At 71.3% G+C, this 57671-nt stretch carries 47 protein-coding genes and 1 pseudogene (1 of these 48 cut by a window edge); 22 read left to right on the top strand and 26 right to left on the bottom strand.

Annotated features, from left to right (window positions below):
* On the top strand, window positions 1–537 hold the 3' end of the coding sequence (locus tag O3X23_RS20890) for an acyltransferase family protein (protein WP_269272971.1). It extends 672 nt beyond the left edge of the window; 537 of the gene's 1209 nt are visible here — the last part of the coding sequence; its start codon lies off the left edge, out of view; the stop codon is at window positions 535–537.
* Window positions 538–650: 113 nt separating this feature from the next.
* Here the strand turns inward: O3X23_RS20890 and O3X23_RS20885 are convergent, their stop codons facing one another.
* The 3 genes from O3X23_RS20885 to O3X23_RS20875 all read right to left on the bottom strand — a co-directional run bounded on the left by O3X23_RS20885 (window position 651) and on the right by O3X23_RS20875 (window position 3866).
* Window positions 651–2039 carry a class II 3-deoxy-7-phosphoheptulonate synthase gene (locus O3X23_RS20885; protein WP_269272970.1) on the bottom strand — a complete coding sequence of 463 codons (1389 nt, stop codon included), beginning with the start codon at window positions 2037–2039 and terminating at the stop codon, window positions 651–653.
* A 36-nt stretch (window positions 2040–2075) separates the two neighbouring features.
* Complete coding sequence (locus O3X23_RS20880; RefSeq protein WP_269272969.1) at window positions 2076–2954, bottom strand: shikimate dehydrogenase family protein; 879 nt, start codon at window positions 2952–2954, stop codon at window positions 2076–2078.
* 192 nt (window positions 2955–3146) lie between these two features.
* Window positions 3147–3866 (bottom strand): 4'-phosphopantetheinyl transferase family protein, encoded by a 720-nt coding sequence (locus tag O3X23_RS20875; RefSeq protein WP_269272968.1) that lies wholly within the window; start codon window positions 3864–3866, stop codon window positions 3147–3149.
* Between the two features lie 104 nt (window positions 3867–3970).
* Between O3X23_RS20875 and O3X23_RS20870 the strand changes: the two genes are divergently transcribed.
* The 5 genes and pseudogenes from O3X23_RS20870 (at window position 3971) to O3X23_RS20850 (ending at window position 9871) form a co-directional block, all read left to right on the top strand.
* A complete protein-coding gene (locus O3X23_RS20870) occupies window positions 3971–4660 on the top strand; it encodes a peptidyl-tRNA hydrolase (protein ID WP_331283926.1) in 690 nt (229 codons plus the stop codon).
* 141 nt (window positions 4661–4801) lie between these two features.
* Window positions 4802–6161, top strand: a pseudogene (locus tag O3X23_RS20865) (DUF692 domain-containing protein).
* A gap of 14 nt (window positions 6162–6175) precedes the next feature.
* A complete protein-coding gene (locus tag O3X23_RS20860; RefSeq protein ID WP_269272966.1) occupies window positions 6176–7153 on the top strand; it encodes a TIGR04222 domain-containing membrane protein in 978 nt (325 codons plus the stop codon).
* 105 nt (window positions 7154–7258) lie between these two features.
* Complete coding sequence (locus O3X23_RS20855) at window positions 7259–7999, top strand: TIGR04222 domain-containing membrane protein (protein ID WP_269272965.1); 741 nt, start codon at window positions 7259–7261, stop codon at window positions 7997–7999.
* Between the two features lie 300 nt (window positions 8000–8299).
* Window positions 8300–9871 (top strand): alpha/beta hydrolase, encoded by a 1572-nt coding sequence (locus O3X23_RS20850; RefSeq protein ID WP_269272963.1) that lies wholly within the window; start codon window positions 8300–8302, stop codon window positions 9869–9871.
* A 21-nt stretch (window positions 9872–9892) separates the two neighbouring features.
* Here O3X23_RS20850 and hemQ read toward each other — a convergent pair whose 3' ends face one another.
* Together hemQ and hemG are read right to left on the bottom strand one after the other, a co-directional pair.
* Window positions 9893–10627 carry a hydrogen peroxide-dependent heme synthase gene (hemQ, locus tag O3X23_RS20845; RefSeq protein WP_269272962.1) on the bottom strand — a complete coding sequence of 245 codons (735 nt, stop codon included), beginning with the start codon at window positions 10625–10627 and terminating at the stop codon, window positions 9893–9895.
* Window positions 10628–10631: 4 nt separating this feature from the next.
* Window positions 10632–12074, bottom strand: a complete 1443-nt coding sequence (hemG, locus tag O3X23_RS20840; protein WP_269272961.1) for a protoporphyrinogen oxidase — start codon at window positions 12072–12074, stop codon at window positions 10632–10634.
* A gap of 138 nt (window positions 12075–12212) precedes the next feature.
* On the opposite strand from hemG, the gene O3X23_RS20835 reads away from it, so the two are divergent.
* A complete protein-coding gene (locus O3X23_RS20835) occupies window positions 12213–13157 on the top strand; it encodes a DUF4349 domain-containing protein (RefSeq protein ID WP_269272960.1) in 945 nt (314 codons plus the stop codon).
* A 9-nt stretch (window positions 13158–13166) separates the two neighbouring features.
* Here O3X23_RS20835 and hemE read toward each other — a convergent pair whose 3' ends face one another.
* The gene (hemE, locus tag O3X23_RS20830) at window positions 13167–14210 is read right to left on the bottom strand and encodes a uroporphyrinogen decarboxylase (protein WP_443047916.1); all 1044 of its coding nucleotides are present in this window, start codon (window positions 14208–14210) and stop codon (window positions 13167–13169) included.
* Between the two features lie 90 nt (window positions 14211–14300).
* Here hemE and O3X23_RS20825 point away from each other — a divergent pair, with 90 nt between their 5' ends.
* The 5 genes from O3X23_RS20825 (at window position 14301) to O3X23_RS20805 (ending at window position 20658) form a co-directional block, all read left to right on the top strand.
* Window positions 14301–14927, top strand: coding sequence for a DUF3000 domain-containing protein (locus O3X23_RS20825; RefSeq protein ID WP_269272959.1), 627 nt, complete (start codon window positions 14301–14303; stop codon window positions 14925–14927).
* 209 nt (window positions 14928–15136) lie between these two features.
* On the top strand, window positions 15137–15802 hold the full coding sequence (locus O3X23_RS20820) for a response regulator transcription factor (protein ID WP_269272958.1): 666 nt from the start codon (window positions 15137–15139) through the stop codon (window positions 15800–15802).
* Between the two features lie 86 nt (window positions 15803–15888).
* Window positions 15889–17151, top strand: coding sequence for a ribonuclease D (locus tag O3X23_RS20815; protein ID WP_269272957.1), 1263 nt, complete (start codon window positions 15889–15891; stop codon window positions 17149–17151).
* A gap of 163 nt (window positions 17152–17314) precedes the next feature.
* Window positions 17315–18535, top strand: coding sequence for a thiolase family protein (locus O3X23_RS20810; RefSeq protein ID WP_269272956.1), 1221 nt, complete (start codon window positions 17315–17317; stop codon window positions 18533–18535).
* On the top strand, window positions 18532–20658 hold the full coding sequence (locus tag O3X23_RS20805) for a 3-hydroxyacyl-CoA dehydrogenase NAD-binding domain-containing protein (RefSeq protein ID WP_269272955.1): 2127 nt from the start codon (window positions 18532–18534) through the stop codon (window positions 20656–20658). The genes O3X23_RS20810 and O3X23_RS20805 overlap by 4 nt, the downstream gene beginning before the upstream one ends.
* Window positions 20659–20728: 70 nt before the next feature.
* Here the strand turns inward: O3X23_RS20805 and O3X23_RS20800 are convergent, their stop codons facing one another.
* The 15 genes from O3X23_RS20800 to O3X23_RS20730 form a co-directional block, all read right to left on the bottom strand.
* Window positions 20729–21721 (bottom strand): SPFH domain-containing protein, encoded by a 993-nt coding sequence (locus O3X23_RS20800; protein ID WP_269272954.1) that lies wholly within the window; start codon window positions 21719–21721, stop codon window positions 20729–20731.
* Window positions 21718–22989, bottom strand: a complete 1272-nt coding sequence (locus tag O3X23_RS20795) for a peptidoglycan-binding protein (protein WP_269272953.1) — start codon at window positions 22987–22989, stop codon at window positions 21718–21720. The genes O3X23_RS20800 and O3X23_RS20795 overlap by 4 nt, the downstream gene beginning before the upstream one ends.
* Window positions 22990–23116: 127 nt before the next feature.
* Window positions 23117–23923: a DsbA family protein gene (locus O3X23_RS20790; protein WP_269272952.1), complete on the bottom strand. Its 807-nt coding sequence runs from the start codon at window positions 23921–23923 to the stop codon at window positions 23117–23119.
* A 113-nt stretch (window positions 23924–24036) separates the two neighbouring features.
* On the bottom strand, window positions 24037–25569 hold the full coding sequence (locus O3X23_RS20785; protein WP_269272951.1) for a glycosyltransferase family 39 protein: 1533 nt from the start codon (window positions 25567–25569) through the stop codon (window positions 24037–24039).
* 20 nt (window positions 25570–25589) lie between these two features.
* Window positions 25590–27023, bottom strand: a complete 1434-nt coding sequence (locus tag O3X23_RS20780; protein WP_269273007.1) for an amino acid permease — start codon at window positions 27021–27023, stop codon at window positions 25590–25592.
* A gap of 252 nt (window positions 27024–27275) precedes the next feature.
* The gene (gene dxs, locus O3X23_RS20775) at window positions 27276–29204 is read right to left on the bottom strand and encodes a 1-deoxy-D-xylulose-5-phosphate synthase (RefSeq protein WP_269272949.1); all 1929 of its coding nucleotides are present in this window, start codon (window positions 29202–29204) and stop codon (window positions 27276–27278) included.
* Window positions 29205–29399: 195 nt separating this feature from the next.
* On the bottom strand, window positions 29400–30692 hold the full coding sequence (locus tag O3X23_RS20770; RefSeq protein WP_269272948.1) for a sugar ABC transporter permease: 1293 nt from the start codon (window positions 30690–30692) through the stop codon (window positions 29400–29402).
* Entirely contained in the window at window positions 30689–31477 is a 789-nt protein-coding gene (locus O3X23_RS20765) for an ATP-binding cassette domain-containing protein (RefSeq protein ID WP_269272947.1), read from the bottom strand. The genes O3X23_RS20770 and O3X23_RS20765 overlap by 4 nt, the downstream gene beginning before the upstream one ends.
* A 210-nt stretch (window positions 31478–31687) precedes the next feature.
* On the bottom strand, window positions 31688–32770 hold the full coding sequence (locus tag O3X23_RS20760; protein ID WP_269272946.1) for a sugar ABC transporter substrate-binding protein: 1083 nt from the start codon (window positions 32768–32770) through the stop codon (window positions 31688–31690).
* 138 nt (window positions 32771–32908) lie between these two features.
* On the bottom strand, window positions 32909–34123 hold the full coding sequence (locus tag O3X23_RS20755) for an ROK family transcriptional regulator (protein WP_269272945.1): 1215 nt from the start codon (window positions 34121–34123) through the stop codon (window positions 32909–32911).
* Window positions 34124–34308: 185 nt separating this feature from the next.
* On the bottom strand, window positions 34309–35412 hold the full coding sequence (locus O3X23_RS20750; RefSeq protein WP_269272944.1) for a glycosyltransferase family 2 protein: 1104 nt from the start codon (window positions 35410–35412) through the stop codon (window positions 34309–34311).
* Window positions 35351–37045 (bottom strand): condensation domain-containing protein, encoded by a 1695-nt coding sequence (locus O3X23_RS20745; protein ID WP_269272943.1) that lies wholly within the window; start codon window positions 37043–37045, stop codon window positions 35351–35353. The genes O3X23_RS20750 and O3X23_RS20745 overlap by 62 nt, the downstream gene beginning before the upstream one ends.
* Window positions 37042–37680, bottom strand: a complete 639-nt coding sequence (locus O3X23_RS20740) for an HAD family hydrolase (RefSeq protein WP_269272942.1) — start codon at window positions 37678–37680, stop codon at window positions 37042–37044. Before O3X23_RS20740 ends, O3X23_RS20745 begins: the two co-directional genes overlap by 4 nt.
* Window positions 37677–38012: a nicotinate-nucleotide--dimethylbenzimidazole phosphoribosyltransferase gene (locus O3X23_RS20735; RefSeq protein ID WP_269272941.1), complete on the bottom strand. Its 336-nt coding sequence runs from the start codon at window positions 38010–38012 to the stop codon at window positions 37677–37679. Before O3X23_RS20735 ends, O3X23_RS20740 begins: the two co-directional genes overlap by 4 nt.
* Window positions 38009–38884, bottom strand: coding sequence for a nicotinate-nucleotide--dimethylbenzimidazole phosphoribosyltransferase (locus tag O3X23_RS20730; RefSeq protein WP_269272940.1), 876 nt, complete (start codon window positions 38882–38884; stop codon window positions 38009–38011). The genes O3X23_RS20735 and O3X23_RS20730 overlap by 4 nt, the downstream gene beginning before the upstream one ends.
* 284 nt (window positions 38885–39168) lie before the next feature.
* On the opposite strand from O3X23_RS20730, the gene O3X23_RS20725 reads away from it, so the two are divergent.
* From O3X23_RS20725 to O3X23_RS20705, 5 genes are read left to right on the top strand one after another with little or no spacing between them, the layout of a single operon-like run.
* Window positions 39169–39420, top strand: a complete 252-nt coding sequence (locus O3X23_RS20725; RefSeq protein WP_269272939.1) for an acyl carrier protein — start codon at window positions 39169–39171, stop codon at window positions 39418–39420.
* A 32-nt stretch (window positions 39421–39452) separates the two neighbouring features.
* Window positions 39453–40856, top strand: coding sequence for a class I adenylate-forming enzyme family protein (locus O3X23_RS20720; RefSeq protein ID WP_269272938.1), 1404 nt, complete (start codon window positions 39453–39455; stop codon window positions 40854–40856).
* A gap of 2 nt (window positions 40857–40858) precedes the next feature.
* On the top strand, window positions 40859–41395 hold the full coding sequence (locus O3X23_RS20715) for a hypothetical protein (protein WP_269272937.1): 537 nt from the start codon (window positions 40859–40861) through the stop codon (window positions 41393–41395).
* A complete protein-coding gene (locus O3X23_RS20710) occupies window positions 41392–42690 on the top strand; it encodes an NDP-hexose 2,3-dehydratase family protein (RefSeq protein ID WP_269272936.1) in 1299 nt (432 codons plus the stop codon). Before O3X23_RS20715 ends, O3X23_RS20710 begins: the two co-directional genes overlap by 4 nt.
* Window positions 42691–42729: 39 nt before the next feature.
* The gene (locus O3X23_RS20705; protein ID WP_269272935.1) at window positions 42730–43728 is read left to right on the top strand and encodes a Gfo/Idh/MocA family protein; all 999 of its coding nucleotides are present in this window, start codon (window positions 42730–42732) and stop codon (window positions 43726–43728) included.
* A 19-nt stretch (window positions 43729–43747) separates the two neighbouring features.
* Here the strand turns inward: O3X23_RS20705 and O3X23_RS20700 are convergent, their stop codons facing one another.
* The 5 genes from O3X23_RS20700 to acnA form a co-directional block, all read right to left on the bottom strand.
* Window positions 43748–44569, bottom strand: a complete 822-nt coding sequence (locus tag O3X23_RS20700) for an aldo/keto reductase (protein ID WP_269272934.1) — start codon at window positions 44567–44569, stop codon at window positions 43748–43750.
* Between the two features lie 45 nt (window positions 44570–44614).
* Window positions 44615–45526: a carbohydrate ABC transporter permease gene (locus O3X23_RS20695; protein WP_269272933.1), complete on the bottom strand. Its 912-nt coding sequence runs from the start codon at window positions 45524–45526 to the stop codon at window positions 44615–44617.
* Between the two features lie 10 nt (window positions 45527–45536).
* Window positions 45537–46466 carry a carbohydrate ABC transporter permease gene (locus O3X23_RS20690; RefSeq protein WP_269272932.1) on the bottom strand — a complete coding sequence of 310 codons (930 nt, stop codon included), beginning with the start codon at window positions 46464–46466 and terminating at the stop codon, window positions 45537–45539.
* A 43-nt stretch (window positions 46467–46509) separates the two neighbouring features.
* Complete coding sequence (ngcE, locus tag O3X23_RS20685) at window positions 46510–47928, bottom strand: N-acetylglucosamine/diacetylchitobiose ABC transporter substrate-binding protein (protein ID WP_269272931.1); 1419 nt, start codon at window positions 47926–47928, stop codon at window positions 46510–46512.
* Window positions 47929–48383: 455 nt separating this feature from the next.
* On the bottom strand, window positions 48384–51095 hold the full coding sequence (acnA, locus tag O3X23_RS20680) for an aconitate hydratase AcnA (protein WP_269272930.1): 2712 nt from the start codon (window positions 51093–51095) through the stop codon (window positions 48384–48386).
* Between the two features lie 317 nt (window positions 51096–51412).
* Here acnA and O3X23_RS20675 point away from each other — a divergent pair, with 317 nt between their 5' ends.
* The 5 genes from O3X23_RS20675 to O3X23_RS20655 all read left to right on the top strand — a co-directional run bounded on the left by O3X23_RS20675 (window position 51413) and on the right by O3X23_RS20655 (window position 57589).
* Complete coding sequence (locus O3X23_RS20675; RefSeq protein ID WP_269272929.1) at window positions 51413–52165, top strand: TnsA-like heteromeric transposase endonuclease subunit; 753 nt, start codon at window positions 51413–51415, stop codon at window positions 52163–52165.
* A 356-nt stretch (window positions 52166–52521) separates the two neighbouring features.
* Entirely contained in the window at window positions 52522–54036 is a 1515-nt protein-coding gene (locus tag O3X23_RS20670; protein ID WP_269273006.1) for a Mu transposase C-terminal domain-containing protein, read from the top strand.
* Window positions 54033–55082, top strand: coding sequence for an ATP-binding protein (locus O3X23_RS20665; protein WP_269272928.1), 1050 nt, complete (start codon window positions 54033–54035; stop codon window positions 55080–55082). Before O3X23_RS20670 ends, O3X23_RS20665 begins: the two co-directional genes overlap by 4 nt.
* Window positions 55079–55777: a hypothetical protein gene (locus tag O3X23_RS20660; protein ID WP_269272927.1), complete on the top strand. Its 699-nt coding sequence runs from the start codon at window positions 55079–55081 to the stop codon at window positions 55775–55777. Before O3X23_RS20665 ends, O3X23_RS20660 begins: the two co-directional genes overlap by 4 nt.
* 282 nt (window positions 55778–56059) lie before the next feature.
* A complete protein-coding gene (locus O3X23_RS20655) occupies window positions 56060–57589 on the top strand; it encodes a helix-turn-helix domain-containing protein (protein WP_269272926.1) in 1530 nt (509 codons plus the stop codon).
* The last annotated feature ends 82 nt before the right edge of the window (window positions 57590–57671 follow it).

Genomic DNA, 57671 nt, shown 5'->3' with positions numbered 1-57671 from the left:
TTCAACTACACGTTCCCGCCGATGCGGCTCTTCGAATTCGTTCTGGGCATGCTGCTGGCCCGCATCGTCCTGGCGGGCAAGTGGCCGCGCATTCCCGCCGCCGCCGTCCTGACCCTGCTGGCGGCCGGTTACGCCGCCGCGCTCTACGTGCCGCCGCCCTTCAACTTCGTCTCCGCCACGATCATTCCGTTCAGCGTGGCGATCGGCGCGGCGGCCTCCGCCGACATCCGGGGAGCGCGCACCTACCTCAACGGCCGCTTCATGGTCTGGTTCGGAAACGTCTCCTTCGGCTTCTACATGTGCCAGGGCATCGTGGTCTTCTGGGGCCGCCCCGCACTCCTGGGCGCGGACACCTACAGCACTCCGGTCGCCGTACTCGTGGTGATCGGCTACTTCCTGGCGACGCTGCTCGCCGGCTGGCTCCTGCACGTCCTGGTGGAGAAGCCCGCCATGCGCGCCTGGAGCCGGAGCCGCAAGATCCCGCCGCGGAGCGATCCCGCCGCGCCGCGGGAAGTGGAGCACGCCGCCGCCGGCTAGCCGGGGCGACGACCGCACCGACCACCGCCTGCGACGGGCTCCGACCGGGCCCGTCGCAGGCGGTGGTGTGCCCCGGCCCGTCCGGCCGGCCATGAGCGGCCGGACGGGCCCGGTCATCCCCGCACCAGCTCGGCGACCAGGAAGGCCAGCTCCACCGACTGCTGCGGGTTGAGCCGCGGATCGCAGCTGGTCTCGTAGCGCCCGGCCAGCGCGGTGTCGTCGATCTGCTGCGCACCGCCCAGGCATTCGGTGACGTGGTCGCCGGTGAGCTCGATGTGCAGCCCGCCGGGGTGGGTGCCGAGGTCGCGGTGGACCTGGAAGAACCCCTTGACCTCGTCGAGGATGTGGTCGAAGTGCCGGGACTTGTAACCGCTCGCCGTCTCGTGGGTGTTGCCGTGCATGGGGTCGCACTGCCAGATCACCTGATGACCGGAGGCCGTCACCTTCTCCACGATCGCCGGCAGCACCTCACGGATCTTCCCGTAGCCCATCCGGCTGATCAGCGTGAGCCGGCCGGGCACCCCGTCCGGATCGAGCCGCTCGACGTACTCGGCCGCCTGCTCCGGTGTGGTGGTCGGGCCTATCTTGAGGCCGATGGGATTCGCCAGCATCGCGGCGAGTGCGATGTGCGCGCCGTCCAGTTGCCGGGTGCGCTCCCCGATCCACAGGAAGTGCGACGACAGGCTGTACAGCCGCTCCGCGCCCTCGGGACCCGCGGCCCGCAGCAGCCCCCGCTCGTAGTCCAGCAGCAGCGCCTCGTGGCTGGCATAGATCTCCGTGGTGTGCAGGGCGCCGTGGTCGACGTTGCACGCCGACATGAAGCGCAGGCCGTTGTCGATCTCCGCGGCCAGCGCCTGGTAGCGCTCACCGGCCGGGGAGGTGCGGACGAAGTCGCGGTTCCAGTCGTGCACCTGGTGCAGATCGGCCATGCCCGCCGAGGCCATGGCCCGGATCAGGTTGAGGGTGGCACCGGAGTGGGCGTACGCCTGGAGCATCCGGTTCGGGTCGGGGATCCGTGCTGCCGGTGAGGGGGTGGCGGAGTTGACGATGTCTCCGCGGTAGACCGGCAGTCCGAGGGTGTCGCTGCTGTTCGACCGGGGCTTGGCGTACTGGCCGGCGGTCCGCCCCACCTTCACCACCGGCAGGCTGGCCGCGTAGGTCAGGACCACGGCCATCTGCAGCAGCGTGCGCAGGTTGGACCGCACATGGGCCTCGGTGTTCCCGGCGAATGTCTCGGCGCAGTCGCCGCCCTGCAGCAGGAACGCCCGGCCCCGGGCGACCTCCGCGAGCCGGGTCTGCAGCCGGTCGACCTCGCCGGGCACGACGAGCGGCGGCATCCGCTCCAGCACCCCGCGTGCCTCGCGGACCGCCTCCGGGTCCTCGTACTCGGGCTGCTGCGCCGCGGGCAGGGCGAACGTCTCGTCCGCGAGCACCCTCAGACGGGCCGGCAACGGGTCCCGCACCGGCGGTGGTTGGGGCTGGGTCGCGATAGCTGGTGACATACCGAGCAGCGTAGGAAGAGGCCGCACACTGACCGGCTATCGCGCAGTAACCGCCCGGCCACTGAACCGGTCCCGGCCCTCGGAGCGCTCGGATCGCGCCAGGTCGTCCATCCCGAAGAACTCCCGGTAGAGGGCGAGCTGCTGCGCCAGCATCGGCGCGCCGTACTGGATCCGCAGCCCGCGCGCCCCGGCGGCCCGCAGCAGCGGGGTCGTCCGCGGCTTCATGATGATGTCGGCGACCACCGCCCCGGCCGGCAGCTCCGCCGGGTCGAAGGGCAGCGGATCGTCCGGGTCCAGGCCCATCGGGGTGGCGTTCACCGCCATGTCCGCCGCCGCCAGAGTGGGCCGCGCCGACCCCGTCACCCGCCCCGGCCAGTGCTCCGCCAGTTGCGAGACCAGCGCGTTCACCCGCGCCAGGTCCCGGTCCCAGACGGCGACCTCCGCTCCCGCCAACAGCAGCGCGACGGCGATGGCGCGGCCGGCTCCACCGGCTCCGGCCAGCGCGATCCGCTTGCGGTACGGGTTGTGGCCCTCGGCGAGCAGCCCCCGGACGAAGCCCTCGCCGTCGAAGTTGTCCGCGTGCCAGCCGCCGTCGGCGGCCCGCCGGATCGCGTTCGTGCCACCGCTCAACTCGGCGGCCGGACTGACCAGATCGGCGAACCGCAGGGCGGCCGCCTTGTGCGGCACGGTGATCAGCAGCCCGTCGACGTTCTCGGTGCGCTGCAGCCCGGTGATGACCTGCCGGAGGTTCTCCGGACGGGCGTGCACGGGCACCAGGACGGCGTCGGCGCCCAGTTCGACGAAGAGCGGATTGACCATCATCGGAGCCTGGACCTGCGCGACCGGGTCGCCGATGACCGCGAACAGCCGGGTCGTGCCGGTGATCCGCGGGTTGCCGGTGCTGGTGCCGTCCATGACGCTCCTCGCTGGGCCGGGGCTGGGGGGCCGGGCCCTGGCCGGGCCGGACCGTGGCCGGAAAGCGGCCGGAATCAGCCTCGCAGGAGTCCGTACGCGATACCGGACCGGCGGCGGAGACAGGGAGGTGTTAGGGGGTGGGTGAGGCGGTCCGGCGGGGCATGGCCGACACGGGTCGGTATGCGGGGACGCTCAGTTCGGGGCGGCCACGGCGACCGCGGCGGCGCGGTTCTCCCCCACGGCCACATCGGCGAGGGACCAGCCCGCCGGGCCGGCGGCGGGCGCCACGCCGGTCCCCACGTAGTCCAACGAGGGCTCACGGCCGAGACCGATGCCCAGCCCCTTCAGGTACGCCTCCTTCCGCACCCACGCCCGCGCGAAGGCCGCGGGCCGATCCGGCGGCTCCAGCGCTCCCAGCTCGGCGATCTCCACCGGATGCATCACGGCCGCGACGTCCGCCACCGCGTCGGGCGAGGGAACGGTCTCCACATCCACCCCGACCGGGGTCGCGGCGAAGGCCAGCAGGGCGAAACTCCCGCTGTGCGACAGCGAGAAGTGCACGCCGCCGCCCTCCACGGCCGGCCGACCGTGCGGCCCGCCGCACGACGGGCAGTCCTCCTGGACCAGCGTGATGCCCCCCGGCGCGGTGCCGAGGTGGGCTCCGAGCAGCAGCCGCAGCCCCACGTGCGCGGCGCGGTAGCAGTCCCGGTCGGCGTCGGCGCGGAAGGCCGCGGCGCGGCGCAGCTCCCGCGGGTCGAGGACACCGGACGCCAGCCGGGCCGCGAAGGCGGCGTGCCGGGCCGCGTCGACCAGCCACAGCCGTGGCGGGTCGCCGGGGGCGGGCAGCGCCATCGGCTCGACGTGCGCCACCGGGTCGAGCTCACTGGGAACGCGTATCGCGGCCGTATCCACCGGCTCATGGTAGATCGTCGACGGTTCGCGGCCGGGCGGATCCGGCCGCGGACCGTCGGACGGCCCGCCGCGTCCTCGACCGGGCACGGTGGCAGACTGTGGCCGTGACCAGCATCGACCGCGACGCCGCGCCCCAGTTCGTCCTCCCGCTCGTCGTCCGCATCGAGAAGGACGACCCGCCGGGGCGCACCGACGCCCTGGAGACCGCGGCGCGCGCCGTCCTCACCCTGCTGTCCGACGAACGGTCGGCGGGCGACGGCGAATGGGCCGAGGCGGTACGGGACTGGCAGGACGCCCGGATCCGCAAGGTCGTCCGGCGGGCGCGCGGCGCGGAGTGGCGCCGCGCGGGGTACCTGCCGAACATCACCGTGACCGGCAAGGAGGCCGAGGTGCGGGTCTATCCGCCGGTCCCGCTGGACGGCTGGCCCAAGGTGCTGGCGAAGCTCCAGGTCTCGGGCACCGAGCTGGACGACCCCGAGCCCCCGCCGCCCGCGGAGGACGGACTGCCGGTGCTGTGGATGAACCCCGAGCTCGACATGTCCGCGGGCAAGGCCATGGCCCAGGCAGGCCACGGCGCGCAGCTCGCCTGGTGGGAACTGACGGACGCCGAGCGGACCGCGTGGCGCGACGCCGGTTTCCCGCTCGCGGTCCGCTCTCCCGCGCCCGCCGCCTGGTCCGCGCTCACCGATTCCGGCCTCCCCGTGGTGCGCGACGCCGGTTTCACCGAGATCGTCCCCGGCTCCTGCACCGTCGTCTCCGACTTCCGCCCGCTGCGCCGCACCGCCGGCGCGTAGCTCCGGCGCGGGCGCCGAGCGGCCCGCGCCTGGCATGGCAACCTCAAATCAAGCTCTGAACCGGCCGCCCACAGGGTTCGCCCGGTCCTGACGGGGCCATCACCCCGGCACGGCGTGTGCAACAACGCGGAGGGGGACGGCATGAAGGACCTGGGTACGGGGATCGGCTGGCGGCCGGAGATCGCGGAGGCGATCGACGGACTGGCCGGGGTCGAGTGGGTGGAGGTCGTCTCGGAGAACCTCTGCGCCGACCACCTCCCGGAGCCGCTGCGGCGGCTGCGGGAGCGCGGCACGACGGTGATCCCGCACGGGGTCTCCCTGGGCCTCGGCGGGGCGGAGCGCCCGGACCCCGGACGGCTGGCGGCGCTCGCCACCCGGGTGGGGCTGCTGGGGGCGCCGCTGGTCAGCGAGCACATAGCGTTCGTACGGGCCGGCGGGCCGCTGACCGGCTCGCCCCGGCTGGAGGCCGGCCACCTGCTGCCCGTACCCCGCACGCGGGACGCGCTCGACGTGCTCTGCGCGAACGTCCGCATCGCGCAGGACGCCCTGCCCGTGCCGCTCGCGCTGGAGAACATCGCGCCGCTGCTCGGCTGGCCCGACGAGGAGTTCAGCGAGGGCGAGTTCCTGTACGAGCTGGTGGAGCGCACCGGCGTGCGGCTGCTCGTCGACGTCGCCAACCTGCACACCAACCACGTGAACCGGGGCGAGGACCCGGTCGCGGTGCTCGACGAACTGCCGCTGGAGGCCATCGCCTACGTGCATGTGGCGGGCGGCATCGAGAAGGACGGCGTCTGGCACGACACGCACGCGCATCCGGTGACCCGGCCGGTGCTGGACGTGCTCGCGGCGCTGCGCGAGCGGGTCAGCCCGCCGGGCGTCCTGCTGGAGCGGGACGACAACTTCCCCTCCGCGGCCGGGCTGGCCGCGGAACTCACGGCGATCCGCGCGGTGGGTTCAGAGCGGCCCAAGGAGGCGCACTGTGTCTGACGCCGGCACCGCCCGCACCGCGGGCGCCACCCGTACGACGGGGACCGCCTTCGCCACCGGTCCTGACGACACCGCCGCCGCCCGGCAGCGCCTGGCGCTCGCGCAGACGGCGCTGCTGTCCGCGCTGGTGGCGGGCACCCCCGTCCCCGAGGGCTTCGACCGGGGGCGGATCGGCGTCCAGTCGCGGGCGCTGGCGGCCAAGCGCGCGGACGTGACCGCCAAGGTGGCCCCGGAACTGCCGGAGATCCTCGGGGACCGCTACCGTCCCGCCTTCCTGCGGTACGCGGCCGCGCACCCGATGGAGGGCGGCTACCGCCTCGACGCGCTGCGCTTCGCGGAACACGTGCTGGAGGCGGGCGCGGACGTGCTCGACGACGCCACCCGCGGCCTGCTGAACGGCTGGTGGCGGGAGCGCTCGGGCCCGGCCCCGCTGTCCACGGCCGCCCGCCCGGACCGCCTCGCGCGGCTCCGCCGGGTCATCGGCACCGCGCGCAACGCGCTGCCGGGGCGGTGACCGCGATGCCCGTCATGACCGGTCTCACGCTCGCCGTGTACCTGCTGATCGCCGCCTCCTCCGCGTACCTCGTCGGGGAGCGGATCCGCGCCCGCCGCTTCACCCGCCCCTACCAGGGCGACGCTCCCCGGGATCCGCTGGAGACCGCGTTCCTGGCCGGTGGGCCCGGCCGGGTCGCGGACACGGTGATCGCGGCCATGCACGGGGACGGCCGGATCGCCGTGACCGCCCCCGGACTGCTCACCGTGATCCGGCCGGTCGCCCACAACCCGGTCGAGGCCGCCCTGCTGGAGGCCTGCGGCGCCGAGTGGGGCGGCGGTCTGCGCCAGGTCCGTACGGCGGTGCTGACCGGGCCGTCCGTGCAGTCGATCGGCGACCGGCTCGCCCGCCGCGGCCTGTTCTTCCAGCCCGAGGTGCACAGCAGATGGCGGCGGGTGTCGACGCTGCACAAGACCGTCTGGTTCCTGCTGCTGTTCCTGTCGCTGGCGGAGGTGATGCCGCACGTGGTCGTCGGCTCGGGCCTGCCGCTGTTCGTTCGGGTGCTGCCGGGACTCGCCGTCGGGCTGCTTGTCCTCCTGACGTGCTCGGCGCCGCGCGGCCGGCTCACTCCGGCCGGCCGGCGGGTGCTGCAAGGGCTCCGCGTGAACCACCGTCCGCTGCGACCCCGCCCTGCCCCGTCCGGCGCCTCCGACCCGATGCTGCTGTTCGCGCTGGCCGGCCCCGCTGCGCTCCAGGACGACGTGCTGCGGGACCAGTTGGCGCACTCCTCCGCACCGACGTCCGAGCCGGGCGCGTGGGGCGACGCCGCGGGCGCCTGGGCCGGCGGGGGCGCCGGCTGCGGGGGGTCCGCGTCGAGCTGCGGAGGTTCGTCGTCGAGCTGCGGGGGTTCGTCGTCCAGCTGCAGTTCGAGCTCGGGGTCGAGCTGCGGTTCGAGTTCCGGTTCCAGCTGCGGCTCCAGTTCGGGCTCCAGTTGCAGCAGCAGCAGTTCGTAACGGGCCGGCCCTGGCGCGGCAGGACGTCACCTGGGGCCACGCCAGTCGTCGGCCAATCCGTGAAATTCCCGGCGGGGCGTTACTACCGTCGAGTAGAAAACAGCTATGTGGATGCTGCTCCTCCTCGTCGCGTGCGTCGCGACGGTCGTCTCCTGCGCCCGTCTGTGCCGGGCCGCGATCGTCGCGGGCGCCCTGCCCGGGACCGAACCCGGCGGCGCGCTACCGGTTGCCGAACTCGGTCTGTACGAGACGGCGTTCCTGTCCGGCGGACCGCACCGGGTCACCGATCTGACGCTGGTCTCGATGGCGGGCGAGCGGCGGCTGCTGCTCGCGCACACCGGATGGGCGACGGTGGTCGACACCGAGGGCCGCGACGATCTGGAACGCTCGCTGATCGCCTCGATCGGACCGGCCGGCCAGTCGCCGGTCGCCGCGATACGGGTGGCGCACGCGGCGGCGGGCGCCACCCGCGCCCTGGGCGAACGGCTCGCGGGCGACGGGCTCGCGGTGCCCGCGGCGGCCCGGGAGAGCGTCACCGCGGGCATCCGGCAGGTCCGCGGCGCCCTCGCGCTGAACCTGCTGATGTTCGGCGCGGCCATGGTCCTCTCCTCCGGCGGGCAGACCGGCGGCGGGCAGGCGCCGGCCTGGTTCTCCCTGCCGCTGCTGCTGACCACCGGATGCTGGATCATCGCCCGGGCAGAGGTCCACCCGTACACGCGCTGGGCCTCCCCCGCCGGGCAGGACGCCCTGCGTGCCGTTCCCGACGGTCCCGGCCCGCTCGCCGCACTGGCGGTACGCGGACCGGGCGCGCTGGTGGACCCCGCACAGCGCGCGGCGCTCGCCTAGGCCGTGTCTGACAAATCCCGCCTGGCCCGGAACGCCTGGCACGCACGCTCGCTGCGTTGTCGGGCTCATCCACGTACCCCGGTACGAGGACGACCCTCCGCCTTGCGATCGCACGCACCAGACGCCCCGGGCCCCGCCCTCCGGGCGGACGCCGCTATTTGTCAGACACGACCTAGCGCCTCCCCAGGACGAAGCTCCTGGCGGGAGTGGTCGCGGCCGACACCCCCCGCTTGTCCTTTACTTCATCCACCACCGCCCCAAGGATCCCTTTTGTCACGCCCTGACAGGAGAGGATCCTTTGTGCGATCAATCGCGCTGTACGGCGTCGCAGGAACCCTGGCGCTGAGCACCCTGGCCGTCACTCCCCCCGGGTCGGCGGCCATGGAACCGCCGCACGGCGACCGGGTGTCCGAGGCGCGCGGCGCGAACCTCGCCGCCGAGCGCGCCGGCCGGGCCGGAGTGACGTTCGGGAAGTGCGCCACCGCGACCCGGCTGCCCGCCTCGGTCCGGTGCGGCACCGTGTCCGTCCCGCTGGACTACGCCCGGCCGGACGGCGAACGGCTGGACCTGGTCATCAGCCGGGTCTCCGCCACCGGACCGGCCGGCGAGCGCCAGGGCGTCCTGCTCTACAACCCGGGCGGACCCGGCGGTTCGGGGCTGTACTTCCCGCTGTTCAGCGTCATGAGGGTCAAGGAGTACGCCAAGGTCGCCCGCGCCTACGACTTCGTGGGCTTCGACCCGCGCGGGGTCGGCCAGTCCGCGCCGATCTCCTGCCAGGCACCCGCGGATTCCGTGAAGGCGCCCACCCGCGATCCGCGGCCGACGGGCGAGCGCGACAAGCAGGACCGGATCGCGGACGCGAAGGCGTACGCCGAAGGCTGCGAGCGCCGCTCAGGACATCTGCTGCCGTACCTCACGTCGCTCAACAGCGCCCGCGACCTCGACGTGATGCGCGCCGCGCTCGGCGAGCGCGGGCTCAACTTCTACGGCGCCTCCTACGGCACCTACCTCGGCGCGGTGTACGCGACGCTCTTCCCCGGGCACGTGCGCCGCATGGTCCTGGACAGCGTGGTCGATCCCGACCCGCGCCAGATCTGGTACCGGGCGAACCTCGTGCAGTCCGCCGCCTTCGAGGCCCGCTGGGCCGACTGGCGCGACTGGGTGGCCCGGCACGACGCCGTGTACCACCTGGGCACCGACCGCGGGCAGGTGCAGGACACCTACGACGCGGTGCGGACCGGGTTGGCCGTCCGTCCGGCCGGCGGTGTGGTCGGACCCGGGCAGTTGCAGAGCACCTACCTCGGCGCCGGGTACTACGACGACACGTGGCCGGGCCTGGCCGCCGTCCTGTCCGCGTACGTCCACGGCAACCCTGCGCCACTGATCGCCGAGGCGTCGCCCGACCCCGCCAGGGCCGTCCAGAACGAGAACGGCAACGCCGTCTACACGGCCGTCGAATGCGCCGACTCGCCCTGGCCGCGCGACTGGTTCACCTGGGACCGCGACAACACCGAACTGGCCCGCACCGCGCCCTTCGAGACCTGGGACAACGCCTGGATGAACCTGCCGTGCGCCTTCTGGAAGGGGCCGCACCGGCAGCCTCTGGAGGTGCGCGTGTTCGGTCCCAAGCTGCCGCCGGTGCTGCTGGTCTCCGCGGAGCGCGACGCCGCCACCCCGTACCAGGGCGCCGTCGAACTCCAGCGCCGGCTGCCCGGCTCCGTGCTCCTCACCGAGCGGCAGTCCGGTTCGCACGGCGTCGTCTACGGTCCCAACACCTGCGTCAACCAGCAGGTCGACGCGTACCTCCTGCGGGGCAGGACGGGAACGGACCGCACGCCCACGTGCGGTCCGCATCCCGAGCCCAAGCCGTAGAACCCGCGGCCTGCCCGGGCCTTACGCCAGGCCGGCCACCAGCTCGCCGATCTCCTTGCGCCGCCCGGTGTAGAACGGCACCTCCTCGCGTACGTGCATCCGTGCCTCGGACGCGCGGAGGTGCCGCATCAGGTCGACGATCCGGTGCAGTTCGTCCGCCTCGAAGGCGAGGATCCACTCGTAGTCACCGAGCGTGAAGGACGGAACGGTGTTGGCCCGGACGTCCGGGAAGCCGCGCGCCATCTTGCCGTGGTCGGCGAGCATCCGGCGGCGGTCCTCGTCGGGCAGCAGGTACCAGTCGTACGAGCGCACGAACGGGTAGACGCTGACGTAGTTGCGCACGCTCTCGTCGGCGATGAACGCCGGGACGTGCGACTTGTTGAACTCCGCGGGGCGGTGCAGTGCCATGTTCGACCACACCGGGACCATCGCGCGGCCGAGGCTGGTGCGCCGGAAGAGGTTGTACGCCTCCTGCAGCGCGTCCGAGGTCTCCGCGTGCCACCAGATCATGAGGTCGGCGTCGGCCCGGAGCCCCGACACGTCGTAGGTGCCGCGCACCGTGACGTCCTTCGCGGCGAGCTGCGCGAACAGCTCCTCCACCTCGTCGGCGTATCCGGAGCGGTCCTCGGGCAGCACGTCGCGGAGCCGGAAGACGGACCAGAGGGTGTAGCGGACGACCTCGTTGAGGTCCTTCGCCTTCTTGCCGGCGTTCGCGGTCCTGTCCGGGGCGTCGGGGGCAGCAGTCGAGTCAGTCATGCCGTCATTCTCCCGTGTCCCGCGCGCCGCCCGTCGCCAGGGTCGCGGCCAGCGAGGTCAGGACCTCGTCGGCGGCCTTGCGGGCGCTGGCGATGCAGGCCGGAATCCCGACTCCGTCGTACACCGCTCCGCAGACCGCGAGGCCCGGCAGCTTCCCGACCTGCTCGCGGATCCTGGCGACCCGCTCGACGTGGCCGACCGGGTACTGCGGCAGTCCGCCGTCCCAGCGGGTGACGCGGGCCGCGACGGGCGCGGCGGACAGCCCGATGGCCTCGCCCAGGTCGCGCCGCGACAGGCGGACGAGGTCGGTGTCGTCCCAGGCCAGATCCGCCTCGTCGCCGTGCCGGCCGACGGAGGTGCGCAGCACGAAGGTGTCGGGGCCGGCCTCGTCGATCCATCCCCACTTGTGGGACGAGAAGGTGGACGCCTTGATCGTCCGTCCGTCGACCGGCGGTACCAGGAAGCCGGTGCCCTTCGGCATCCGCAGCACGTCGCGCCGCCGGAACGCCATGGTGACCAGCGCCATGCTGGCGTACTCCACCGCCGACAGCTCCGCGGCGGCGACGGGTGACTCGGCCGCCAGCAGCCGGGCGGCGGCCGGGGCGGGCGCGGCGATCAGGACGGCGTCCGCGTCGAGCACCCGGTCGCCGACGGTGACCTGCCAGCCGTTCGCGGTACGCCGCAGTTCCCTGGCCGGCGCCCCCGTCTCGATGGTGACGCCCGCGGCCCGGCACGCCTCGGCGACGGCGACCGGCAGTTGCCCGACGCCCCCGCTGATGCCCATGAAGACCGGTCCCGCCGGGGCGGCGGCGGCCGAGCGGCGCTGGATACCGCGCACGGCCTCGATGAGGGAGCGTCCCGTCCGGGCCGCGTCGAAGAGCTGCGGCATGGCCGCGCGCAGCGAGATCTCGTAGGCGTTGCCCGCGTACACACCGCCGAGCAGCGGCTCCACCAGCCGGTCGACGACCTCGCGGCCGAGCCGTGCGGCGACGAACTCGCCCACGGCCACGTCCTCGCCGATCCTGGTCCTGGGCAGCACATGGTCCAGCGGCAGCCGGGCCAGACCCGCGGGCGACAGCAGGCCGGAGGCCGCGAGCGGCCCCAGATCACCGGGGACTCCCATGACGTGCCCTTGCGGCATGGCCCGCAGCCGGCCCCGCGTCCACACGGCGGCGCCCGCCGTGGCGGGCGGCTGCAGCCGGTCGCCGAGCCCGACCTCGCGGGCCAGCGCGACCGCTTCGGGCCGGCGCGCGAGCATCGACTCGGCGCCCAGGTCCACGGGCACGCCGGCGATTTCGTCGGCGTACAGCTTCCCGCCGAGCCGCGCCGAGCCCTCCAGCACCGTCACCCGCGCGCCGCCTCCGGCCAGGTAGTGGGCGGCGGCGAGCCCGGAGACCCCACCGCCGACGACGATCACATGCCCTGCTTCGCGGTGCGTGTCGGTCATGCCTCCACTGTCGCAGATTCCCGAACGAGCCCTGAACGTGACCGCTTCGGGATCTCGGACCCGAAACCCGGTCCCGCCCCCGCACGTCGTAGGACCAGGACCGGTTCCACGCCGGTGAACGACCTCTGGGGGAGTTCGATGCGCCAGCTGATCAGCAAACGCCGCAGACCGGGTGCGGCCCTCGCCGCCGCCGCACTCACCGCCGCACTCACCGTCGCGGGCTGCAGCGCGTCGGGCACGTCGGCCACGGACAGCAAGGCGGACAAGGCCGCCGCCGCCCCGCAGCAGGCGGACGCGCCGTCCGCGGCCGCGGCCCCGGGCGCCGCGAAGGGCGCCACCACCAGGACCCCGGCGCCGTCCCCGAGCTACGTGGTGCGCACCGCGACGCTGAGCGTCGAGGCGAAGGACGGCGTCGCCGCCGCCCTCGCGTCGGCACGGACCACGGTCACCGGCGCGGGCGGGTACGTCGGCAACGAGAACACCACCCGCGACAGCGAGGGCCTGGAGCACTCCAGCATCACCCTGCGGGTGCCCCCGGAGAGCTACGACAAGGTACTGAACGATCTCGCGGGCCTGGGCAGGCTGCTCGAACGCAAGGTCTCCACGGAGGACGTCACCAGCCAGGTGGTGGACGTGGAGAGCCGCATCCGGTCGCAGCAGGCGAGCCTCGCGCGGGTGCGGGAGCTGATGAGCCGGACCACGCAACTGAGTGACGTGGTCACCCTTGAGGGCGAACTCAGCACTCGGGAAGCCAACTTGGAGGCGTTGCAGGCGCAGCAGGCCTCACTCAAGGAGCGCACGAACCTGGCGACGATCACGCTGGTGCTGTCCGCGCCGGAACACCCCGCCGCCGCGCCGCCGCCCGCGAAGGACGACGGTTTCTGGGAGACGGTCGGGAACGCGCTGGGCACCGGCTGGCACGCCTTCTACGTGACGCTGCGCGGAATCCTGGTCGTGCTCTCGGTGGCGCTGCCGTTCGCGGCCGTGGGCCTCGCCGGCTGGTTCGTCTTCGTCACCGTCCGCCGCCGGCTCCTCCCCGCACCGCGCGTGGCGCGGGCGGAGGAGGGCGCGGAGGAGGAGTAGCAGGCCCGGTCAGACCTCGGTGGAGCGGTGGACGAAGTCGACGAGGCGGGTGAGGGCGTCGGGGTCGGTGGTGGGGAGGACGCCGTGGCCGAGGTTGAAGATGTGGCCGGGCAGACCGGTCGCCGCGTCCAGCACCTCGCGGGTCTTCGTCTCGACCGCGGACGTCGGGGCGAAGAGCACCGCCGGGTCGAGGTTCCCCTGGAGCGCCTTGCCGGGGCCGACCCGGCGGGCCGCCTCGTCGAGCGGGACGCGCCAGTCGGCGCCGACGACGTCGGCGCCGGCCTCGCCCATCAGTCCGAGCAGCTCACCGGTGCCGACCCCGAAGTGGATCCGCGGCACGCCGTAGCCGGCGACGGCCTCGAAGACCTTCACCGAGGACGGCATGACGTAGCGCCGGTAGTCGTCGGGCGACAGCGCGCCGACCCAGGAGTCGAAGAGCTGGACGGCGCTGGCGCCCGCCTCGATCTGCACCTTGAGGAACGCGGCGGTGATGTCGGCGAGCCGGTCCAGCAGGTCGCTCCACAGCTCGGGGTCGCCGTACATGAGCGCCTTGGTGCGCTCGTGGTTGCGGGACGGGCCGCCCTCGACGAGGTAGCTGGCGAGGGTGAAGGGCGCGCCCGCGAACCCGATGAGCGGGGTCTCGCCCAGCTCGCCGGTGAGCATCCCGATGGCCTCGGTCACGTAGGGGACGTCGTCCGGCTCCAGCGCCCGCAGCCGGTCGAGGTCTGCGCGGGTGCGGATCGGCTGCTCGACGACCGGGCCGACGCCGGGCTTGATGTCGAGGTCGAGGCCGATGGCCTTGAGGGGGACGACGATGTCGCTGAAGTAGATGGCCGCGTCGACCTTGTGGCGGCGCACCGGCTGCAGCGTGATCTCGGTGACCATGTCGGGCCGCATGCAGGACTCCAGCATGGCGGTGCCCTCACGGAGCTTGAGGTACTCGGGCAGCGATCGGCCGGCCTGCCGCATGAACCACACCGGGGTGTGCGGCACGGACTGACGCCGACAGGCGCGGATGAACGGGGAAGCAGCGGTCTGCTGGTGCGCACTCACGCCCCGAATCTTCGCACGCGCCGGGATGCGTCCCACGCGCACGGGTGTTGCTCCACCCGTGGAGGCCGCGGGCGGCCTAGTCTTCCGGGCATGGCAGCGGTTCACGGGCACCTTGCGGACGGGGACGGCGCACCTCTCCCCTTCCAGCGCGCGGTCGACGCGTTGAGTTCCGCACGGGTACGGCCCGAAGTGGAGATCGACACGACAGCTCCGCCCAAGCGTCTCGCGGCGTACGCGTACGCGCTGGAGGCGGCGGTCGTGGTGGACGGCGAGGAGCTGGCGGACGGCCGGCTCATCCTGCTCCACGAACCCGACGGCCATGAGGCCTGGAACGGCACGTTCCGGCTGGTCACGCTGGTCCGCGCCGATCTGGAGCAGGAGATGGCGGTGGACCCGCTGCTGCCCGAGGTCAGCTGGTCCTGGCTGACCGGCGCCCTGGAGGCGCGGGGCGCGGAGTACATCGAGCCCAGCGGAACGGTCTCGCGCAGTTCCTCGCACTACTTCGGCGGGATCGCGGAGCGGCCGGACACGACGGCGATCGAGATCCGGGCGTCCTGGACGCCCACCGAGGTCACGGACGGGATCCCCGGCGTCGCGGACCACCTGGCGGCCTGGTGCGATCTGCTCTGCGCGTGCGCGGGGCTGCCGCCCACCGAGGGCCACGAGTCGCACGACCTGCCGGGCGGCGTCGTGCCGATGCCCAAGCGCCGCGGCTGACCGTCCCTCCGGTTTTCGGGTTTCGGCGGCACTTCCGTGGTGTTCCGCTGCGTACCCGGCGGGCGCTCGGCATGATCTTGTTCGATCGAGCGTCCGATTTGTCGGAATTGTTACTCAACAAATCGTGATCATTCCCTAAAGGCCGGGGCAATTGCTGCCGAAGGAGTGGGTGACCCTCTCAGTCCCCCGCTTTCGCCACAGGAGGCCCGGTGTCAGTTCTTCTCGAGCAGCCCACGAGCCTGGTCGCCTACCGTCCGAACAAGCCGACGGCCATGGTCGTCGTCGCCGACCCCCGCGTCCGATCCACCGTCACCCGGCACCTGTGGGCGCTCGGTGTGCGCGATGTGATCGAAGCCTCGTCCATCGCCGAGGCGCGACCCCGGGTCAGCAGCCCCCGTGACATCTGCGTAGCCGATGTCCACCTCCCTGACGGTTCCGGCCTCACCCTTCTTGCCGAGACCCGCGCGGCCGGCTGGCCGAACGGCCTCGCGCTCTCCGCCGCCGATGACATCGGCGCCGTCCGCAACGCACTCGCGGGCGGCGTCAAGGGATACGTCGTCACCGGCACCCGCAACAACCTCGGCGGCATGCCGGGCCGCCCCGGCACCGCGCCGGTCGGCTCGGCCGGCGCCCGCATGCAGCGCCGCCCACCGGGCACGCCCGGTCACCCCGGCGGCTACCGCGAGCTCTCCGGCCGTGAGGTCGAGGTGCTGCGGCTGGTCGCCGAAGGCCAGTCGAACAAGGCGATCGGCGTCTCGATGGGCCTGTCCGCGCTCACCGTGAAGAGCCACCTGGCCCGTATCGCCCGCAAGCTCGGCACCGGCGACCGCGCCGGAATGGTCGCCGTGGCCCTTCGCACGGGCATCATCCACTAACCCCACCGCACCCCCGCATGGCCGCTGCGCCCGTCGACGGAACGTTCCGTCGACGGGCGTTCGCCATACACGGATACTCTTGGACAGTGACCGACGCCCGAGAGACCGCAACAGAGGCTGCCCCGGCGCCGGTCCCGCTGCTGGACCCGCGCGAGGGAATCCCGCCGGTGACCGCCAGCCCGGAGGCCCTCGCAGACATCGTCGCGGCATTCGCCGCGGGCTCCGGTCCGGTCGCCGTGGATGCCGAGCGCGCGTCCGGATACCGCTACGGACAGCGGGCCTACCTGGTCCAGCTGCGCCGCGCGGGAGCCGGGACCGCGCTGATCGACCCGGTCGGCTGCCCCGACCTTTCCACCCTGGGGGCTGCCCTCACCGATGCCGAATGGGTGCTGCACGCCGCCACCCAGGACCTTCCGTGCCTCGGCGAGATCGGCATGCGGCCCAAGAGCCTGTTCGACACCGAGCTGGCCGGCCGTCTCGCGGGCTTCCCCCGGGTCGGACTCGGCGCCATGGTCGAGAACGTCCTGGGCTTCGCCCTGGAGAAGGGCCACTCGGCCGTCGACTGGTCCACCCGTCCGCTCCCCGAGCCCTGGCTGCGCTACGCCGCGCTCGACGTCGAGCTGCTGGTCGACCTGCGCGACGCGCTCGAGGAGGAGCTGCGCGAGCAGGGCAAGCTCGACTGGGCGCTGGAGGAGTTCTCGGCCATCGCGGCGGCCCCCCCGCCCGCGCCCCGCGTCGACCCGTGGCGGCGCACGTCGGGCATGCACAAGGTGCGCCGCCGCCGGCAGATCGGCGTGGTGCGCGAGCTGTGGATCGCCCGCGACCAGTCCGCCCAGGAGCGGGACATCTCGCCGGGCCGGATCCTCACCGACGCCGCGATCGTCGCCGCCGCCCTGGAGGGCCCGCCGAACGTGACGGCGCTCGCGACGCTGCCCGGCTTCGGGCACCGGATGGGCCGCCGCCAGCTCGAGCAGTGGCAGGCCGCGATCGACCGGGCCCGCGCCCTGCCGGAGCGGGAGCTGCCGCAGCCGGGGCCGGCCTACGTCGGTCCCCCGCCGCCGCGCGCCTGGGCCGACAAGGACCCGGTGGCCGCGGCCCGGCTGTCCGCCGCGCGGGCCGCGGTGAGCAAGCTCGCCGAGGAGCTGAACCTGCCGCAGGAGAACCTGATCACCCCGGACACCGTGCGCCGGCTGTGCTGGGACCCGCCGGCCGAGGCCACCGACGAAGAGGTCGCGGCGGTGCTGACCGGCCACGGAGCCCGCGCCTGGCAGGTCGGACTGACCGCGCCGATCCTCACCGCGGCCCTCGCCGCCCAGCCGCCGGCAGCGCCCGAGGCCCCCGCGCCGTAGGTCCGCAGCCCGGGAATCCCGGCCGGGAGCGGCCTCGTCCTGTGTGACGTTCGCCGCTCCGGGCGGGAGGACTGTCCCCGCTGGTTACCGGCTAGTAGCATGATGGGCGTAGCCGCAGCCTCGCGCCCAGTGGCAGCGAATCCGCATCTGGAGGAGAGCCAACGTGCCTCGTACCGCTAGGGACGTCGTCTTTGTCGACGGCGTCCGCACCCCGTTCGGCAAGGCGGGCCCGAAGGGCATCTACCACGAGACCCGTGCCGACGATCTCGTGATCAAGTGCATCCGGGAGCTGCTGCGGCGCAACCCGGAGCTGCCCGCCGAGCGGATCGACGAGGTGGCTCTCGCCGCCACCACGCAGATCGGCGACCAGGGCCTGACCCTCGGCCGCACCGCCGGCATCCTGGCCGGCCTGCCGGTCACGGTCCCCGGGTACTCGATCGACCGCATGTGTGCCGGCGCGATGACCGCCGTGACCGCGGTCGCCGGCGGCATCGCCTTCGGCGCGTACGACGTCGCCGTGGCCGGCGGTGTCGAGCACATGGGCCGCCACCCGATGGGTGAGGGCGTGGACCCGAACCCGCGCTTCGTCTCGGAGAAGCTGGTCGACGAGTCCGCCCTGTTCATGGGCATGACCGCGGAGAACCTGCACGACCGCTACCCGGCCATCACCAAGCAGCGCGTCGACGAGTACGCCGTGCGCAGCCAGGAGAAGGCCGCCAAGGCCTACGCCAACGGCAAGATCCAGCAGGACCTGGTCCCGGTCTCCGTGCGCAACAGCAACCCCGAGGCCGGCGAGACCGGCTGGGGTCTGGCGACCTCGGACGAGCCGATGCGCCCCGGCACCACCCTGGAGAACCTGGCCGGCCTCAAGACGCCGTTCCGCGCCCACGGCCGGGTCACCGCGGGTAACGCGGCGGGCCTGAACGACGGCGCGACCGCGTCGCTGATCGCCGCCGAGGACGTCGCCATCGAGCTGGGCCTGCCGGTCCGGATGCGTCTGGTCTCGTACTCCTTCGTCGGTGTCGAGCCGGAGGTCATGGGCATCGGCCCGGTCCCGGCGACCGAGAAGGCGCTGGCGCAGGCTGGTCTGACCATCGACGACATCGGCCTCTTCGAGGCCAACGAGGCGTTCGCCGTGCAGGTGCTCGCCTTCCTCGACCACTTCGGCATCGCGGACGACGACCCGCGTGTCAACCAGTACGGCGGCGCGATCGCGTTCGGCCACCCGCTGGCCTCCTCCGGCGTCCGGCTGATGACGCAGCTGGCCCGCCAGTTCGAGGAGCAGCCGCACGTCCGCTACGGCCTGACGACCATGTGCGTCGGCTTCGGCATGGGCGGAACGGTCATCTGGGAGAACCCGCACTTCGACGGAGGCAGCAAGTGACATCCACCGCCGAGCTTTTGAAGGGTGCGGCCGAGCTGTTCCCCGACGAGGTCGTGACGAGCGCACACGTGCGCCACCTCGACCTCCCGGGCGCCGGACGCTTCGCGCTCATCACGCTGGACAACGGGCTGGACCACACCAAGCCCACCACCTTCGGCCCGCAGTCGCTGGCCAACCTCGACGCGGCGATCAACCAGGTCGAGGCCGAGGCCGCCGAGGGCACCATCACCGGCATCGGCATCACCGGCAAGCCGTTCATCTTCGCGGTCGGCGCCGACCTCAAGGGCGTCGAGCTGCTGGGACGCCACGAGGACGCGCTCGCCATCGGCAAGGGCGGCCACGAGGTCTTCAAGCGGCTCGCGCACCTCGCGGTCCCGACCTTCGCCTACTACAACGGCGCGGCGATGGGCGGCGGTGTCGAGGTGGGTCTGCACTGCGCCTACCGCACCGTCTCCGCGGCGCTGCCGGCGTTCTCGCTGCCCGAGGTCTTCCTCGGTCTCGTCCCCGGCTGGGGCGGCTGCACCCTGCTGCCGAACCTGATCGGCGCGGACCGCGCGGTGACCGTCGTCATCGAGAACTCGCTGAACCAGAACCGCCAGCTCAAGGGCGCGCAGGTCTTCGAACTCGGCATCGCCGACGCGCTGTTCGAGGGTGCGGACTTCCTGGAGCAGTCCCTCGCGTGGACCGCCGCCGTACTGCGCGGCGAGATCGTGGTGGAGCGCCCCGAGATCGACCGCGGTACGGCCTGGGACCAGGCCGTCGAGCGCGGCAAGGGCATCGCCGACTCCAAGGTGCACGGCGCGGCCCCGGCCGCCTACCGCGCGCTGGAGATCATCGCCAACGCCAAGGACGGCGACCTCCAGGCGGGCTTCGACGCCGAGGACACCGCGCTGGCGGACCTCATCATGGGCGGCGAGCTGCGCAGCGGCATCTACGCCTTCAACCTGGTGCAGAAGCGTGCCAAGCGCCCGGCCGGGGCACCGGACAAGAACCTCGCCCGCCCGGTCACCAAGGTCGGCGTCGTCGGCGCGGGCCTGATGGCCTCGCAGCTGGCGCTGCTGTTCGCCCGCCGCCTGGAAGTGCCGGTCGTGCTGACCGACATCGACCAGGAGCGCATCGACAAGGGCGTGGGCTACGTCCACGGTGAGATCGACAAGCTGCTCGGCAAGCGCCGCATCAAGCAGGACCAGGCCAACCGCCTCAAGGCGCTGGTGACCGGTTCGCTCGACAAGGCCGCCGGTTTCGGTGACGCGGACTTCATCATCGAGGCCGTGTTCGAGGAGATGGGCGTCAAGCAGCAGGTGTTCGCGGAGGTCGAGGCGGTCGCCCCGGCGCACGCGATCCTCGCCACCAACACCTCCTCGCTGTCCGTCACCGAGATGGCGTCGAAGCTGAAGAACCCCGAGCGGGTCGTCGGCTTCCACTTCTTCAACCCGGTCGCGATCCTCCCGCTGCTGGAGATCGTGCGCGGCGAGGCGACGGACGACGCGTCGCTGGCCACCGCTTTCGGTGTGGCGCGCAAGCTCAAGAAGACCGCCGTGCTCTGCAAGGACGCCCCGGCGTTCGTGGTGAACCGGATCCTGACCCGCTTCATGGGCGAGATCCAGAACATCATCGACGAGGGCACCCCGGTCGCGGTCGCCGAGAAGGGCATCGACCCGCTCGGCCTGCCGATGTCGCCGCTGGTGCTCCTTGAGCTGGTCGGCCCGGCGATCGGGCTGCACGTCTCCGAGACCCTCAACCGGGCGTTCCCCGACCGGTTCACCGTCTCGCAGAACCTGGCCGCGGTGGTCAAGGCCGGCAAGCGCGGCTTCTACGTCTACGATTCCGGCAAGCCGGAGCTGGACCCCGAGGTCGCCGCGCTGCTGGTGCAGGGCGACTCGGTGCTCACCGAGGAGCAGGTCCGCGCCCGGGTGCTGGACGCCGTGGCGCGGGAGATCGGCCTCATGCTCGACGAGGGTGTCGTCGCCGAGGCGCAGGACATCGACCTGTGCCTGATCACCGGCGCCGGCTGGCCCTTCCACCTGGGCGGGATCACCCCGTACCTGGACCGCGAGGGTGTCTCGCAGCGTGTGAACGGCAAGCCGTTCCTCGCTCCGGGCGTCGCGAGCGTCCCCGCGTAGCACCGTGAAGTGACGGCCGCCGGCCGGGTCCTGACCGCAGTGGTCGGGGCCCGGCCGGCGGCGTGTCCGGCTACTTCCTGGGCGGCTCCGTCGCCGGGCCGCGGGCGGTGTAGAAGGCCACCGTCAGGTCCCGGACCAGCGCCTTCCGCTCGTAGTCGTCGAGTTGGACCAGCCCGCGGTCGGTCAGACCGCGCACCGTCTCGGCGACCGCGGCGAGCACGTCGTCGAGCACCGCCCGGCGGTGCCTGGCGTCGAGCGCGGTGACCTGCGCCCGCCGCATCGCGCCGGCCACCTCGGGCGCGTACTCCAGGCGTACGGGCTGCGCCGAGAAGACCTCGACGCCGACCGGGCGCATGTCGGCGGCGAGCAGCCGGGTGAGCTGGTCGCCGAGGCGCTCGGAGTCGCGCAGGGTCGGTCCGGAACCGCGGAAGTCGTCGACGGGCAGTTGGGAGACGGCGCGGGCGACCGCGCACTCCACCTGTTCGCGCAGGTAGCGCGCGTGGTCGTCGATGGCGAAGGCGGCCCGTGCGGTGTCACGGACCCGCCAGACGATCAGGACGCCGGCGTGCAGCGGGGTGCCGTCCGCGTCGACCGTCTCGATGGCGCGGCTGCGCCAGTGCCGCAGGCTGACGTCCATCCGGCGGCGGCCGAGCAGCGGACTGATCCACAGCAGGCCGGTGTCCCGGATGCTGCCCTGGTAGGCACCGTGCCGGGTCAGCACCCAGACGTTGCCGGGACGGCCCCGGGTGAGGCCGCCCGCGGCGAACGCGGTCAGCGCGCCGAGCAGCAGCACCGCGCCCCACAGACCGGTCAGGTCTCGGGGCGCCGGCGCCTGGGGCAGCACGGTGCGGCCGGCGAGCCGCTCGGGCAGCACGCCCGTCCGCCACAGCAGCCACCCGCCGGCGGCCGCCGCGACCACCGCGGTCAGCGCCGCGGTCCATCCCGGCAGGCAGCGGCCGGGTCGCTCGACGAGGTCGGAGACGGTGACGGTGGCGGCAGGGATGACGGGGAGGACGGTGGTGGCGGCCAGGGCCGCGTCCGCGGCGGGGGTGTGGGTCGTCACAGGAAGAGTCGCCTCCAGGTCTCCGGTCCGGGGTAGCCGTCCGCGTCACGCCCGGACCAGCCCTGGGCACGCTGGAACGCCTCGACGGCGCGGCGGTCGGCCTCGCCCCAGGTGCGGCCGGGGCCCACGCGGTAGCTCTTGCCGAAGCCCTTGGCGACGAGGCGCCGCCCGAGCGTCAGCACGTGGTTGTTGGACTTTCCGGGGCGGAAGGAAGCGGCGCCCGGGTAGCCGGGTGCCGTGGAGCCGGTGTCCGGCCGCGGCGCGGGGGCGCCGGCGGGGATGTTCCTGCCGGTGCCGTCCACCAGGTACTCCCAGGTGGTGGGTCCCGGCAGGCCGTCGGCGTCACCGCCGGACCAGCCCTGGGCGCGTTGGAAGGCGCTGGTGGCCTTGCGGTCGGCCTCGCCCCAGAGCGGTCCCGCGCCGACGATGTAGTAGGGCCTGGCGCCGCGGGTGATGAGCAGGGTGCCCAGCCGGGTGACGGCGGCGTTGTTCGCGCCGGGCCCGAACGCGCGGGCGCCGGGATAGGCGTCGCTCCCCGGCGTGCCGGTGCCGTCCGGGGTGCCGGGGCTCCCCGATCCGGAGCCGCCGGTGCCGGACACCAGGTACTTGTACCGGTAGGCCACGTACTTGTCGGAGTTGGTCCAGTAGGCCATGGGCGTCGTCTGGACCCGGGTGTGCGGCTGGGTCTGCTCCATCGCGGTGTACAGGGTGCGGCCGGAATCGGCCCAGCCGCCGAAGATGACGGCGTGCGAGCCCTTCTCCGGATTGGCCTGGTTGTGGAACAGCAGGATGTCGCCGGGCAGCAGGGCGTCCCGCTCGATCCGCGTCGCGTACTCGGGCAGGCTGCCGGTCCACGCGTTGGTGCCGAGGCCCCAGGCCATGGAGATGAAGCCGGAGCAGTCCTGGCGGTACCCGTCCGGCCACAGGGCGGACATGCTGTAGGGCACCTGGGCGTCGGCCCAGAGCTGTGCCCGGTCCAGGATCTGGTCCCGCGTCAGACGCAGTGGGGCGGTGGCCGGCGCGAGGCGGGCGTGGCCGAGCGCGGAATGGGTGGCGGCGCTCGGGGCGGTGGCCGCGGCGACCGTGCCCGCGGCACAGCCGACGGCCGTGCCGGCGGCGGCCGCCACCACGAGCGCACGGGTGGCCGCGGTGGCGCTGCCGCCGGAACCGGCGTCCCGCGCGACCGAGTCGGCGAGGCGCCGTCGCGCGCACTCCTCGCAGATGCAGCCGGAGAGCGGTTCTACGTCGTCGAACAGCGGTATGGACATGCGCACACTCCTCCATGACCGGGCGTCATATGACCTTAATACCCGATTTCGCCAAAAAACTGACGTAATGTCGGATACATCTGGGCCAGGTGAGGACGCGCCCGGTCACGGAGAGGGCGGAACGGATTCAGCTCGCGAGGCTCGGCTGCCCGGAGGGGACGGCCTCGTCGGAGACCTTCCTGGCCTCCTTCTCCACCAGCGAGCGCAGCTTGGACGGCGTCAGCGACGTCTGGACGTCCGGCACCGTCTCGCCGTTGATCTGGACGACGGGCACCTCGCCGTAGGCGCCTGCCGCGAAGTCGGACTCGGACTTCGCGACCCAGCCCTCGTGGTCATTGCCCTTCATGCACGGGACGAACTTGCCCTCGTCGATCTTCCCGGCCTTCTCGGACAGCTCCTTCAGCAGCTTCTGGTTGCTCAGCGCGTCGTCCGACGGTTCGGGCTGCCGGTCCCAGACCTGCTGCACGAACTGCTCGAACCGTCCCTGGTCCTGGGCGCACGCGGCCGCGTTGGCGGCGGCCCGCGAACCGTGGCCGCCCAGCTGCTCGTCGGTACGGGTGACCAGCCGGTACTGGATCTGCACCTGCCCGGTCGCCAGCAGCTTCTTGAAGGTGTCCGCGTACTCCTCGGCGAACGCCTTGGACTGCGGGCTGCGCAGGTCCTCGTACACGGTCAGCGTCACCGGGACGCTCGGCCGCACCGGCACCGCCAGCTTCGCCTGCCCGTCAGGGCCCGCCGCGTTCGCGGGCGGCTTCACCTTGTCCGCCTTCGCACCGCGCACGTGCGCGCCGATCACCGCGGACGCCCCGAACACCACCGCGAGCACCACAAGGCCCGCGGCATACGGCCGCACGCGCTGCAGAAGACTCTTGCGGGGCGTCGCCCCGGAGTCCGCCGTGTCGTTCCGGTCCTTGAGTCCCTTGGACTCCGTCATGAAAAACCGCCACCTCGATCAACGTGCTCTGCCAAGTCGCCTGTATACCACCGGGGCGTGCCACGACCGGCCCGGGGGCCCTGGCGGGAAGGCCCCGGACCACGTGAAGGCACTCACTGGCCGCGGGCCGTGACCCGGGCGTAGAGGATCGCGCCGCCCACGGTGTCCACGGGACGGTAACCAGTGTCCAGCATCCGCTGGAGGGTCGGCGTCAGGGTCGGGGCGTACGGGGCTCCACGCGAGTCGTCGACGATCAGGTCGGCCGGGCGCAGCGCCACCTCCGCGGTGAAGGCGCGCCAGGCGCCGGGAACCGCGTACTGCTCCCCCACCCGGGCGCCGCCGCGGCCGCCGCTGAAGTTCGTCAGGAAGCCGGCGGTCAGATAGCGGCTCGCGGGGGCCCGGCCGGAGAGCCAGTACTGCTCGGGGTGCATCCCCCAGACCAGGACGGTGTCCCCGGGCCCGGTACGGGCCCGTACGGCGGCGGCCACCGCGTCGGCGTGGTCCAGCTCGGTCCGCGGCGCGGTCAGGCCCCAGACGGCGAATGCCGCGCTCGCGAGTACCGTCCAGGCGGTGGCCGCCGGCCACCAGCGCGGCACCGCGCGCAGCGCGCCCACCCCGGTGAGCACCAGGGGCGGGATCAGCTGCAGGAAGTAGTGGCCGTAGAACTGGAAGCCGAAGACGACGCCGAGCGCCGAGGCGCCCAGCCAGACCCACAGGTCGGCGGTGAGCCGTTCGGCGCGGGTCCCGCGGGCCGCCGCGAGGACCGCGGGGACGACGAAGGCCGCTCCCGCCGCGGCCAGGATCCCGGCGTTCCCCAGGCCCCGCCCCAGCGCCACGCCCCAGGCGCCGGACGCCGAGGCGTAGGAGCCGGAGCCGGTGACCGTCCAGAACACGAACCGGGACGGCCCGGTGAGGACCGCGACCGCCGCCACCGGCAGGGCGCAGCCGGCGAGCAGCCGCACGACGGCGGTCCAGGTGCGCGGGTCCGGGCTCCGCCGGGCGCTCCACAGCATCCACAGCACGGGCAGCAGCACCGCGCCGCCGGTCTGCTTGGTCAGCGCGGCGCCCGCGACGGCCAGCCCCGCCAGGCCCCAGCGGCGGCGGTCGGCCGCCCAGAAGGCCAGGACGGTCCACGGCACCATGAACACGCCGAAGGAGGCGGCCTGGGTGTCCTCGGGGGCCAGGCCGATGGAGAGCAGCAGGAACCCGGCGCCCGCGGCGACGCCCGCCCGGTCGTCCCAGCGGCGGCGGGCGACGGAGGCGAGCAGCAGGGCGGCGGCGAGCTGCGCCACGACGGCGGCGGCCCGCGGCGGCCACAGCGATTGGTCGCCGAAGACCGCGAACAGCCCCTCGTAGAGCCAGGGCAGCAGCGGCGGCTTGCGGTCGACGACCGTGTCGTACAGGACCCCGCCGTGCGCGAGCATCCGGGCCTGGACCGCGAGGTACCCCTCGTCGGGGTTCCAGACCGGGCGCAGGAACGACGGAAGGCGTACGAGGGCGGCGAGTACGGCCAGCGCCGGCGTCAGCCGCAGCCAGTAGCGGTCCTGCGAGCGGAGCCACCGACGGCGAGCGCCCCCGCCGCCCTCCTCGTACCGGACGGGGAGGGCGGCGGGGGCGCTGCTGGTCGTCTTCGGGGCCGATGGCACGCCTGACAACGTACCGCCGTTCAGACGCTCTTGTTCATGCGGCTGTGCCTGCGGCCGTAGAGGAAGTAGACGACGACGCCGATCACCATCCACACGCCGAACCGCACCCAGGTCTCGCTCGGCAGATTGATCATCAGCCACAGCGAGGCGGCCACCGAGAGGATCGGCAGCACGGGCACCCACGGGGTACGGAAGGAACGCGGCAGGTCCGGCCGGGTCCGGCGCAGGATGATGACGCCGATCGCGACGAGGACGAAGGCGAAGAGGGTGCCGATGTTCACCAGCGCCGCCAGCTCCGAGATGCTGGTGAAGCCCGCGATGACGGCGATGAGCCCGCCCAGCAGGATCGTCGAGCGGTACGGCGTGCGGAACTTCGGGTGGACCCGGGAGAAGAACCGGGGAATGAGCCCGTCGCGGCTCATCGCGAAGAACACCCGGGTCTGGCCGAGCAGCAGGATCATGCAGACCGTGGTGAGGCCGACCGCGGCCCCGAAGCTGATGACGCCCGCGTACCAGGGGTGTCCGGTGGCCTTGAAGGCGTCGGCGAGCGGCGCGTCCACCGACAGCTCGGTGTACTTCTGCATGCCGGTGACCACGATCGACACGGCGACGTACAGCGCCGTGCAGATGAAGAGCGAGCCGAGGATGCCGCGCGGCATGTCCCGCTGCGGGTTCTTGGTCTCCTCGGCCGCGGTCGCCACGATGTCGAAGCCGATGAAGGCGAAGAAGACGACGGCCGCCGCGGTGAAGATGCCCTGGACGCCGAAGCTCGTCGGCTCGTACCCGAACAGCACCTGGATGAGCGGGGAGTCGAGACCGGACGCCTTGGTGGACCCCGTCGCCGGCGGGATGAAGGGCGTGTAGTTCTTGGTCTCGATGAAGAACGCGCCGGCGACGATGACCAGCAGCACCACGAACACCTTGATCGCGACGACGACCGTCGTGACCCGCGCGGAGAGCTTCATGCCGAGCACGAGCACCCCGGTCAGCAGCAGCACCAGGAGGAACGCCAGCAGGTCGAAGCCGAACCCGGTCTCGTCGCTGGTGCCGGACAGGGACTGCGGCAGGTGCCAGCCCGCGTTGTCCAGCAGCGACCGTACATACCCGGACCAGCCGACCGCGACCACGGCCGTGCCCAGCGCGAACTCCAGCACCAGGTCCCAGCCGATGATCCACGCCGGAAGCTCGCCGAGGGTGGCGAAGGAGAACGTGTACGCGGACCCGGCGACCGGGACCGTGGAGGCCAGCTCGGCGTAACAGATGGCCGCGAGCCCGCACACCACAGCGGCCGCGACGAAAGCGAGGGCGACCGCGGGCCCCGCGTTGTTCTTCGCCACGGTGCCGGTGAGCACGAAGATGCCGGTGCCGATGATGACGCCGACCCCGAAGACCGTGAGGTCCAGGGCCGACAGCGACCTTTTGAGCTGGTGTTCCGGCTCCTCGGTGTCCCGCATGGACTGCTCGACGGACTTGGTCCGGAAGAGCCCGTCCGGATTCCTGCCCGACGACGGCGGGTTGTCCTGCGTACTCGTACTCACCGGCGCGCCTCCTGTTCGTCCTGCCGACAGGTTGGGGAGCGTCGGCAGTGGCTACTCCACTCCCCCAGGTTCGCTTCACCCGAATAGGCGCGCCTATGCCTACGCCAATGGGTGAGGGGGTCCACCCGGATGGGTGGACCCCCTCACACAACAGCTCCGCGGAACGCGTCAGTCGCTGACCGCCGCCGGCTCGGCCGATCCGACGCTCTCGCCGTACCGGCCGTCGATCGTCGCCACCAGGCCGGTGACCTGGCGGGCGATGTCGTGCGCGGTCAGCCCGATCTCGGCCATGACCTCCTTGCGGGAGGCGTGGTCCAGGAACTGCTGCGGGATGCCGAAGTCGCGCAGCGGCACGTCCACGTCCGCGTCGCGCAGCGCCTGCGAGATCACCGAGCCGACCCCGCCGACCCGGCAGTTGTCCTCGACGGTGACCACGACGCGGTGTCCGGCCGCGAGTCCGGGCAGCGCCGCGTCCACCGGCTTGACCCAGCGCGGGTCGACGACGGTGGTGGTGATGCCCTGGGCGTCGAGCAGATCGGCGATCTCCAGGCACATCGGGGCGAGGGCGCCGACCGAGACCAGGAGGACGTCGGGGCGCTCGCCCTGCGGCACCTTGCGGAGCACGTCCATGCCGCCGATCCGGCCGACGGCCTTGACCGCCGGGCCGACCGCGCCCTTGGAGTACCGGACGACGGTGGGCGCGTCATCGACCTCGACGGCCTCGCGCAGTTGCGCGCGGACCTGATCGGCGTCGCGCGGGGCGGCGATCCGCAGGCCGGGCACGACCTGGAGGATCGACATGTCCCACATGCCGTTGTGCGAGGCGCCGTCGGTGCCGGTGACACCGGCCCGGTCCAGCACGAAGGTGACCCCGCACTTGTGCAGCGCCACGTCCATCAGCACCTGGTCGAACGCGCGGTTCAGGAACGTGGCGTACACGGCGAAGACCGGGTGCAGCCCGCCGGTGGCCAGGCCCGCCGCCGAGGTGGCGGCGTGCTGCTCGGCGATGCCGACGTCGTAGACGCGGTTCGGGAAGACCTTCGCGAACCTGTCCAGGCCGACCGGCTGGAGCATCGCGGCGGTGATCGCGACGATGTCCTCGCGCTCGCGGCCGAGCTTGACCATCTCCTCGCCGAAGACCGAGGTCCAGTCGGCGCCGGAGGCGGCGATCGGCAGGCCGGTGTCCGGGTGGATGGGCCCGATGCCGTGGAAGCGGTCCGCCTCGTCCTGCTCGGCCGGGCGGTAGCCGCGGCCCTTCTCGGTGAGGCAGTGCACGATGACCGGGCCGCCGAAGCGCTTGGCGCGCTGCAGCGCGGACTCCAGCGCCTCCACGTCATGGCCGTCGATCGGGCCGACGTACTTCAGGCCCAGGTCCTCGAACATGCCCTGCGGGGCGATGAAGTCCTTGAGGCCCTTCTTGGCGCCGTGCAGCGTCTCGTAGAGCGGCTGCCCGATGAGCGGGGTGCGCTCCAGCAGGTCCTTGGTGCGGGACAGGAAGCGCTCGTACCCGTCGGTGGTGCGCAGCGTCGCCAGGTGGTCGGCGAGCCCGCCGATCGTCGGCGCGTAGCTGCGCTCGTTGTCGTTGACGACGATGACGAGCGGCCGGTCCCGGGCGGCGGCGATGTTGTTCAGCGCCTCCCAGGCCATTCCGCCGGTCAGCGCGCCGTCACCGATGACGGCCACCACATGGTCCTGCTTGCCGAGCACCTCGTTGGCCTTGGCCAGGCCGTCGGCCCAGCCGAGCACCGTCGAGGCGTGGCTGTTCTCGATGACGTCGTGCTCGGACTCGGCGCGCGAGGGGTAGCCGGACAGGCCGCCCTTGCTCTTGAGCCGGCTGAAGTCCTGCCGCCCGGTGAGCAGCTTGTGCACGTAGGACTGGTGCCCGGTGTCGAAGAGCACCTTGTCCCGCGGTGAGTCGAAGACCCGGTGCAGGGCGATGGTCAGTTCCACCACGCCGAGGTTGGGGCCCAGGTGTCCGCCGGTCTTGGAGACCGCGTCGACGAGGAAGGTACGGATCTCGCCCGCCAGCTCCACCAGCTGCTCCTGGCTGAGCCGGTCGAGGTCGCGCGGTCCCTTGATACGGGTCAGCAGCGCCACCCGTGCCTCCTATGCAGTCGAACTGGTCGATCCGTCGAGTCTAATGTTCCGCGCGCGGCGCCGTGGAGCGCCCCGTGCGACGTTGGTCACCCGCGGTCCACCCGGCAAGGCAAATGCCCGGTGCGGGGATGATCATCCCCGCACCGGGCCGGTGCCGCCACACCACCGTCATACGGAGGTGTGTGCGATGGAGCGTTACGCGCGGCCGGAGGCCTTCTGCGTCTTGCGCGACAGCGAGTCGATGACCACGGCGGCGAGCAGTACGGAGCCGGTGATCATGTACTGCAGCGAGGTGTTCATGTTCAGCAGGTCGAGACCGGTCTGGATCGACTGGATGACCAGCATGCCCAGCAGGGCGGACCAGGTGTTGCCCCGGCCGCCGAAGAGGCTGGTGCCACCGATGACCGCGGCCGCGATGGCCAGCATCAGGAGGTTGCCGCCACCGGCGGCCAGCGTCGCGGTGTAGGTCTGCGCGGCGAGGAACAGACCGCCGGCCGCCGCGAAGCCGCCGGCGATGGCGAACACCGAGATGCGGATCAGAGCCACGTTGATACCGGCACGGCGGGCGGCCTCGATGCTGCCACCGACGGCGAAGATCTTGCGGCCGTACGAGGTGCGCCGCAGGACGAAGTCGGTGATCACGAGCGCCACGAGGAAGAACACCAGGGCGTTGGGCACACCCGACGCCTGGTTCAGCACGTACGCGGAGACGAAGGACGCCACGGCCAGCGCACCGACGCGAACGGCGATCTCGCCGGTCGGACGGAACGGGACCCCGGCCTGGCGGCGGCGGCGCTGCTCGACCAGCGAGCCGGCGAGCAGGGCGAGGGTGCCGACAGCCGCCAGCACATACGCGCCGGCGACGTCCTGGTTCATGAAGAAGGAGCGCTGTCCGAGCAGGTGCAGCGGGCCGACGTCCGAGATCGAGAGGCTGCCGGTGTCGCCGAGCAGCCACAGCATCAGGCCGTTCCAGCCGAGGTTGCCGGCGAGGGTGACCACGAAGGCCGGCACACCGATCTTGGCGAAGAAATAGCCCTGCAGCGCGCCGATGGCGATACCGGTCAGGATGGCCAGGAACATGGCCAGCCAGGGATTCAGGCCGTGTGTCGTCGCCAGGATGGCGAAGACGGCGGCCGACAGGCCGCTGACCGAGGCGACCGACAGGTCGATCTCACCCAGCAGCAGCACGAAGACCAGGCCGATGGCGATCATGCCGGTGGCGGACATGAAGTAGCTGATGTTGGCCATGTTGCCCGCGCTCAGGAACAGGCTGTCCTGGGACTGGAACACGGACCAGATGATGATCAGACCGACGACGACGGGCAGCGAGCCCAGCTCACCGCCGCGCACCTTGCGCTTGAACTCGGTCAGATAGCCCTTGAGGCCCTCTTCGCGGACCAGCAGTCGCGGGTCGACGACCGGCAGCGCCGCCGCGGTGGGGTCGTCGGCCGGGGGCGCGTCGTCCTTGGTCTTGGACAGGTCGCTCACTTTGCCGCCTCCGTGTTGCGCGCCTGACGACGGGTCACGGCATTCTCCGTGGCGCCGGTGATCGCGGCGATGATCTCTTCGGGACTGGTGTCCTTCACCGGGAAGGAACCGTTGTTCTTGCCCAGGCGCAGGACGGACACCGTATCCGCCACGGCGCGCACATCGGCCATGTTGTGGCTGATGAGGATGACGGCGAGACCGCGCTCGCGCAGCCGCTCGACCAGGTCGAGGACCTGAGCGGTCTGCTCCACGCCGAGGGCGGCGGTGGGCTCGTCGAGGATGACGACCTTCGGGTCGCCGATCAGCGCGCGGGCGATCGCGACGACCTGCCGCTGGCCACCGGACAGACTCGCGATCGGGATGCGGACGCTCGGGATGCGGATCGACAGGGTGTCGAGCAGCTCGCGGGCGCGCTGCTCCATCGTCACCTCGTCGAGCGAGAGCCCGCGCCGCAGTTCGCGGCCGAGGTACAGATTGCCGACGACATCGAGGTTGTCGCACAGCGCGAGGTCCTGATAGACCGTGGCGATGCCGAGGCCCTGGGCGTCGTGCGGCCGGTCGATGCTGACCGGCGTGCCCTCCCACTCGATGACGCCTTCGTCGATCGGGTGCACACCGGCGATCGTCTTGACCAGAGTGGACTTACCGGCACCGTTGTCGCCGACCAGCGCGACGACCTGACCGGAATGGACCTCCAGCTCGACATCGGTGAGGGCTTGCACCGCACCGAATCGCTTGGAGACTCCGCGCAACGCCAACACGGGCGTAGCGGACACGTGAACCATCTCCTTCGCCGCCTGACCGGCGGGGATGCCGCGCCCTGGGAGAGGCGCGGTAGGACGTGCAAGAAGCACAGGATGACAAGGTGGAGCGAGGGGGGTGAACCCCTTGTCCCGTAAGCGTTTCCGCCCGGCGCCCCACCCGCAGCGGGGTTTGGATGGTGGGTGGGGCGCCGGACAGGCATTGCGGGACCAGGGCCCGATGGGCCCCGGGTTTTACTGGATGCCGGCAGCCTTGCAGGCGGCGGCGTAGTCGGCGGTGCAGATCTGGGCCACGGTGTAGAGCTGGTCCTTGACGACCGTGTCCTTGATGTTGGCCTTGGTCACCGACACGGCGGGGAGGAGCTTGGCGGGAACGGTGGTACCGGAACCGCTGGTCGCCTTGATGTCCGCGATGGAGCTGATGTCCTCACCGTTGAGCAGCTTGACCGCGATCTCGGCGGTCGCGTCGGCCTCGGGCTTGAAGGCCTTGTAGACGGTGCTGCTCTGCTGGTCCGCCAGGATCCGCTGGACACCGGCGAGCTCGGCGTCCTGACCCGTCAGCGGCACGTTGATGCCCGCGCCCTTGAGGGCGGTGGCGATACCGCCGGCCATGCCGTCGTTGGCGGAGTAGACACCGGAGATGTTCTTCGCACCGAGCTGGGTGATCGCCGCGGTGACCTTCTGGTTCGCGACGGTGTCCTTCCACAGACCGCTCTGCTCGTAGGCGATCTTGACCTTGCCGTCGAGCGCCTTGTGGGCACCGGCCTTGAACATGGCGGCGTTCGGGTCGGCGTCGTCACCGTTGATCATGACAACGTTGGCAGTCGGCGTCGCCTTGGAGCCCATGGCGTCGAGCAGCGCCTGGCCCTGCAGCTCGCCGACCTTCTCGTTGTCGTACGAGACGTAGGCGGAGACCGGACCCTGGGCGAAGCGGTCGTAGGCCACGACCTTGATGCCCTTGTCCACGGCGGCCTGGACGGAGGCCTTGATGCCGACCGCGTCCTGCGGGTCCAGGATCAGGACCTTGACGCCCTTGGTGATCATGCTGCTGACCTGCTGCGCCTGCTTGGCCGGGTCACCGGCGGCGTTCGCGTACTCGATCTTGCAGTCGGAGCAGAGCGACTTGATCTTCGCTTCGATCAGCGGGCGGTCGAACTTCTCGTACCGCGTCGTGGCGTTCTCCGGCAGCAGCAGGCCGATGGACTTGTCCTTGCTGCTGTCGGCCTTGTCGTCGCCGGCCTTGCCACAGGCGGCCACGGAAAGGGCCATCGTTACCGCAAGCGAGCCGATGACGGCACGACGCATCAATGCGTTCATTTTGAGTTGCCTCCCTGACGAGGCCGCAACGCTGCGGCCGAGGTTCACGTGAGTCAACTCCGCCGTTGCCATGCCGTCAATAAGTAAACACTTAACGAGATGGCAACGGCGCGTTTCGTTAGCTGTGTGAACTCAGGGTTATGCAGGTCGCTGCGCTGAAAGCGCCGGGACCGCAGCAGGAGCATTCCCATCAAGAAGGGTTGAATCACCCATTTCGCTCAGCACCAGGGCCAGCGCGCCGAGCACTTCCGCGCGGGCGCCCAGCCCACCGGGAACGATCGACAGCTGCCGGGCCGCGCTGGGAATGGCGTAGCGCGCCACGGACTCCCGGATCGGCGCCAGCACCAGCTCGCCGGCCTCCGCGAGATCGCCCCCGAGGACGACCCGGCTGGGGTTGAGGAGGTTGCAGAGACTGGCCACGCCCATGCCGATGTGCCGCCCCACGTCCGCGATCACCCGGCGGCAGCCGGGATCGCCCTCCCGGGCGTACTGCACCATCCGCGGCACCGTGAGATCGGCGCCGTGGCTGCTGCGCAGCAGCTCCAGGGTGTAGCGGGCGGCGGTGAAGGTCTCCAGGCAGCCGCGGTTGCCGCAGCGGCACACCGGGCCCGACTCGTCCAGCGTGATGTGCCCGATCTCGCCCGCCGTGCCGCCCGGGCCGCGGTAGATCCGGCCGTCTATCACCAGGCCCGCGCCGACGCCGCTGGCGACCTTGATGTAGGCCAGGTCCCGCACTCCGCGGCCGCCGCCCCACACCAGCTCGCCGAGCGCGCCGAGGTTGGCGTCGTTGTCCACCTGCACGGGCATGCCGAGCCGGTCGGACAGCTCCTGACGTGGGTTGATACCACTCCAGCCGGGCAGGATCGCGGTCGATCCGATCGCTCCCGACTCCACGTCTATCGGCCCGGGGACACCGAGGCCGACCCCGAGCACCTTGTCCACCCCTATGCCGGTCGACTCGATCAGCTGGGCGACCAGCTGCTCGGCCCGGTCGAAGCCCTGGGACGCGGAGGCGTCCACGTCGATCGGCTCGGACTGCTCGGCCAGCACCTGGTGCGCCAGGTTCCCCACCGCGACCCGCAGGTGGGAGTGGCCGAAGTCCACGCCGACGACGATGCCGACATCGCCGGACAGCGCAACGCTGCGGGCCCGTCTTCCCCCTGAGGAGGTAGGCGTGACCTGCACCGTTCCGTTGTCCCGCAGCTCCCGGACGATATTGGAGACCGTGGCGGCGGACAGCCCGGTACTCCGGGCGATCTCCGCCTGGGTGAGTGAGCCTGACAACCGCACGGCGCGGACCACGCGCTCAAGGTTGGCCCGGTGCAGCGATGACTGCGATCCCGGAGTCTCCACGACCATCCACTCCTGCCTCGGCAGGCGGTACGAAACCGCCGCCCGAACGGACGAGGCCGCACCAGTGAGACCCCGTCGTCTACAACATGTGAACCCTAAGCTGAGCCTTTAGGGTGATGTCCCGTCAAGGGCTGAGACCATTCTGCGACGGAAAGCCCGATGCGTCATAGGTCGCCCGCGCCCCCTCAGCACCTCAGGACGTCACGGAGGGAAGACGTGTCGCGGCGCAGCAGCTCGTCCTCGACGAAGGTGACCTCGCAGTCGTTCTGCCCACCGGTCATCCGCAGCACCGGCCGGCCGTCGTCCGCGATCACCGCCGTCGCCGGCCCGCCCGTCTCCTCGTCCCGGCCGGACAGCACCCAGCCGAGATCCGGATCCCGCCGCACGTACACAAGGTGATCGCGCCCGAGGCCCGCGCGGGTCAGCACCGCCGCGTCCACCCCGGCGGCCGCGAGCGGGTCGTGCGCCTCCGGCAGGCCGTCCGTGCCCGTCCGCTGGAGCAGAGCGATCTTGACCGCGCGCCGCAGCCGCGGGTCCCCGGTCTCGGCCAGGAAGCGGCCGAGCACCTCGGTCTCCGCCTCATTGCGCGCGAAGCCGCCGGCGTAGCTGGAGCTCCGCACGCGGTAGACGTACGAAGGGTCCGCCGGCTTGCTGACGACCGCGCCCGCGGCGACCAGCCGCAGCCACAGGTCCCACTCCTCGCCGTAGGCGATCTGCCGGAAGCCGCCGACCTTGTCGTACAGCGCCCTGCTGTACAGCGCGCCGACCACGACGTAGTTCTGCGCCAGGAGCTGGACGAGCTGGTCGCCGGGCAGTGGCAGCCGCCCCTTGGTGTACGTCCCGGGCACGAAGGGCCCGCGGCCCGTCCAGGTCAGCGGGCGGGGGCTGATCAGCCCCGGGGAGGCGTCGTAGGCGTCGCACATCGCCTCGACGTGGTGCGGGAGGAAGGCGTCGTCGCCGTCGAGCTGGCACACCAGGTCGGTGCCGAGCCGCTCGATCCCGGTCCCCCGGGCGCCCCAGACGCCGAGCCGCCGGGTGTTGCGCACCAGTGTCAGCGGCAGCACCCCGCTCCAGCGCTCCACGCGCCGCACGGTGTCGTCGTCGGAGCAGTCGTCCACGACGACGATCTGGTCGACGGGCCGGGTCTGCATGGCCACCGAGCCCAGGGCCTGGTCGATGAAGTCCGAGGAGTTCATGGCGGGGACGATGACGCCGACCGTCGGTCGGTCAGTGGGACGCGACACGGATCTGGGGCCTTTCGACGAGGTAGTAGTGCGGGAGCACGACATCGGGCAGGACGGAGAGCGCCGCCTCGTACGCGCGGCGCACCTCCCGGACGGTGACAGGGCGGTCGCAGGCAGGGCGGCCGCCTTCCTCGCGCGGGACCACCCGGGCCGTCACCCGGGGCACGCCGTCGGCGTCCCGGGCGACGAGCAGCTCGCCCTCCGCCACGGTCCCGAGACCGAGCAGGGCCCGGCGCATGGCGCCGAGATCGGCCCACGAGGAGTCGATCAGCAGCCAGTCGTCACCCCTCGGCAGGGGCCGGACGAGGAAGGGGCCGTCCAGCGCCGCCGCCGGCACCCCGGGGCGGCGGGCCGACTCCGTGAGCAGCGTCTCCATGTCCAGGAGCAGCCCGCGGACGTCGTCCCGGGGCAGGTGGGCGGTGTCCGCGACCAGTGCGTGCACCGTGCGCGGATCGGCCGGGTCGACGCTCACCTGGTAGTAGAGCTTCAGCGCGGGCAGGGCGAACGGCGCCGCCCAGCAGAAGGACCGGTCGTCCGCGCCCACCGCTGTCGTGCCGGCCGGTGGAGGCTGCTCGGGCGCGCCGAAGAGCGAGGTGGTGTCGTTGTGCAGGACGGACAGGTCCAGCCGCAGTCCCCGGGCCCCGCCCGCCGCCGCGATCAGCCCGTCGAGCTCCGCCGGGTCGTACTGCGCCCTGGCGTACCCGCGCAGCGTGTCCTTGTGGGTGGCGCGGACGACGTCGTCGAAGGTGGGGCCGGAGACCTCCGGGCAGAGCACCACATCGGAGGCGAGCGGGGCCACCATGCCCTGGCGGTCCGCGCCGACGCGATTGGCGAAGATCGTCTTCAGGGCGCAGCGGGTGGTGCCGTTGCGGCGGGCGAGGAGCGTCGCGAACGCCGCGACGTGGACGGTCGCCGCGCTCACCTGGCAGCGCAGGGCGATCGTCCGGGCGGCGGCGTCCAGCGCGGCTGAGCGCAACTGCCCGTGCGCGGCTCCCGGGTCGCCCGAGGCGCCCGCGAACATGGACCGCGGGATCCCGTCGAGGACCTTGCGCACATAGGCGCCGGAGCGCCGGTTCACCGCCCGGCCCCGCTCGGACCGCTCCTGCTCCGCCAGATCCAGCGGCTGGGTGCGCCGCGCGCCGGGCGGCCGCCCGGCCAGCCGGTCGCGCAGATCCTGTTCCAGGGTGCGCAGCGCCCAGCCGTCCAGCGCGACGTGCGAGAGATAGAGGAGAACGCGGTACGGCGTCCCTCCGGGCGCCAGCAGCAGCGTGGTCCTGATCCCCCACTCGTGCGACAGGTCGAAGCCGCCGCCCGCCATACGGGAGTGCAGCCGCGCGGTCTCGGCCTCGGGGTCGGAGCCGGCCGCCAGTCGCTCGATCCGGACGGGCAGCCGTCCCTCCCCCCGCACCGACTGCCGGGGCGGCCCGCCGTCCACGCCCGGGAGGTAGAGCGTGCGCAGGCTCTCGTGCTCGGCGACCACCTGCTGCAAGGCGGCCAGTACGTCCTCGGCGCGGGACGTGCCGTCCAGCTCCACGAAGTACCTGATGTTGTAGTCGTAGGCGTGCGCCTCGGTCCTGCTCCGCACCGCCTCGTAGATCACCCGCTGACCCCACGTCAGGGGAGCCTGCGCGGAGCGCAGGCCGGCGAAGTCCAACCACACGGTTCTGGCGTCGTTCACCGTCCGCTCCCGGCGGCCGGCGCGGGAGCGGGCGCGGTCAGCAGGGCGGGCAGTTCGGCGAGCGACGCCAGTCCCGCGCCCGGCGCGCCGCCCACCAGATAGGTGGTGATGCCCGCCGCCTCGCCCTGCCGGACGTCGTGCGCGGTGTCCCCGGCGAAGACCACCTCGCCCGCGGACAGCCCCAGCAGACCGCGAGCCCGGTGCAGCCCCTCGGCCGCCGGCTTGGGCTCGTCCACGTCCTCGCGGGCGACCAGGAGCGGGATGCCGAGGCCGGCGGCGGTGAGCAGTCGGGCCGCGGTGGCCCGCGAGCGGCCGGTGCACACCCCGAGCGCGAGGCCGAGCGCGGCCAGCGCCGCGACCGCCTCGGCGGCGCCCGGCCGGGGCGGGGCGGGCGCCTCCGCGAGTCCGAGCGGGAAGTGCGCGTTGTAGGCCGCCATCGCCCGCTCCGCGAGCGGCTCGCCGACGAGCCGGGCGAGGGTCGCCAGATCGGTCGCGGCCGACCGGGTCGCGATGCGCGCCGCGCTCGGCGGCGGCAGTCCGACGTCCTGGCAGGCCGCGCGCAGGCAGCGCACGTGCACGCCCCGGGAGTCCACCAGCGTTCCGTCCAGGTCGAGGATGACGCCCCGCACCGTCATATGCGTTCGCTTTCTGAAGGCTCGGAAGACGACACCGAGGGCACCGTCGGCACCGCCGGCACCGCCGGCACCGTCGCGGAACGGGAAGCCGCAGGTGGAGAGGTGGACGCGAGGGCCAGTTCGGTGACCGCGAGCAGCGCGTTGACCGGGCCGGCCGCCAGCGCGGCACCCGACCCCATGCCGAGCCGCATCTCCAGGTCGAGCACCGGCCGCAGCCCGAGCTCGTCCAGCAGCAGCCGGTGGGCGGGCTCGGTGGAGACGTGGGAGGCCACCAGGTAGTCGCGGACCTGGGGGCAGAGCCGGCAGGCGATCAGCGCGGACACCGCCGTCATGCAGCCGTCGAGCACACCACGAGGCAGCCGCGGGCGGCGGCGGCCAGGATCGCGCCGACGTTGCCGCACAGTTCGTAGCCGCCGAGCGCGGCCAGTTGCCGGACCGGATCGGCGCCGAGACCGGAGGTCCGCTCCAGCGCCTGTGCCACCAGCCGCGCCTTGAGCCCGACGGTCTCCTCGCCGACGCCGGAGCCCCGGCCCGCCAGATCCCGCGGGTCGGCCCCGAGCAGCCGGGCGGCCAGCGCGGTGGCCGCCGTCGTGGTGCCCACGCCGATCTCGCCGCAGGCGGCCATGGTCCCGGCGGGGAAGACCTCGCGGGCGAACCGGGCGCCGGCCTCGATCGCGTCCAGTGCCCGTCCGAACGTCATCGCGTCGGCGCGGGAGATGTCCGCCGTGCCGTTGCCTACCTTGTAGCGGTGGTCGCCGGTGTCGGTGCGTATCCCCAGGTCCGCGGCTTCGACCCGGCCGCCCGCCCGGGCGGCGAGCGCGGAGACCGGCGCCTTTCCCGCGACGATCTCCGCGAAGAGCCGGGCGGTGGACTCCGGCCGGTGGGCGGAGACTCCGTGCTCCGCCACCCCGTGGTCGCCCGCCAGCACCGAGACCACGACCGGCAGCGGCCGGACCCGGTGGGTCCGCAGGATCCCGGCGACCTGCCAGCCGATCTCGTCGAGCCGGCCGAGGCTGCCGGCCGGCCGGGCGCCGGTCGCGGCGACCACGCGCGCCAGCCGCGCGCTGCGCCCGTCGAACGTCCCGACCGCGTCGGTCAGCGCGCCCAGCCGTTCCTCCGACCGGGCTCCGGCATCCCCGTCCGCGCGTTCCCCGGCGCCCGTGCCGGCGTCGCGCCCACTCCGGTCAACGCCCCTGGAAACCATCCCCGTTCCTCCCCCGTCGCAGCGTTCGCCGCGGACTTCTACCCGAGTCCCGGCCGCGGCCGGGGCACACAGTACGCGGCGGTTTTACCGATGTCACGGGATGATCCACGACGCTCGGGAGCCGGCCGGCAAGCCGTTCCCGGACCGCACCGGAAGTCCAAGTGCTCTTCGCGGAAAGCCCTTTCGCCCGGCCGGAGCCGCTGTTACGCTCGCGCCTTCAACCGGTCTAGACAACCTAGCGGTTGAGCAACGGGGCGGTCCTGCCAAGGCGTGGGAGAGGGACGATGATTTCTCGGGAGACAGTCGTGGCGGCGCTCGTCAGCCGCCTCGCGGAGACCCTGCCGGAAGCGCGCGGGTCCGCGCTCCAGGAGGGCGATGATCTGCGGCAGTTCGCCGGATTCGACTCCCTCGGCATCCTGGAGACCCTCGTGTGGCTGGAGTCGGAGTTCGACATCACCATCCCGGACGAGGACCTGGACGTGGAGAACTTCCAGTCCGTCGGCAGGATGGCCGACTTCGTCCTCACCCACCGCTGACCGGCTCTCGACCCGGAAATCCAGGAGGAGCAGTGGCGGACGCCGGATTCTTCGCGGCAGTTCGGGACGGCGCGGGGCGGGGCGACGCGGTCGCACTCATCTCGGGCAAGCGGGAGTGGACCCACCGAGAGCTGATCACCGCGGCGGAGGTGTTCGCGGAGCACCTCGGGCGGCACCCCACCGCGGGAGTGCCGGTGGTCGTGGACGTTGCCGACGCGGCCGTCCGCGCGGTGGTCACCCTCGCCGCGGACCTGGCGGAACTGCCGGTCCTGCACAGCGATCCCGGCGCGCCCACCGACTTCGGCGGGCTCGTCGTCCGGGACGGCGCGACGCCCCGGGGAGCGGCGGGGCCGCCGGCCGTCCTGACCTCGGACGGCGGCGTCGAGCTGTGGACTCACCTGCGGCCCGCCACCCACAGCCTGGCCGGCATCCCGGCCCGCTCCCAGATCTTCCTCACCTCCGGGTCGACCGGCACGCCGACCGGCGTGGTCCGGCCGGCCGCCACCGTCCTCAGCGACGCGCACCGGATCGCCGCGTTCATGGGGTACGAGCAGGGCCTGCCGGGCGTCGTCAGCACCCTGGCCTTCCACTGCTACGGCTTCGCCTACGGCATCGCCGCGCCCCTGCTGCACGGCGCCCCGATCCGGCACGTCGCCTCCCGCTCCGTCCCCTCCCAACTGGCCCGCGCGGTGCGCGAGCACGGTGCGCGGACCCTGGTCGGGCTGCCCTTCCAGTTCCAGCTGCTGGCGGGCTCCGCCACGCCGCTGGACTTCGGGGAGCTGCGGATGGCGGTGTCCTCGGGCGCCCCGCTGCCCCCGGAGGCGGCCGGGGCCATCACCGGGCGGTACGACTTCGCGCTCTACAACGCGTACGGCTCCTCGGAGACCGGCGCGCTCTCCGCGGCCCTCAGCGACGGGCGGCAGCGGCCGGGCGAGGTCGGCGCGCCGTTCCCCGGCGTCGTCCCCCGGCTGGCCCCCGTCGACGGGGTGCCCGAAGGCGGCGAACTGCAACTGCGGACCGACGCGCTGGCGGCCGGCTACACCGGCACCGACGGCCTGCTCCCGCTCGACTTCGACGGCGACTGGTACCGCACCGGCGATCTGGCCCGCATCGAGGACGGCGGCATCCGGATCAGCGGCCGGCTGAAGAACATCATCAACGTCGCGGGCAAGAAGGTCAGTCCCGCGGAGATCGAACGGGTGCTGGCCCGGCATCCGGCGGTGGCCGACGTCCAGGTCGTCGCCGCCCCCGACGACGTGCGCGGGCAGGTGCCCGCCGCCCGCGTCGTCACCACGTCGGCGCTCACCGTCGCGGAACTGCTCGCGTGGTGCCAGTCGCGGCTGGCACCGCACCAGATGCCGCGGCAGATCAGCTTCCTGGACGAGATCCCCCGGTCGGCCATGGGCAAGCCGCTCCTCACGCCGGAACCGCGCTAGTCATGGAGAACTCCGCACCCGGTATCCACCGCACCTCGCGCGGCACGTTCACGGGCCTGCCGCCGCAGACCCGCATGCTGCTGGAGAGCGAGGGATCGACCACGATCCTGCTGGAGTCGCTGATCGGCTGCCGGCTCTCCGTCCGCGTCGACTCCCAGCTCCCGGTCGACGCGGCGTCCCTGGACCACCGCGTCCTCGACGCGCTGGGGCTGTCGCCGCACGCCAAGCCGGTGCTCCGCAGATCCGCGCTGCTCACCCCCGGCGGTGAGGTCGTCAGCAGCAACCGCGTCGTCTTCGACGGGGCGGCCGTGCCGTGGCTGGCGGACAGCCAGGACCCGACGCCCCTGGGCCTCGGACTGCGCGCCCGCAACTCCCTGCAGCACCGCGTCATCCTCGACAACGGGCTGGCCGACTGGCCGCCGGGCGGCGCCGGCACGCCCTGCGCGTTCAAGGAGTACCTCATCAACTGCTCCGACGGCAGCCGCATCCACCTGCACGAGACGTTCAGCCCGCACTTCGTCCCGGTGCCCGGGCGATGAACTGGCAAGGGGTCTCGGAACCGTTCCAGGAGTGGTGGACCAAGCGCGCCAGGGCGGGCTGGTTCGACGTCACCCGAATCCCGTTCGACGAGATGGACGGCTGGTCGTTCGACGAGCCGACCGGGAACCTGGTCCACGGGAGCGGACGGTTCTTCTCGGTGGAAGGGCTGCGGGTGACCGGCGGAACCGGCCGGGCGGCCTGGACGCAGCCGGTGATCCACCAGCCCGAGTTCGGCGTCCTCGGCATCCTCGTGAAGGACTTCGACGGCGTCCCGCACTGCCTGATGCAGGCCAAGATGGAACCCGGCAACATCAACACCCTGCAGCTGTCCCCCACCGTGCAGGCCACCCGCAGCAACTACACCCGGGTGCACGGCGGCCGGCCCACCCGCTACCTCGACCACTTCCGCGGCCCCGGCCGCGGGCAGGTCCTGGCGGACTCCCTGCAGTCCGAGCAGGGCACCTGGTTCTGGCACAAGCGCAACCGCAACATGGTGGTGCGGGTGACCGAGGACGTTCCGCTGCACGAGGACCACCAGTGGGTCGCCTGGGACGACCTGCGGCGGATGCTGCGGATCGACGACCTCGTCAACATGGACAGCCGCTCCGTGATCGCCTCCCTGCCCTTCCCCGCGGACCGGGGAGGCTTCGGCTCCCCCGGAGCCGCGCACCACTCCCTGGGCCACGTCCTCAGCTGGTTCACCGAGGCCAAGACCCGCTGCGAGTGGTCCGCGCGGCTGGTGCCGCTGGCCGGGGTGCCGGGGTGGACCCGGTCCGCGCGGCGGATAGCGGACGTCGCCGGGGAGCGGTTCGACGTCATCGCGGTCCGGGTGCAGGCCGGGAACCGCGAGGTGCCCGGCTGGACGCAGCCGCTCCTCGCGCCCCGCGCGACGGGACTGGCGGCGTTCCTCGTCCGCCGGATCGGCGGCGTGCCGCACCTGCTGGCCCGCGCCGGGCACGAGCCGGGGCTACTGGACCGGGTCGAGATCGCCCCCACCGTGCAGCTCCCCGACGCGGCGGCCGGTGACGGCGGCGTGGAGCCGCCGTTCCTGGACGTGGTGGAGGGGGCCGCGAGGGACCGGGTGCGCTTCGACACCGTGCTGTCCGAGGAGGGCGGACGGTTCTACCACGCCAGGACCCGCTACCGGCTGATCGAGGTCGGGGACGAGATACCGGTCCGGGTGCCGCCGGACTTCTGCTGGACGACCGTGTCCCAGCTGCGGGAACTGGTGGGCCACGGCCATTATCTGAACGTGGAGGCGCGCACCCTGCTCGCCTGCGCGCGGAGCCTGTGACCGGCGCCGCGGGCCGAGGAACCTGGGAAGGGAACCCCGATGAGCGAGCCAGAACCGGCCCCCGGCGTACTGCGGCTCGGGGTGCTGGGCTGCGCCGACTTCGCCTGGCGCAAGATGCTGCCCGCCATCGCCACCGTCCCGGGCCTCCGCGTCACGGCGCTGGCCAGTCGTGACCCGGCGAAGGCGGCGCGGTTCGCGGAACGGTTCGGCGGCGAGCCCGTGACCGGGTACGAGGCGCTGCTGGAGCGGGACGACGTCGACGCCGTGTACGTGGTGCTGCCCACCGGCCTGCACCACGCCTGGACGCTGCGGGCACTGACCGCCGGCAAGCACGTACTGGCCGAGAAGTCCCTGACGACCGGGGCCGGAGAGGCCGCGGAACTGGTGGCCGCGGCGCGCGACAGCGGTCTGTGGCTGATGGAGAACTTCCTCTTCCTCCACCACTCCCAGCACGCGGCCGTGCGGGAACGGATCGCCGCCGGCGCGATCGGGGAACCGCGCGTCTTCAGCTCCGCCTTCGGCGTCCCGCCACGCCCCGACGGCGACATCCGCAACAGCCCGGAGCTGGGCGGCGGCGCCCTGCTGGACGTGGGGGCCTACACCGTCCGCGCGGCGACGTACTTCCTCGGCCCTGACCTGACCCTGGCCGGCTCCCAGCTGCGGATCGACGGGCGCACGGGCGTGGACGTGGGCGGCAGCGCGCTGTTCCACACCCCGGCGGGCGTCGCCGCCGAGCTCTCCTTCGGCTTCGACTCCTCCTACCGCACCACCTACGCGCTGTGGGGCAGCGAGGGCCGGATCAGCGTGGACCGGGCCTTCACCCCGCCCGCCGACCTGCTGCCCGCGGTGCGCTGGGAGCGGCAGGACGCGGTGGAGGACGTGGAGCTGCCGGCCGACGACCAGTACGCCAACGGGGCCCGGGCGTTCGCCGACCGCGTACTGACGGGCGCGCCCTTCGACGCGTACGGGGAGTCGCTGGTGCGCCAGGCGGCGCTGCTGGAGCGGATCAGGGACGAGGCGCACCGCGTGACGGTCTGACGGGACCGCCGCGCCGGGGTCAGCCGTTGAGGTCGGGCCCCAGGCGGCGGCCCGCGTCCAGGCCCGCGACGGCCGCCAGCTCCGCGTCGTCCAGGGCGAAGCCCAGCAGGTCCGCGTTGCGCCGGATCCGGTCCGGGTCGGCCGAGCGGGGGATCGCGATGTGGCCGAGCTGCAGGTTCCAGCGCAGGACGACCTGGGCGGCGCTCACCCCGTGCCGGTCGGCGATGGCGGTGAGCACCGGCAGCGCGAGGAGGTCCCCGCCATGCCCCAGGGGGCTGTAGGCCTCGGTGGCGATGCCGTGCTCCCGGTGGTGGGCCCGCAGCGCGGGCCGCTGGTACCAGGGGTGCAGTTCGATCTGGTTGACGGCCGGAACGATGCCGGGTCCGGACGCCAGGCGTTCGAGGTGCGGGACATCGAAGTTGGAGACGCCGATGGCACGGGCCCGCCCCTCGGCGTGCACGCGTTCCAGCGCCCGCCAGCTCTCCGGGTACAGGCCCCGGGCCGGCTGGGGCCAGTGGATCAGGTACAGGTCCACGTAGTCGACACCGAGCGCGGCCAGCGAGGTGTCGAAGGCCCGCAGCGTCCGGTCGTGGCCCTGGTCGGCGTTCCACAGCTTGGTGGTGACGAAGAGGTCCGCGCGGGGCAGCCCCGAGGCGGCGAGCGCCCGGCCGGTACCTCGCTCGTTGGCGTACACCGCGGCGGTGTCGATGCCGCGGTAGCCGCACTCCAGCGCCGTCGACACCGCGACAGCGGCCTGGGCGTCGGTCAGATGACCGACGCCCAGGCCCAGTTGCGGCATCGCCGTGCCGGTGTTGAGGGTGACGCGCGGAAGACCGCTCACGCCGCCCCCGTCCGTACCGCGGTCACCCGTGCCGGACGTGCCGTGCTACTTGATCGCACCGGCGGTGAGGCCGGCCTGGATCTGCTTCTGGAAGACGATGTAGACGGCGAGCACCGGGAGCATCGCGATGGCGAGACCCGCGAAGAGCGCCGCCCAGTCGCCCGCGTACCCCTGCTGCGTCGCCAGGTCCGCCAGCCCCTGGGTCAGCACCCAGTTCTTGGTGTCGCCCTGGTTGAGCACGATCGGCAGCAGGTACTGGTTCCACTGGCCCAGCACGTTGAAGACGCCGATGCTGATGAGGCCCGGCTTCGACATCGGCAGCATGATCTGGAAGAAGGTCCTGGTGTGCGAGGCCCCGTCGACCAGCGCCGCCTCCGCGATCGAGGTCGGCAGCGTCCGGAAGAACGACGTCATGAAGAACACGGTGAAGGGCAGCGAGTAGGCGATGTACACCAGGATCAGCCCGGGGAACGTGTTCAGCAGGCCCAGGTTCTTCGTGACGAAGAAGAGCGGGACCAGCACCATCACGACGGGGAAGGCCATCCCCCCGACGAACAGGAAGTAGATGAACCGGTTCCCGAAGAACTCGAAGCGCGCCAGGACGTAGGCGGCCATCGAGCCCAGGATCATCGTGCCGAGCGTCGAGAAGCCCACCACGATCGCCGTGTTGATGAAGTACTGGCCGATGTTGGCCTTGTTCCAGGCCCGGGACCAGTTGTCGAAGTGCAGGTGCGTCGGGAGCGACCACGGGCTGCCCACGATGTCGCCCGAGGTCTTGAGCGAGCTCCAGAGCACCCAGAGCATCGGCACGCCGACCATGAGCGCCCACACCAGGAGGAAGCCGTGGGAGAAGACGTTGAGCACGCCTCCCTCACTGCGCCGCCAGTTGCGTTTGGTCTTGTTGGCGGTCGGTGCCGCCGACTTCTGCTTTTCCACAGAAACTGCGTTCGTCGTCATCGCGCCACCCCTAGAACTCGATACGGTCGCGGCGCGACAGCCGCATGCTGAGAATGGCGAAGATCAGCGTCACGATCAGCATCGCCACACCCATCGAGGCCGCGTAACCGAACTGGCTGTTGTCCCGGAAGGCCGTCTTGTACAACAGCAGGGGCAGCACGTCGGTCGATTCGTCGGGGCCGCCGTTGTTCACCGACATCAGCTGCACGAACGCGAATCCGTCCATGGCCATGATGCCCATGTACACCCAGCCGGTGGCGACCGTGTCACGCAGCAGCGGCAGGGTGATCCGGAAGAACGTGGTGCCGCGCTCGGCACCGTCCAGCCGCGCCGCCTCGTAGATCTCGGTCGGGATGGAGGCCATCCCGGCGGAGAACAGGACGACGTAGAAGCCGACGTTCGCCCAGATCATGACGACCATGATGCAGGCCAGCGCGGTGGACTTGTCGCCCAGCCACGCGTGCTGCAGGGAGGCCAGGCCCAGGTTGCCCAGCAGGGCGTTGAGCAGGCCTTCCTTGTTGTCCGGGTTGTAGATCTGCTGCCAGAGCACAGCGATGATCGTGACGGACAGCACCTGCGGGAAGAAGAAGACCACCTTGTAGATGGACGATCCCCGCACGCCGGAGACCCCCGCAGCACTTCCTCTGCGGCGGCCTCCGACGTTGAGCATGAAGGCGAAGAACAGACCCAGCGACAGCGTCACCAGCGGCACCACCAGCAGCATGATGATGTTGTGCGACAACGCCTTCCAGAAGAGGTCGTTGTGCATGAGCTTCTGGTAGTTGTCGAGCCCGATGAATTTCTTGTCGGATGTGATTCCGCTCCAGTCCGTCATCGAGATCTGGAAGTCCTGGATGAAGGGCGAGATCACGAGGACCCCGTACAACGCCAAGGGAATTGCCAGAAAACCGATGATGAACCGGTACTTGCCGTGTCGCATGTCGCCGGTCGCTCTCGTCTCAGCCAGTGGAAAGGAAGCAGCGTCAGGCGTGCTTGAACTTCGGCACGGAGGAGTCCTTCGCGGTCGCGTCAGCGGCTGCCTGCGCCTTGGTGATCCACTCGGCGGCCTTGATCTTGCCGGAGAGCAGGTCGAGGGTCAGGTTGCCGATGGTCTCCTCATTCAGCTTCTTGTACCAGTCGCCGAGCCGCGGGTTCACGACGTTGGCGGCGGCGGCCTTGAGGCCCGCGCTCGCGGAGGCGAGGCCCGGGGTCAGGGTCAGACCCTCCTCGGCGCCCGCGACGGCGGTCAGGGACTTGAGGGACTCGGTGAACGCCTTCGACTGGGCCTTGCTCAGCATGATGCGGAGCAGTTCCATGCCGCCGGCCGGGTTCTTGCCGTCCTTGGCGACGATGAAGGGCTCACCGGCCGCGGCGCGGATGGCACCGAAGGGAAGCTTGTCGCTGGCGCCGCCCTGGATGGCACCGACCGCGAGGTCGAAGTCCTTCGGCATGGTGGGCGCTGCCTCGTTCTCCACCCAGGAGCCGTTCGGGATGAAGGCGGCCTTGCCCTTCGTCCAGTCGGTCTGCGCCTGGATGTGGGTCTTGCCCTCGGAGCCCTGGAGGATGTAGCCCTTGGCGGCGAGCTGCTCGTAGTACTCGATGACGCCCTTGACCGCGTCGGTCTTGAACGCGTTCGGCTCCAGGTTGTCGATCGCGTTGATGCCGGCGACGCCGCCGGCCTTGGCGATCTGGGCGAAGATGTCGAAGTGCACGTAGTACGGGTACTTGCCCGGGTACGTGTACGGCGCGATGCCCGCGGCCTTGATCTTCTCGCAGAGCGCGAGCATCTCGGTGAAGGTCTGGGGGTACGCCCAGCCCTTCTCCTTGAAGAGCTTGTTGGAGTACCAGGTGCCGTAGACGGTGAACGCGTAGTTGAGCGCGTACACCTCCTTGCCGCCGTACTGGCCCTGCTCGACGGTGCCGGCGATCAGCGTGTCGCGGACCTTCTTCGCCGGGTCGTCGAAGGACGCGGCATCCAGCAGCGGGGTGAGGTCGACGAGCTTGCCCTGCTTGGCGAGCGCCGCGGTGTCGAGGTTCTCGGCACCCGAGTTGTCCATGACGTCCGGCGGGCTGCCACCGGCGAAGCGCGGCTGCAGCTTCGGGCCCAGGGCCTGGGTGCCCGTGTGCTTGACCGTCGTCTTGTACGTGGTGTTGTAAGCGGCCTCGGCGTTCTTGACGTAGTCGTCGCCGAAGCCACCCTTGAAGATGAACGCCTCGAGAGGCGCGCCCTCCTTGACACCGAGCGGGTTCTTGGCGGACACCGTGCCCGTTTCCTTGGGCTTGTCGGTCTTGTCACCGCTGTCGGAGGCACACGCGGTGAGGAAAGATGCCGACGGTACGGCGACCAGGCCAACGGCCATCGCGCGCTTGACCAGATCCCGGCGGTTCAGTTCGGATCCCATGCTCAAGTCCTCGCCCTCTACAGGACTCATGCGGTGCAGCGGAATCCGCCGGCGCCCGCGAACAGATGAAGCTTCAGTGATGCTGCCATCCACCGAGGGGGGGTCCTGCCACGAGCGGGCGTTTTCGGCCCGTCGATCCCCCCGCCCCGTCCCGCGATCGCGGGCTTCTCTGGACGCGACAGGTATAGTCCACTTCCCGCTGAGAGGGCAAGATCGAAAGCCCGTTTGGCCGTGAAGCTTTCCCGAGTTGAGACCTGGCCGAAACGCGGAGGGGCAGACTCCGTTTGTAAAACCTCCTAGAACAGTAGGCATCTGCCTTCACTTATCTACCACCGATCACCCCGTTTGCCTTCAATTCTTGAAGGACAAATGCGGACGGACCGCACCCCTGGGTGAGGGGTGCGGTCCGTCCGGACCACCGCCGCAGGCCGTCGTGGCCCGCGCTCGGGGCGTGCTTACTTGGTGATCAGCGAGCGCAGCACGTACTGCAGGATGCCGCCGTTGCGGTAGTAGTCCGCCTCGCCGGGAGTGTCGATGCGCAGCTTGGCGTCGAACGCGACGTCGCCGGCCGTCACCTTCACCGTCTCCGGGATCCCGCCGTCGTTCAGGGCGGTCACGCCGGTGAAGGAGAAGGTCTCCTCGCCGGTGAGACCCAGGGAGGCGGCGGTGACGCCCTCCGGGTACTGCAGGGGCAGGACGCCCATGCCGATCAGGTTCGAGCGGTGGATGCGCTCGTAGGACTCGGCGATGACGGCCTTGACGCCGAGCAGCGCGGTGCCCTTGGCGGCCCAGTCGCGGGACGAGCCCGAGCCGTACTCCTTGCCCGCCAGGATGACCAGCGGGATGCCGGCGGCCTGGTAGTTCTGCGAGGCGTCGTAGATGAACGCCACCGGCCCGCCCTCGACGGTGAAGTCGCGGGTGAAGCCGCCCTCAGTACCCGGTGCGATCTGGTTCCGCAGCCGGATGTTGGCGAAGGTGCCGCGGATCATGACCTCGTGGTTGCCGCGGCGCGAGCCGTAGCTGTTGAAGTCGCGACGCTCGACCTTGTGCTCGGTCAGGTACTTGCCGGCCGGGGTGTCGGCCTTGATCGCACCGGCCGGGGAGATGTGGTCGGTGGTGACCGAGTCGCCCAGCAGGGCCAGCACCCGGGCGCCGGCGACGTCGGTGACCGGGGTGGTCTCCATCGTCATGCCGTCGAAGTACGGGGGCTTGCGGACGTAGGTGGACTCGCTGTCCCACTCGAACGTGTTGCCGGTCGGGATCGGCAGCGCCTGCCACTGTGCGTCACCGGCGAAGACGTCCTTGTAGGACTTGTTGAACATGTCCTCGCCGATGGCGTTCGCCACGACGTCGTTGACCTCGGCCTCGGTCGGCCAGATGTCCTGGAGGTAGACCGGCTTGCCCTCGGTGTCGGCGCCGATGGCGTCCTTGGTGATGTCCACCTTCATGGAGCCCGCGATGGCGTACGCGACGACCAGCGGCGGCGACGCCAGGTAGTTCATCTTGACGTCGGGGTTGATCCGGCCCTCGAAGTTGCGGTTGCCCGAGAGAACCGAGGTGACGGCCAGGTCGTGCTCGTTGATCGCCTTCGAGATCTCCTCGTCCAGCGGACCGGAGTTCCCGATGCAGGTGGTGCAGCCGTACCCGACGAGGTTGAAGCCCATCTTGTCGAGGTACGGGGTCAGGCCGGCCTTGTCGAAGTAGTCGGTGACGACCTTCGAGCCCGGGGCGAGGGTGGTCTTGACCCACGGCTTGCGGGTCAGGCCCTTCTCGACCGCCTTCTTGGCCACGAGCGCGGCGGCGACCATGACGTAGGGGTTCGAGGTGTTGGTGCAGGAGGTGATCGCGGCGACGGTGACGGCGCCGTGGTCGATCTCGAAGGACGTGCCGTCCGCGAGGGTGACCAGGGTCGGACGGGTCGGCACGCCGTTCGTGGCGGCCGGGGCGTCGGAGGCCGGGAAGGACTCCTTGCCGGCCTCGTCGTCGTCCTCGACGTAGTTGCGCACGTCCTGGGAGAACTGCTGCGAGGCGTTGGCGAGGACGATGCGGTCCTGCGGGCGCTTCGGGCCGGCGATGGAGGGGACGACCGTGGAGAGGTCGAGCTGGAGCTTCTCGGAGAAGTCCGGCTCGGCGGCCGGGTCCAGCCACAGGCCCTGCGCCTTGGCGTACGCCTCGACGAGCGCGACCTGCTGGGCGTCACGGCCGGTCAGTCGCAGGTACTTCAGGGTCTCGTCGTCGATCGGGAAGATCGCGGCGGTGGAGCCGAACTCCGGCGACATGTTGCCGATGGTGGCGCGGTTGGCGAGCGAGGTGGCGGCGACGCCCTCACCGTAGAACTCGACGAACTTGCCGACGACGCCGTGCTTGCGCAGCATCTCGGTGATCGTGAGCACCAGGTCGGTGGCGGTGGTGCCGGCCGGCAGCTCGCCGGTCAGCTTGAAGCCGACGACGCGCGGGATGAGCATCGACACCGGCTGGCCGAGCATCGCGGCCTCGGCCTCGATGCCGCCGACGCCCCAGCCCAGCACACCCAGGCCGTTGACCATGGTGGTGTGCGAGTCGGTGCCGACGAGGGTGTCGGGGTACGCCTGGCCGTTGCGGACCATGACGGTACGGGCCAGGTGCTCGATGTTCACCTGGTGAACGATGCCGGTGCCCGGCGGGACGACCTTGAACTCGTCGAACGCGGTCTGGCCCCAGCGCAGGAACTGGTAGCGCTCCCGGTTCCGGCCGTACTCCAGCTCCACGTTCTGCGCGAACGCCTCCGGGGTGCCGAACTTGTCGGCGATCACGGAGTGGTCGATGACCAGCTCGGCCGGGGCCAGCGGGTTGATGCGCGACGGGTCGCCGCCGAGCTCCTTGACGGCCTCACGCATGGTGGCGAGGTCGACCACGCAGGGCACGCCCGTGAAGTCCTGCATGATCACGCGGGCCGGCGTGAACTGGATCTCCTGGTTGGGCTGGGCGCTCGCGTCCCAGTTGCCGATGGCCCGGATGTGGTCGGCGGTGATGTTCGCGCCGTCCTCGGTTCGGAGCAGGTTCTCCAGCAGGACCTTCAAGCTGTAGGGAAGGCGGGCGGAGCCCTCGACCTTGTCCAGCTTGAAGATCTCGTACGACTCGTCGCCCACCTGCAGCGTGCTGCGGGCGTCGAAGCTGTTCGCCGACACGACAGTCTCCTTCATGCATGTAATTCGCGCGTACCACCGCAATCCAGCCGACACGACCGACACGACTCCATGCCGATCCGCTAAGGTGAGCGCTAAGTTAGGTATGCCTTACCTAGCAGCTCGGTGACTGCGGCGTGGTACGCCTCGGCAGATATCTCGATGTCGAGATAACTCTAGTACATCACCGGTGCGGGGTCATGCCCCGGCACCCCCTGACCGGTCTCATCCAATCGAGTCGTTTACTCAACGAACCTAGTCGTTTCGCCTTCCGTCTCAGTGAAGCTAGTCGCACGGGGTGGACGCACTGGGGGTGCTAGGTGGCTGTACCGGCTGGGGTGGAACTCGCGAGACCGTACGTCGAGCTCTCGTACATAGACGCTGCGTGCGAGCGTCAACGGCGTCCGCTGTTGGACTGTGTCACGGCCCGCTTTGAGGACACACCGCCCGTACGGCCGTTTCGGTGGTCGCGTGGTGAGCGTCACTTTGCGGGCTGGTACTGGGCGGCCACGACTGGGCAGCACGTCGGCTTCGAGTCCTGGCTGGAGCGGGACCGGCTTGTGCTCATGGACTCGGATCCCGAGGTGGTGGGGATCGCCTCGCAACCGTTCTGGCTGCACTGGCACGACGGCAAACGGGAGCGTCGGCACGCCCCGGACTACTTCGTACGCCGCACGGACGGCTCGGCGGTAGTCATCGATGTCCGCGCGGACGAGCGGATCGAGCCGAAGGACGTGGAGGCGTTCGAGGCTACGCGGGTCGCCTGCGCTCAGGCAGGGTGGAGGTTCGAGCGGGTCGGGGTGCCGGAGGCAGTGATGCTGGCGAATGTTCGGTGGCTATCGCGCTACCGGCATCCCCGTTGCCTGCACCGCAGGGCCGCGAACCGACTTCTGGAGGTCTTCGCGACGCCGGGCCCACTGCTGGCAGGGGCTGATACGGCCGGGGACCGGCTTGCGACGCTGCCCACGCTCTTCCATTTGCTCTGGCGCCAGGAACTGGTCGCGGAAGATCTGTCGGTTGAGTTGCTGGGGCCGCGCACGGTCGTGCGCCTGTCTGACGGAGGTGCTCCGTGAGTGAGCCGGGGCGGTGGGTTCCGCCGACGGCGCGCATCGGGGAGTTCCCTGAGTCGGCAGCGGAACAGGCTCATTGGTGGGAGGGGCACATCCTGGAGGTCCTGCAGGGTCTGCCGCCTGATGCTCCGGATGGGGCAGTCCCCCGCCCGGGGTTCGACCCGAGGCAGAACTCGCTGGCTCAGCGCGAGCTGTCCAAGGCGGCGGAGCTGACGGCGGCCGGGCACACGGTGACGGCCAGCGGTATCAAGCAGCGGCGGCAGCGATACCAGCGCGACGGGCTGGTCGGGCTGGCGGATGGCCGGTCGGCCAAGCAGATGCCGGCCTTCGGCACGGTCGACCCCGCGGTGGTGAAGGCGATGCGGCAAGCGATCGCCGAGGCCGCCGACGCGTCGTCGAGGACTATCGGATTCATCGTCTGGCGGACGAAGCAGATCCTGGCTGACCGAGAGGACACCGCCGCCGTCGAGATGCCCTCGCGGGCCACGCTCTACCGGTTGTTCGACAAGCTGGCCACAGGCACCCACACCACCGGATCTGCCCGCACCCGCCGCTCGATTGCCTTGCGGCCGCCCGGCCCGTTCGGGGAAGTGCCGGCCAGCGCACCGGGCGAGCTGATGCAGATCGACTCCACCCCGCTGGATGTGCTGGTCCGGCTGGATGACGGGATCGCCGAGAAGGTCGAGCTGACGGCGATGGTCGACATCGCGACCAGGTCGATCACCGCGGCGGTGCTGCGGCCGACCACCAAGGCCGCCGACGCCTCCGCGCTCCTGGCCCGCAGCGTCACCCCGGAGACGATGCGTCCGGGCTGGCCCGAGGCCCTGCGGATGTCTCGCTCGGTACTGCCGCACCGGAGACTCCTCCCTCTGGACGAGCGCCTGGAGCACGCGGCCGCACGGCCGGTGATCGTGCCGGAGACGATCGTCTGCGACCACGGCAAGGTCTTCATCTCGAACAACTTCCGCGCCTCCTGCCGCTATCTGGGCATCAACCTGCAACCTGCCCACAAGGCGACGCCTACCGACAAGGGCACGATCGAGAAGACACTGGGCTCGATCGCCACTCTGTTCGCTCAGTTCGTCGCGGGATACACAGGCCGGTCGACGGACCGCCGGGGCCGGAAGCTGGAAGACGGGCCGCTGTGGTCGCTGCCCGAATTGCAGAACCTTCTCGACGAGTGGATCGTCGCCGTCTGGCAAACCAGGCCACACGATGCTTTACGGGACCCGGATGCGCCGAAGCGGGCGTTCTCGCCGAACGAGAAGTACGCGGCGCTGGTCGAGTCCTGCGGCTACGTCCCGGTCCCGCTGAACGGCGAGGACTACATCGAACTGCTGCCCGAGCGATGGCAGGCGATCAACGCCTACGGCGTCCGGATCAAGCACCGCACCTACGACGACCGCGAGTTGAACCCTCTGCGCCGCCAGCACTCCGGGGTGATGGAGAAGAAGGGCTTGTGGGAGATCCACCACGACCCCTACGACATCTCCCGGATCTGGGTACGCGACCGCCGTCGCGAGCGGTGGATCACCGTGTTCTGGAAACACCTGCATCGGGTCGGCGTCCCCTTCGGTGAAATGGCCTGGGACCACGCCTGCGAACAGATTCCCGGCGGCACAGAAGAACAGATCGCGGATGCCACGGCAGCACTGCTGCGGCGAGCCCACGACGGCCCCTCCCCGGAGAAGGACCGTCCGGCCAAACGATCCCGCCGCGTCGCCGCCCGCACCCGCGCCACCACCGCCGACCGGCCGATTCCCGACCCGCCTGCCGCCGAGAACCCGCCGGAGGAAGTATCGGACACCGAGCTGGCCAAGGTCATCCCGCTGGGCCTGTTCGACCCGCTCGCGAACCCCTGGAGGCGCCCGTGACCATCCCTGAACTGGCAGGCCGGGATGCCGCCCTGCAAGCGGCCGACGCAGTGGCCAACCGGCAGCTCACCACCCTGGACGGATGGCGGCGGTTCGTCGACGGCCCACCCGAACCCCCAGCTCTACTGCCTCCCGGCCAGTCGCAAGGGCTGCCTTCGACCAAGCGGGCTCTCTACGACGAGGACCGACTCGACCATCATGCCCGGATGCTCGTGGTCGCCACCTCGTTCGTCGAGAAGACGGTGGTCTGCGGCCGCCGACTGGTCCTGCTCAACCGTCATGCGATCAGCGCTCGCCGCGGCCTGATGGTCTCCGGCCTGCCCGGCACGGGCAAGACCAGCGCCATCACCCAGCTCGGACTCGCCCATGAACTCCTCGACCGAGCCCGCCATCCGAACGTTGCCGACCGCATCCCGGTGCTCTACATCACCGTCCCGCCCGCCGCGACCGCCCGCATGGTCGCCGCCGAATTCGCCCGCTTCCTGGGCCTGCCAGTCCGACCCCGGTCGAACATGACGGACATCATCGAGGCAGTGGTCGGCGTCTGCACGGACACCCGCACCGGGCTAGTCCTGGTCGACGAAATTCACAACATCTCGCAGGTCACCCGGGCGGGCGGCGACGTCTCAGACACTCTGAAGTACTTCTCCGAACGCATCCCCGCGACCTTCGTCTACGCGGGCATCGGCCTCGAAACCAGCGAACTCCTGACGGGCACCCGGGGCGCCCAGATCGCCGGCCGGTTCACCCTCGTCCCCACCCGCCCGTTCCCCTACGGCACCGAGTGGAAAGGGCTGGTAGCAACCATGGAGGGGACCCTGCTCCTGCATGATCACCCGCCGGGCAGCCTGGTCAAGCTGGACCGCTACCTGCACAACCGGGCCGACGGCATGATCGGTGCTTTGTCCCATGTCATCCGGGGCGCGGCGATCGACGCGATCCTCAACGGGACCGAACGCGTGACCAAGGAAGGGCTCGACGCGATCCCCTTGGACTACGCGGCAGAAACTCTGAGGAAGCCGTTGAAGAACACGGTTACCCGGTGACTGGAGCCCTCCCGGGACGGCTGGCCCGGCTCCCCATCCAAGTCTCACCGCGTCTCGGCGAGGGAACCGACTCCTTCATCCGTCGCCTCGCCCGGGCCAACCACCTCAGGCCCAGCTACCTGCACGGATTCCTCTGCGGACCGCCGTTCTGGTTCGGCAAACCGCGCGTCGAACGTCTCGCGGACATCACCGGACGCACAACCTCGAACCTGGAACAGGCCCTGTTCGACGTGAGCACCGCCCGCCTCCGCTACCGGACAGGACCGGGACAAGCCCACCTCGCGCACCGACAGCCAGACCTCTACATTCAGCTTCAAAACGCAGCCCGCGACGAGGGTTTGACCATCCGCAACCTCGCCATCCGCCATGGCATTCCCAGATGGCTCATCCGCAATGCTCTCGTTAGCTTCAAGCCCCTGCCCCGAGAACTCCCCGCCCGTCAAGCACCCGTCACCCGCCCGATCGCGCCCCTGATCGACTCGATGATGCACGCCGGACTCGGGGCACGCGAGATCTGGACCATGCTGATGGACGAGCACAACACATCGGTGTCCTACGGAACGCTCAACCTCTACATCTCCAAACGGCGCCGCAACGCGGAATGGCAGTCCGAACACTTCAGGATCCAGCGGAGAGCCGTACTCCGGACGCAAAATGTCTCACCGAAGGCAGTCCGGCCGTCTCAGCGAAGTTAGTCCGACCTGGTCAACGCTCCTCCAACGACTATCTTCGTTGAGACAGGACACCCCCGTGCCGCTCTCGCATGCCCCGCCCCCGACCTCCACACGCACTCGCCCATCCGGAGCAATGCTTCACACGATCGAGCACATTGATCTCATATCCGAGATAATGACCTTGCGTGAAGCTGCCGGACCCACGGTAAAGATGCGATGCCTACCCCGTTCCGGACGATCCACACGCCACACCGGCTCTTCACCACAGGGCCCCCATCTCATGTGTGAGATACCGTTTGCCACATGATCGATGACTACCTCGCCCGTATCGGCAAGCTCATCCGTGACGCCCGGCAGCACCGCGGCTGGACCCAGTCCCAGCTCGCGGAGGCGCTGGGCACCAGCCAGAGCGCGGTCAACCGCATCGAGCGCGGCAACCAGAACATCAGCCTGGAGATGATCGCCAGAATCGGCGAGGCGCTGGACAGCGAGATCGTCTCGCTCGGCTACGCGGGCCCGATGCACCTGCGGGTCGTCGGCGGCCGGCGGCTGTCGGGGGCCATCGACGTGAAGACCAGCAAGAACGCGTGCGTCGCGCTGCTGTGCGCCTCCCTGCTGAACTCCGGGCGCACCACGCTGCGCCGGGTCGCCAGGATCGAGGAGGTCTACCGGATCCTGGAGGTGCTGAACAGCATCGGCGTCCGCACCCGCTGGATCAACGACGGCAACGACCTGGAGATCGTGCCGCCGGCCGAGCTGGACCTCGACGCGATGGACACCGACGCCGCCCGCCGCACCCGCAGCGTGATCATGTTCCTCGGCCCGCTGCTGCACCGCAACGAGCGCTTCCGCATCCCGTACGCCGGCGGCTGCGACCTCGGCACCCGGACGGTGCAGCCGCACATGAACGCGCTGCGCCACTTCGGCCTCGACGTGACGGCCACCGACGGGACCTACCACGCGGCCGTCGAGCGGGCGATCTCCCCCACCCGGCCCATCGTGCTGACCGAACGCGGCGACACCGTCACCGAGAACGCGCTGCTGGCCGCCGCCCGCAACAACGGCGTCACCGTGATCCGCAACGCCAGCTCGAACTACATGGTCCAGGACCTCTGCTTCTTCCTGGAGGAGCTCGGGGTACGGGTCGACGGCGTCGGCACCACCACCCTGACCGTGCACGGCGTCACCGACATCGACCGCGACGTGGACTACGCGCCCTCCGAGGACCCGGTCGAGGCGATGAGCCTGCTGGCCGCCGCCGTCGTCACCGAGTCGGAGCTGACGATCCGCCGGGTGCCGATCGAGTTCCTGGAGATCGAACTGGCCGTCCTGGAGGAGATGGGCCTGGACCACGAGCGCACCCCGGAGTACAAGGCCGACAACGGCCGGACCCGCCTCATCGACCTCACCGTGCGCCCCTCCAAGCTCCGCGCGCCCATCGACAAGATCCACCCGATGCCGTTCCCCGGCCTCAACATCGACAACGTCCCCTTCTTCGCCGCCATCGCCGCGACCGCCCAGGGCTCCACGCTCATCCACGACTGGGTGTACGACAACCGCGCGATCTACCTCACGGATCTCACCCGTCTGGGCGCCGGCGTCAAACTCCTCGACCCGCACCGCGTCCTCGTCGAGGGCCCGACCCGCTGGCGGGCCGCCGAGATGATGTGCCCGCCCGCGCTGCGCCCCGCCGTCGTCATCCTGCTCGCGATGATGGCCGCCGAGGGCACCTCCGTGCTGCGCAACGTCTACGTCATCAACCGCGGCTACGAGGACCTGGCCGAGCGCCTCAACACCATCGGCGCGCAGATCGAGACGTTCCGCGACATCTGACCAACGAAGGCCACCGCGCCCCTTCTGAGCTGCGCGAACACACATCAGCAAGGGGTGCGGCGACACCCCTGGGACTTCTCTG

Origin of the sequence: Streptomyces sp. H39-S7, assembly GCF_027158205.1 — a bacterium.
In the GTDB taxonomy this organism is placed as follows: domain Bacteria; phylum Actinomycetota; class Actinomycetes; order Streptomycetales; family Streptomycetaceae; genus Actinacidiphila.
The sequence above is the reverse complement of the archived record's forward strand: the minus strand, read 5'-3'. Positions and strand labels throughout refer to the sequence as shown.

What these genes read in the sequence shown, in the direction of transcription:
- O3X23_RS20885 (WP_269272970.1), bottom strand. Translation starts at nt 2,039, where the DNA reads ATGTCACCAGCTATCGCGACCCAGCCCCAACCACCGCCGGTGCGGGAC.
- O3X23_RS20880 (WP_269272969.1), bottom strand. Translation starts at nt 2,954, where the DNA reads ATGGACGGCACCAGCACCGGCAACCCGCGGATCACCGGCACGACCCGG.
- O3X23_RS20860 (WP_269272966.1), top strand. Translation starts at nt 6,176, where the DNA reads ATGACCGGTCTCACGCTCGCCGTGTACCTGCTGATCGCCGCCTCCTCC.
- O3X23_RS20855 (WP_269272965.1), top strand. Translation starts at nt 7,259, where the DNA reads ATGTGGATGCTGCTCCTCCTCGTCGCGTGCGTCGCGACGGTCGTCTCC.
- hemQ (WP_269272962.1), bottom strand. Translation starts at nt 10,627, where the DNA reads ATGACTGACTCGACTGCTGCCCCCGACGCCCCGGACAGGACCGCGAAC.
- hemG (WP_269272961.1), bottom strand. Translation starts at nt 12,074, where the DNA reads ATGACCGACACGCACCGCGAAGCAGGGCATGTGATCGTCGTCGGCGGT.
- O3X23_RS20835 (WP_269272960.1), top strand. Translation starts at nt 12,213, where the DNA reads ATGCGCCAGCTGATCAGCAAACGCCGCAGACCGGGTGCGGCCCTCGCC.
- O3X23_RS20825 (WP_269272959.1), top strand. Translation starts at nt 14,301, where the DNA reads ATGGCAGCGGTTCACGGGCACCTTGCGGACGGGGACGGCGCACCTCTC.
- O3X23_RS20795 (WP_269272953.1), bottom strand. Translation starts at nt 22,989, where the DNA reads ATGTCCATACCGCTGTTCGACGACGTAGAACCGCTCTCCGGCTGCATC.
- O3X23_RS20790 (WP_269272952.1), bottom strand. Translation starts at nt 23,923, where the DNA reads ATGACGGAGTCCAAGGGACTCAAGGACCGGAACGACACGGCGGACTCC.
- O3X23_RS20780 (WP_269273007.1), bottom strand. Translation starts at nt 27,023, where the DNA reads ATGCGGGACACCGAGGAGCCGGAACACCAGCTCAAAAGGTCGCTGTCG.
- O3X23_RS20765 (WP_269272947.1), bottom strand. Translation starts at nt 31,477, where the DNA reads ATGGTTCACGTGTCCGCTACGCCCGTGTTGGCGTTGCGCGGAGTCTCC.
- O3X23_RS20760 (WP_269272946.1), bottom strand. Translation starts at nt 32,770, where the DNA reads ATGAACGCATTGATGCGTCGTGCCGTCATCGGCTCGCTTGCGGTAACG.
- O3X23_RS20750 (WP_269272944.1), bottom strand. Translation starts at nt 35,412, where the DNA reads ATGTCGTGCTCCCGCACTACTACCTCGTCGAAAGGCCCCAGATCCGTG.
- O3X23_RS20740 (WP_269272942.1), bottom strand. Translation starts at nt 37,680, where the DNA reads ATGACGGTGCGGGGCGTCATCCTCGACCTGGACGGAACGCTGGTGGAC.
- O3X23_RS20735 (WP_269272941.1), bottom strand. Translation starts at nt 38,012, where the DNA reads ATGACGGCGGTGTCCGCGCTGATCGCCTGCCGGCTCTGCCCCCAGGTC.
- O3X23_RS20730 (WP_269272940.1), bottom strand. Translation starts at nt 38,884, where the DNA reads ATGGTTTCCAGGGGCGTTGACCGGAGTGGGCGCGACGCCGGCACGGGC.
- O3X23_RS20725 (WP_269272939.1), top strand. Translation starts at nt 39,169, where the DNA reads ATGATTTCTCGGGAGACAGTCGTGGCGGCGCTCGTCAGCCGCCTCGCG.
- O3X23_RS20715 (WP_269272937.1), top strand. Translation starts at nt 40,859, where the DNA reads ATGGAGAACTCCGCACCCGGTATCCACCGCACCTCGCGCGGCACGTTC.
- O3X23_RS20710 (WP_269272936.1), top strand. Translation starts at nt 41,392, where the DNA reads ATGAACTGGCAAGGGGTCTCGGAACCGTTCCAGGAGTGGTGGACCAAG.
- O3X23_RS20705 (WP_269272935.1), top strand. Translation starts at nt 42,730, where the DNA reads ATGAGCGAGCCAGAACCGGCCCCCGGCGTACTGCGGCTCGGGGTGCTG.
- O3X23_RS20695 (WP_269272933.1), bottom strand. Translation starts at nt 45,526, where the DNA reads ATGACGACGAACGCAGTTTCTGTGGAAAAGCAGAAGTCGGCGGCACCG.
- O3X23_RS20690 (WP_269272932.1), bottom strand. Translation starts at nt 46,466, where the DNA reads ATGCGACACGGCAAGTACCGGTTCATCATCGGTTTTCTGGCAATTCCC.
- ngcE (WP_269272931.1), bottom strand. Translation starts at nt 47,928, where the DNA reads ATGGGATCCGAACTGAACCGCCGGGATCTGGTCAAGCGCGCGATGGCC.
- O3X23_RS20670 (WP_269273006.1), top strand. Translation starts at nt 52,522, where the DNA reads ATGCGGCAAGCGATCGCCGAGGCCGCCGACGCGTCGTCGAGGACTATC.
- O3X23_RS20655 (WP_269272926.1), top strand. Translation starts at nt 56,060, where the DNA reads ATGATCGATGACTACCTCGCCCGTATCGGCAAGCTCATCCGTGACGCC.